At 63.9% G+C, this 56,862-nt stretch carries 51 protein-coding genes and 4 pseudogenes (1 of these 55 only partly in view); 17 read left to right on the top strand and 38 right to left on the bottom strand.

Annotated features, from left to right (window positions below):
* Positions 1-1,358 carry the 3' portion of a hybrid sensor histidine kinase/response regulator gene (locus tag AC1DF3_RS25145; RefSeq protein ID WP_478141213.1) on the top strand. Its footprint begins 187 nt before the window's first position, so only the last 1,358 of its 1,545 coding nucleotides appear in the window; the start codon falls outside the window, past its left edge; its stop codon occupies positions 1,356-1,358.
* 225 nt (positions 1,359-1,583) lie between these two features.
* Here the strand turns inward: AC1DF3_RS25145 and AC1DF3_RS25140 are convergent, their stop codons facing one another.
* Positions 1,584-2,384, bottom strand: coding sequence for an IclR family transcriptional regulator (locus AC1DF3_RS25140; RefSeq protein ID WP_478141212.1), 801 nt, complete (start codon positions 2,382-2,384; stop codon positions 1,584-1,586).
* A 196-nt stretch (positions 2,385-2,580) separates the two neighbouring features.
* Here AC1DF3_RS25140 and AC1DF3_RS25135 point away from each other — a divergent pair, with 196 nt between their 5' ends.
* The 5 genes from AC1DF3_RS25135 to AC1DF3_RS25115 are packed head-to-tail and all read left to right on the top strand — an operon-like array spanning position 2,581 to position 7,657.
* Positions 2,581-3,594, top strand: a complete 1,014-nt coding sequence (locus AC1DF3_RS25135; RefSeq protein WP_478141211.1) for an amidohydrolase family protein — start codon at positions 2,581-2,583, stop codon at positions 3,592-3,594.
* Positions 3,595-3,637: 43 nt separating this feature from the next.
* The gene (locus AC1DF3_RS25130; RefSeq protein WP_478141210.1) at positions 3,638-4,615 is read left to right on the top strand and encodes a Bug family tripartite tricarboxylate transporter substrate binding protein; all 978 of its coding nucleotides are present in this window, start codon (positions 3,638-3,640) and stop codon (positions 4,613-4,615) included.
* A gap of 30 nt (positions 4,616-4,645) precedes the next feature.
* Positions 4,646-5,608, top strand: coding sequence for a Bug family tripartite tricarboxylate transporter substrate binding protein (locus tag AC1DF3_RS25125; RefSeq protein WP_478141209.1), 963 nt, complete (start codon positions 4,646-4,648; stop codon positions 5,606-5,608).
* A gap of 10 nt (positions 5,609-5,618) precedes the next feature.
* Complete coding sequence (locus tag AC1DF3_RS25120) at positions 5,619-6,818, top strand: CaiB/BaiF CoA transferase family protein (RefSeq protein ID WP_478141208.1); 1,200 nt, start codon at positions 5,619-5,621, stop codon at positions 6,816-6,818.
* On the top strand, positions 6,815-7,657 hold the full coding sequence (locus AC1DF3_RS25115; protein ID WP_478141207.1) for a citryl-CoA lyase: 843 nt from the start codon (positions 6,815-6,817) through the stop codon (positions 7,655-7,657). The genes AC1DF3_RS25120 and AC1DF3_RS25115 overlap by 4 nt, the downstream gene beginning before the upstream one ends.
* A 101-nt stretch (positions 7,658-7,758) precedes the next feature.
* On the opposite strand, the gene AC1DF3_RS25110 is transcribed toward AC1DF3_RS25115, so the two are convergent.
* From AC1DF3_RS25110 to AC1DF3_RS25075, 8 genes and pseudogenes are all read right to left on the bottom strand, one after another.
* Positions 7,759-8,043, bottom strand: coding sequence for a hypothetical protein (locus tag AC1DF3_RS25110; RefSeq protein ID WP_478141206.1), 285 nt, complete (start codon positions 8,041-8,043; stop codon positions 7,759-7,761).
* Between the two features lie 176 nt (positions 8,044-8,219).
* Positions 8,220-8,444 (bottom strand): annotated as a pseudogene (locus tag AC1DF3_RS25105) (SDR family NAD(P)-dependent oxidoreductase); the annotation flags it as partial.
* Complete coding sequence (locus AC1DF3_RS25100; RefSeq protein WP_478141205.1) at positions 8,441-9,454, bottom strand: nitrilase; 1,014 nt, start codon at positions 9,452-9,454, stop codon at positions 8,441-8,443. The gene AC1DF3_RS25100 and the pseudogene AC1DF3_RS25105, both read right to left, overlap by 4 nt.
* A 28-nt stretch (positions 9,455-9,482) precedes the next feature.
* Entirely contained in the window at positions 9,483-10,484 is a 1,002-nt protein-coding gene (locus AC1DF3_RS25095; RefSeq protein ID WP_478141204.1) for a branched-chain amino acid ABC transporter permease, read from the bottom strand.
* Positions 10,481-11,347, bottom strand: a complete 867-nt coding sequence (locus AC1DF3_RS25090) for a branched-chain amino acid ABC transporter permease (RefSeq protein WP_478141203.1) — start codon at positions 11,345-11,347, stop codon at positions 10,481-10,483. Before AC1DF3_RS25090 ends, AC1DF3_RS25095 begins: the two co-directional genes overlap by 4 nt.
* A 1-nt stretch (position 11,348) precedes the next feature.
* Positions 11,349-12,041: an ABC transporter ATP-binding protein gene (locus AC1DF3_RS25085; protein ID WP_286537661.1), complete on the bottom strand. Its 693-nt coding sequence runs from the start codon at positions 12,039-12,041 to the stop codon at positions 11,349-11,351.
* Complete coding sequence (locus AC1DF3_RS25080; protein ID WP_286537663.1) at positions 12,028-12,771, bottom strand: ABC transporter ATP-binding protein; 744 nt, start codon at positions 12,769-12,771, stop codon at positions 12,028-12,030. The genes AC1DF3_RS25085 and AC1DF3_RS25080 overlap by 14 nt, the downstream gene beginning before the upstream one ends.
* Positions 12,772-12,782: 11 nt before the next feature.
* Positions 12,783-14,126 carry an ABC transporter substrate-binding protein gene (locus tag AC1DF3_RS25075; protein WP_478141202.1) on the bottom strand — a complete coding sequence of 448 codons (1,344 nt, stop codon included), beginning with the start codon at positions 14,124-14,126 and terminating at the stop codon, positions 12,783-12,785.
* 244 nt (positions 14,127-14,370) lie between these two features.
* On the opposite strand from AC1DF3_RS25075, the gene AC1DF3_RS25070 reads away from it, so the two are divergent.
* Positions 14,371-15,366 carry an AraC-like ligand-binding domain-containing protein gene (locus AC1DF3_RS25070; RefSeq protein ID WP_478141201.1) on the top strand — a complete coding sequence of 332 codons (996 nt, stop codon included), beginning with the start codon at positions 14,371-14,373 and terminating at the stop codon, positions 15,364-15,366.
* Between the two features lie 3 nt (positions 15,367-15,369).
* On the opposite strand, the gene AC1DF3_RS25065 is transcribed toward AC1DF3_RS25070, so the two are convergent.
* The 5 genes from AC1DF3_RS25065 to mdlC are packed head-to-tail and all read right to left on the bottom strand — an operon-like array spanning position 15,370 to position 21,815.
* Complete coding sequence (locus AC1DF3_RS25065) at positions 15,370-16,515, bottom strand: alpha-hydroxy acid oxidase (protein ID WP_286537666.1); 1,146 nt, start codon at positions 16,513-16,515, stop codon at positions 15,370-15,372.
* A gap of 20 nt (positions 16,516-16,535) precedes the next feature.
* Positions 16,536-17,270, bottom strand: a complete 735-nt coding sequence (locus AC1DF3_RS25060; RefSeq protein WP_286537667.1) for a ketopantoate reductase family protein — start codon at positions 17,268-17,270, stop codon at positions 16,536-16,538.
* Between the two features lie 16 nt (positions 17,271-17,286).
* Positions 17,287-18,669 (bottom strand): MFS transporter, encoded by a 1,383-nt coding sequence (locus AC1DF3_RS25055; protein ID WP_286537728.1) that lies wholly within the window; start codon positions 18,667-18,669, stop codon positions 17,287-17,289.
* Between the two features lie 20 nt (positions 18,670-18,689).
* Positions 18,690-20,138: an aldehyde dehydrogenase gene (locus AC1DF3_RS25050; RefSeq protein ID WP_286537668.1), complete on the bottom strand. Its 1,449-nt coding sequence runs from the start codon at positions 20,136-20,138 to the stop codon at positions 18,690-18,692.
* Positions 20,139-20,195: 57 nt separating this feature from the next.
* The gene (mdlC, locus tag AC1DF3_RS25045; protein ID WP_286537729.1) at positions 20,196-21,815 is read right to left on the bottom strand and encodes a benzoylformate decarboxylase; all 1,620 of its coding nucleotides are present in this window, start codon (positions 21,813-21,815) and stop codon (positions 20,196-20,198) included.
* A gap of 120 nt (positions 21,816-21,935) precedes the next feature.
* Here mdlC and AC1DF3_RS25040 point away from each other — a divergent pair, with 120 nt between their 5' ends.
* Complete coding sequence (locus AC1DF3_RS25040) at positions 21,936-22,844, top strand: LysR family transcriptional regulator (protein ID WP_478141200.1); 909 nt, start codon at positions 21,936-21,938, stop codon at positions 22,842-22,844.
* Between the two features lie 277 nt (positions 22,845-23,121).
* On the opposite strand, the gene AC1DF3_RS25035 is transcribed toward AC1DF3_RS25040, so the two are convergent.
* Entirely contained in the window at positions 23,122-24,090 is a 969-nt protein-coding gene (locus tag AC1DF3_RS25035; protein ID WP_286537670.1) for a Bug family tripartite tricarboxylate transporter substrate binding protein, read from the bottom strand.
* A 439-nt stretch (positions 24,091-24,529) separates the two neighbouring features.
* On the opposite strand from AC1DF3_RS25035, the pseudogene AC1DF3_RS25030 reads away from it, so the two are divergent.
* Positions 24,530-24,700: pseudogene (locus AC1DF3_RS25030) on the top strand (phosphate acyltransferase); the annotation flags it as partial.
* Positions 24,701-24,821: 121 nt separating this feature from the next.
* Here the strand turns inward: AC1DF3_RS25030 and AC1DF3_RS25025 are convergent.
* Together AC1DF3_RS25025 and AC1DF3_RS25020 are read right to left on the bottom strand one after the other, a co-directional pair.
* A complete protein-coding gene (locus AC1DF3_RS25025; RefSeq protein WP_478141199.1) occupies positions 24,822-26,843 on the bottom strand; it encodes a 4-oxalomesaconate tautomerase in 2,022 nt (673 codons plus the stop codon).
* 1 nt (position 26,844) lies between these two features.
* On the bottom strand, positions 26,845-27,816 hold the full coding sequence (locus tag AC1DF3_RS25020; protein WP_478141198.1) for a Bug family tripartite tricarboxylate transporter substrate binding protein: 972 nt from the start codon (positions 27,814-27,816) through the stop codon (positions 26,845-26,847).
* 159 nt (positions 27,817-27,975) lie between these two features.
* Between AC1DF3_RS25020 and AC1DF3_RS25015 the strand changes: the two genes are divergently transcribed.
* Positions 27,976-28,905, top strand: a complete 930-nt coding sequence (locus tag AC1DF3_RS25015; RefSeq protein WP_286537673.1) for a LysR family transcriptional regulator — start codon at positions 27,976-27,978, stop codon at positions 28,903-28,905.
* Positions 28,906-28,946: 41 nt separating this feature from the next.
* On the opposite strand, the gene dctA is transcribed toward AC1DF3_RS25015, so the two are convergent.
* From dctA to AC1DF3_RS24980, 7 genes are all read right to left on the bottom strand, one after another.
* A complete protein-coding gene (dctA, locus tag AC1DF3_RS25010; protein ID WP_478141197.1) occupies positions 28,947-30,281 on the bottom strand; it encodes a C4-dicarboxylate transporter DctA in 1,335 nt (444 codons plus the stop codon).
* 80 nt (positions 30,282-30,361) lie between these two features.
* Complete coding sequence (locus AC1DF3_RS25005; protein WP_478141196.1) at positions 30,362-31,708, bottom strand: class-II fumarase/aspartase family protein; 1,347 nt, start codon at positions 31,706-31,708, stop codon at positions 30,362-30,364.
* Positions 31,709-31,753: 45 nt separating this feature from the next.
* A complete protein-coding gene (locus AC1DF3_RS25000; RefSeq protein WP_478141195.1) occupies positions 31,754-32,584 on the bottom strand; it encodes an HpcH/HpaI aldolase/citrate lyase family protein in 831 nt (276 codons plus the stop codon).
* Between the two features lie 10 nt (positions 32,585-32,594).
* Entirely contained in the window at positions 32,595-33,785 is a 1,191-nt protein-coding gene (locus tag AC1DF3_RS24995; RefSeq protein WP_478141194.1) for a CaiB/BaiF CoA transferase family protein, read from the bottom strand.
* Positions 33,786-33,816: 31 nt separating this feature from the next.
* A complete protein-coding gene (locus AC1DF3_RS24990; protein WP_478141193.1) occupies positions 33,817-34,677 on the bottom strand; it encodes an HTD2 family dehydratase in 861 nt (286 codons plus the stop codon).
* Positions 34,678-34,770: 93 nt separating this feature from the next.
* On the bottom strand, positions 34,771-35,124 hold the full coding sequence (locus AC1DF3_RS24985) for a hypothetical protein (protein WP_478141192.1): 354 nt from the start codon (positions 35,122-35,124) through the stop codon (positions 34,771-34,773).
* Positions 35,125-35,466: 342 nt separating this feature from the next.
* Complete coding sequence (locus AC1DF3_RS24980) at positions 35,467-36,456, bottom strand: GlxA family transcriptional regulator (protein ID WP_478141191.1); 990 nt, start codon at positions 36,454-36,456, stop codon at positions 35,467-35,469.
* A gap of 123 nt (positions 36,457-36,579) precedes the next feature.
* Between AC1DF3_RS24980 and AC1DF3_RS24975 the strand changes: the two genes are divergently transcribed.
* The 4 genes from AC1DF3_RS24975 (at position 36,580) to AC1DF3_RS24960 (ending at position 41,906) form a co-directional block, all read left to right on the top strand.
* Complete coding sequence (locus AC1DF3_RS24975) at positions 36,580-37,833, top strand: acyl-CoA dehydrogenase family protein (RefSeq protein ID WP_286537682.1); 1,254 nt, start codon at positions 36,580-36,582, stop codon at positions 37,831-37,833.
* A gap of 412 nt (positions 37,834-38,245) precedes the next feature.
* Entirely contained in the window at positions 38,246-39,238 is a 993-nt protein-coding gene (locus tag AC1DF3_RS24970; protein ID WP_478141190.1) for a tripartite tricarboxylate transporter substrate binding protein, read from the top strand.
* 23 nt (positions 39,239-39,261) lie between these two features.
* Positions 39,262-40,890 carry a 3-(methylthio)propionyl-CoA ligase gene (locus AC1DF3_RS24965; RefSeq protein ID WP_478141189.1) on the top strand — a complete coding sequence of 543 codons (1,629 nt, stop codon included), beginning with the start codon at positions 39,262-39,264 and terminating at the stop codon, positions 40,888-40,890.
* Between the two features lie 5 nt (positions 40,891-40,895).
* Entirely contained in the window at positions 40,896-41,906 is a 1,011-nt protein-coding gene (locus AC1DF3_RS24960) for a YeiH family protein (protein WP_286537688.1), read from the top strand.
* A gap of 261 nt (positions 41,907-42,167) precedes the next feature.
* Here the strand turns inward: AC1DF3_RS24960 and AC1DF3_RS24955 are convergent, their stop codons facing one another.
* From AC1DF3_RS24955 to AC1DF3_RS24945, 3 genes are all read right to left on the bottom strand, one after another.
* Positions 42,168-43,160 carry a Bug family tripartite tricarboxylate transporter substrate binding protein gene (locus AC1DF3_RS24955; protein ID WP_478141188.1) on the bottom strand — a complete coding sequence of 331 codons (993 nt, stop codon included), beginning with the start codon at positions 43,158-43,160 and terminating at the stop codon, positions 42,168-42,170.
* Positions 43,161-43,230: 70 nt separating this feature from the next.
* Positions 43,231-44,307: a TauD/TfdA family dioxygenase gene (locus tag AC1DF3_RS24950; RefSeq protein ID WP_478141187.1), complete on the bottom strand. Its 1,077-nt coding sequence runs from the start codon at positions 44,305-44,307 to the stop codon at positions 43,231-43,233.
* A gap of 28 nt (positions 44,308-44,335) precedes the next feature.
* Positions 44,336-45,391, bottom strand: coding sequence for a TauD/TfdA family dioxygenase (locus tag AC1DF3_RS24945; protein ID WP_478141186.1), 1,056 nt, complete (start codon positions 45,389-45,391; stop codon positions 44,336-44,338).
* 110 nt (positions 45,392-45,501) lie between these two features.
* Between AC1DF3_RS24945 and AC1DF3_RS24940 the strand changes: the two genes are divergently transcribed.
* Positions 45,502-46,500, top strand: a complete 999-nt coding sequence (locus AC1DF3_RS24940; protein ID WP_286537694.1) for an AraC family transcriptional regulator — start codon at positions 45,502-45,504, stop codon at positions 46,498-46,500.
* Between the two features lie 39 nt (positions 46,501-46,539).
* On the opposite strand, the pseudogene AC1DF3_RS24935 reads toward AC1DF3_RS24940, so the two are convergent.
* The 8 genes and pseudogenes from AC1DF3_RS24935 to AC1DF3_RS24900 all read right to left on the bottom strand — a co-directional run.
* A pseudogene (locus AC1DF3_RS24935) lies at positions 46,540-46,742 on the bottom strand (electron transfer flavoprotein subunit beta/FixA family protein); the annotation flags it as partial.
* Positions 46,743-46,763: 21 nt separating this feature from the next.
* Positions 46,764-47,597, bottom strand: coding sequence for a poly(3-hydroxyalkanoate) depolymerase (gene phaZ, locus AC1DF3_RS24930; RefSeq protein WP_478141185.1), 834 nt, complete (start codon positions 47,595-47,597; stop codon positions 46,764-46,766).
* A 4-nt stretch (positions 47,598-47,601) separates the two neighbouring features.
* The gene (locus AC1DF3_RS24925) at positions 47,602-49,287 is read right to left on the bottom strand and encodes an alpha/beta fold hydrolase (RefSeq protein ID WP_478141184.1); all 1,686 of its coding nucleotides are present in this window, start codon (positions 49,285-49,287) and stop codon (positions 47,602-47,604) included.
* Positions 49,284-49,754 (bottom strand): MaoC family dehydratase, encoded by a 471-nt coding sequence (locus AC1DF3_RS24920; protein ID WP_478141183.1) that lies wholly within the window; start codon positions 49,752-49,754, stop codon positions 49,284-49,286. The genes AC1DF3_RS24925 and AC1DF3_RS24920 overlap by 4 nt, the downstream gene beginning before the upstream one ends.
* Positions 49,755-49,788: 34 nt before the next feature.
* Positions 49,789-50,160: a Rieske (2Fe-2S) protein gene (locus AC1DF3_RS24915; RefSeq protein ID WP_286537699.1), complete on the bottom strand. Its 372-nt coding sequence runs from the start codon at positions 50,158-50,160 to the stop codon at positions 49,789-49,791.
* Positions 50,154-51,467, bottom strand: coding sequence for an MFS transporter (locus AC1DF3_RS24910; protein ID WP_478141182.1), 1,314 nt, complete (start codon positions 51,465-51,467; stop codon positions 50,154-50,156). The genes AC1DF3_RS24915 and AC1DF3_RS24910 overlap by 7 nt, the downstream gene beginning before the upstream one ends.
* A 207-nt stretch (positions 51,468-51,674) precedes the next feature.
* Positions 51,675-52,730: a beta-keto acid cleavage family enzyme gene (locus AC1DF3_RS24905; RefSeq protein ID WP_478141181.1), complete on the bottom strand. Its 1,056-nt coding sequence runs from the start codon at positions 52,728-52,730 to the stop codon at positions 51,675-51,677.
* Between the two features lie 44 nt (positions 52,731-52,774).
* Positions 52,775-53,161: a carboxymuconolactone decarboxylase family protein gene (locus AC1DF3_RS24900; protein WP_286537701.1), complete on the bottom strand. Its 387-nt coding sequence runs from the start codon at positions 53,159-53,161 to the stop codon at positions 52,775-52,777.
* A gap of 139 nt (positions 53,162-53,300) precedes the next feature.
* Here AC1DF3_RS24900 and AC1DF3_RS24895 point away from each other — a divergent pair, with 139 nt between their 5' ends.
* Complete coding sequence (locus AC1DF3_RS24895) at positions 53,301-54,338, top strand: AraC family transcriptional regulator (RefSeq protein ID WP_286537702.1); 1,038 nt, start codon at positions 53,301-53,303, stop codon at positions 54,336-54,338.
* Positions 54,339-54,514: 176 nt separating this feature from the next.
* Here AC1DF3_RS24895 and AC1DF3_RS24890 read toward each other — a convergent pair whose 3' ends face one another.
* From AC1DF3_RS24890 to AC1DF3_RS24880, 3 genes are all read right to left on the bottom strand, one after another.
* Complete coding sequence (locus AC1DF3_RS24890; RefSeq protein ID WP_478141180.1) at positions 54,515-54,781, bottom strand: hypothetical protein; 267 nt, start codon at positions 54,779-54,781, stop codon at positions 54,515-54,517.
* A gap of 129 nt (positions 54,782-54,910) precedes the next feature.
* The gene (locus AC1DF3_RS24885) at positions 54,911-55,165 is read right to left on the bottom strand and encodes a hypothetical protein (protein WP_478141179.1); all 255 of its coding nucleotides are present in this window, start codon (positions 55,163-55,165) and stop codon (positions 54,911-54,913) included.
* Between the two features lie 103 nt (positions 55,166-55,268).
* Positions 55,269-55,721 carry an alpha/beta hydrolase gene (locus tag AC1DF3_RS24880; RefSeq protein WP_478141178.1) on the bottom strand — a complete coding sequence of 151 codons (453 nt, stop codon included), beginning with the start codon at positions 55,719-55,721 and terminating at the stop codon, positions 55,269-55,271.
* Positions 55,722-55,892: 171 nt separating this feature from the next.
* Here AC1DF3_RS24880 and AC1DF3_RS24875 point away from each other — a divergent pair.
* Positions 55,893-56,862 (top strand): annotated as a pseudogene (locus AC1DF3_RS24875) (IS3 family transposase); the annotation flags it as partial.

The following is a 56,862-nucleotide window of genomic DNA, read 5'->3' as shown; positions in this document are numbered from 1 at the left end:
TCTCCGGTCCGGTCATGACGGAACTGAAGGTCGCACTAGCCTCTCAAGGGCCCTGGTCCGACCTGCCCGTGATCGTGCTGGCGCGACAGGGAGCGGACTCGCGAGCGATCGCGGACGTGATGGACGAATTTGCCAACGTGACGGTCATCGAGCGACCGATGCGCGTGGCCGCCCTCGTGAGCGCGGTACGCACCGCCTTGCGCTCGCGCCGCCGGCAGTATGAACTGCGTGGCCTCCTGGGCGGGTTGCGCGATGCCGACCAGCGCAAGACCGAGTTTCTAGCAACCCTGGCGCACGAGCTGCGCAATCCGCTGGCGCCCTTGAGTACCGCCTTGTCGTTGCTCGCACGCAGGAGGCCTTCGCCGGAGGAGTCCGAGAAATACTACGAGCTGATGCGACGCCAGGTCGATCATATGGTGCGCCTGGTGAACGACCTGATGGAGGTGTCGCGCATCACGCGCGGAAAGATTGAACTGCAGATGCGGCCAGTACTGCTCGACGCGGTGATCGACGACGCGATCGACCTGAGCCGGCCACTGATCGAGCGCGCTGGTCACACGCTGAGCATCGAAATGGGCGCCGAGCCGCTCGTGATCAGTGGCGACGCGGTGCGCCTGACACAAGTCTTCTCGAACCTGCTCAACAACGCGGCGAAGTACACGCCCTCGGGCGGCCACATCCGGCTTTCCGCAGGCCAGCGGGACCGTCAGGCCGTGGTCGAGGTGAGCGACACGGGTGCCGGCCTGTCGCCGGACATGCTGAAGTCGATCTTCGACATGTTCGTGCAAGTAAGCGGGACTTCGAAGGCGGCGCAAGGCGGTCTCGGCATCGGGCTGACCCTGGTCAAAAGCCTGGTCGAACTCCACGGCGGCAGCGTTGAGGCTGCAAGCAAGGGCCTGGGCCTGGGCGCCGAGTTCACCGTCCGGCTTCCTCTGGCGAAGAGCGTGCCTGTGATCACACCTCCGGCAATCGCATCGCAGGACGCTTGGGGCACGACCTTGGACGGCGTCATCCTCGTCGTCGACGACAACCGCGATGCGGCCGACAGCTTGGCCGAGTTGTTGCGATCGCTGGGGGCGACTGTCTTCGTCGCGTATGGCGGGGAGGAGGCGCTCCGACTGGCTAGCTCGAACCGGTTCGACATCGCCGTGCTCGACATCGGCATGCCGGGCATGGATGGCTGCGATCTGGCGCGCCATCTGCGCGCCGAGCCCGGGGGCGCCCAAATGATGCTGATCGCGCTGACGGGCTGGGGCCAGCAAGGGTACAAGGAGCGCATCGCAGCGGCGGGGTTCGACTATCACTTGCTGAAGCCACTGAATCTGACGGAGTTCATGACGGTGCTTGACGCGGCTTAGATCGGGTCGTGCGCCTCGGGGGTGTTGGCGCAAGCCTGGGGCGCCGCGCGGTGCCACGGCCAGCGTCTCCGTATTCCCTCGTGCTCTCGAGGTAACCCTTGCTGCCCTGCTGCAAACGCGTTCGAGCCGGGCCGTCGAACTGGGCCTACCGGCGAAAAGCCGGCCTTCATAGTCGCCGCAGAACTTGCTCAGAACGTTGGTCGCTTCCTGGTGGTGACGCGGTTGTCAGCTGGCCAAGACTGCTGTGGTTGCGTCGAAGCTTTCGACAGTCAAGCGCTCAAGACTCTGCGCATATTGAGTCGCAAGCCCTCCGAGGGCCATCGTTGCCTCGCGAGCGGCTTCCAGCACATGACGACATGCTTCGTACATGGCCCCGGAAGGGGCGAGCCGCGCCCGCGGCCCCGAAATTGCCAACGCCCCTTGCAGTTCTCCGTTCACGCCAAACACCGGCGCGGCAGCGGATGCGGTCTCGGGGTCTCGCTCTCCATAGGACACTGCCCAGAACCGCTCGCGAATGGCCTGGAATTCGGGGGCCGCAGGTAGCGAGAACGCAAGCAGAACCTTGCCTGATGCACCCTGCGCGACCGCGTATTCCTGGCCTATCTCCACCGACGCACGCACCGCCCTGGAAGGTTCGACCCGGAAGAGCGCGACTCGCTTGTCCTCGTGCCTGACGTAGAAGGATGCGGTCTCGCCCGTCGCGACGCTGAGCTGCTTCAGGATGGGTTCGATGACATGCCCTACCTGAAACGAGCGCTGATAAATCGAAGCCAAGCGAAGCGGCTGCGGACCGATGGCGTACTGCCCATCGGCCAGCTTGCGAATGAAGCCACCGTGTTCGAGCGCCGATAGCAAACGCAACACCGTGCTCTTGTACAGCCCGGTCCTCTTTGACAGTTCGGTGAGCGTCAATGCCGCGTCCCTCGCGCTGAAGGCGGCGAGCAGCGAAAAGGCCCTGTCCAACACCGCAACGCCGCTGGATTCGGCGTTATCGGAAGTTTGAGCGGCGGGCGTTGGTTCGGTCATGGGAATCACCAGGCAATCGTGGACGCGCTTCTTTCAGAACTGCGAATCGCAGTGTGACACGGCGCCCGAGGCGGGCTCCCAAAGCGCAATCAAAGGGTTTACCCGCTCCCGAAAAGTAGAAGCTTGCCCGTATAGTTCTATTCAACAGACCATAATTCTATCCGATAGAACTCTAGCAGATGCCCAGGAGACAAAGATGAGCAGGACGAACTACCTCGCCGTTCGCGCCGATTGGCTTGCTCTGCAGGAGGAGGAGGTCCTTGAGCCTGGCCTGCACATCGTCGACGCCCATCATCACTTCTTCGACCGACCCTCCTGGACCTACCTGGTTGACGACTTCCTGGGCGACGCGCGCACAGGCCACAACGTCGTCGCATCGGTCTACATGCAGGCTCAGACGCGTTATCGAGTGGATGGGCCCGCCGCCCTCAAGCCGGTTGGCGAAACTGAATTCGTTTCCGCGGTGACCCGGCAGCACGGCAGCGGTGGTCCCAACGTGGCCAAGGCCATCGTTGGCCATGCCGACCTTCGTCTGGGCGCTGAAGTGCGCGAAGTCCTCGAGGCTCATGTCCAGGCGGGCCAAGGCCGGTTCAAGGGCGTGCGCCACCTGAGCACCTGGGACGCGGATTCGTCCCTCGTCAACCCGCTGTCCGCCGCCCCCAGAAGTCTGCTCATGGACAAGGGCTACCGCCAGGGCGTCGCGCAGTTGGCCGCGCTTGGCCTTTCCTACGACGCCTGGCTGTTCTTTCACCAACTGCCCGAGCTGTTCGAGCTCGCCAAAGCCGTACCCGACACCCCTGTGGTCATCAACCACTGCGGCGGCATCGTTCGAATCGGAGCCTACGAGGGCCACCGCTCGCAGGTGTTCGAGACATGGCTGCATGGCATGCGCCAACTCGCGAAGCTGCCCAATGTCTACGTGAAGCTCGGCGGCCTCGGCATGCGCATCAACGGCTTCGAGTTCGAGAAGGGCGCGACGCCGCCCACTTCCCACCAACTGGTCGAGGCCTGGCGCCCATGGATGGAGCCGTGCATCGAGCTGTTCGGGGCAGACCACTGCATGTTCGAAAGCAATTTCCCTGTCGACAAGGGTTCCTACAGCTATGCCACGTGCTGGAACGCCTTCAAACGACTGACCTCCAGCGCGGGTGCCGATGAGCGGCGAGCGCTGTTCGAGGGGACGGCAAGTCACGTGTACCGACTTGCGTGACGCCCCGGCCCTTTCCCGCTGTCCACATCCCTAGGAGACTTCCTTGAAATCCCATAAGCACACCCTTCGCCTCGCCGTGTTCGCCGCACTCGCACTTTGCGGGGCGGCCGCCAGCGCCCAAGCCGCTTATCCGTCACAACCCATCAAGGTCGTTGTGCCTTTCCCGCCTGCCGGAGGCACGGATGTGCTGACGCGTCTGGTGGCGAATGAGGTAACCCTGAAGGACAACAAGTGGACCTTCATCGTCGACAACAAGCCCGGCGCTGGCGGGAACATCGGCATGGATGCCGTCGCCAAGGCCAAGAAGGATGGCTACACCTTCGGCACCGGACAGACGGCCAACCTGGCCATCAACCCGACGCTCTACACAAAGATGCCCTTCGACGCGCTGAAGGACTTCGAACCTGTGGTGCTGCTCGCTTCGCAGCCGCTGGTCCTGGTGGTGCGTGCGGATTCGCCCATCAAGAACCTGGCAGACCTCAAGACTCAAGGTCAGGCGAAGCAGCTCACCATGGCCTCCGCGGGTACGGGAACTGTCGGTCACGTCGGTGGCGAAATGTTTGCCAAGCGCGCGGGCATCAAGGTAATGCATGTGCCCTACAAGGGCGCCGGCCCGGCCACCACCGACCTGCTTGGCGGACAGACCGACATCTATTTCGCCACGCCGCCCAGCGTCATCTCCATGGTCAAAGCCGGCAAGCTGCGCGCCGTCGCGGTGACGTCGCTCAAGCGCATCGACGTCCTGCCCAACGTGCCCACGGTCGCCGAATCCGGCTACCCCGGCTTTGTTGCGGAAGACTGGAAGGCTGTGGTCGCACCGGCCGGCACGCCTCCTGAGGCCATCAACAAGATGAATCAGGTGATGAACGCCGCGCTGGCCCGCCCCGAGGTCGTTGCCCGCCTGAAGGATGAGGGCAGCGTCGCGCGCGGCGGCACGCCTGCAGAACTTGGTGCGTTCCTGAAGACGGAGAACACCCGTTGGGGCGCCGCGGTCAAGGAGTCGGGCGCGAAGCTCGACTGAAATTTACCTTAACCATTTCAGGAGACCATCATGAAGTTCAGCTCTATCCGTCGCGCCTTGGTTCTCGCCGGCGCGGCCGGCCTGTTCAGTGCCTCGGCACTTGGTCAGAAGCCCATCACCATCATCGTTCCCTACGCAGCCGGCGGAAGCGCCGACCTGGCAACGCGCGCACTCGCTCAGTTCGCGGCACCCGGCGTCGGTGCGCCTATGGTGGTGGACAACCGCACCGGTGGCGGAGGTGTAGTTGGCTGGGGCGCGGCTGCACGCTCTGCGCCAGACGGAACCACTCTGCTGACGGTCGAGCTGTCGTACGCCATCGCTGCTGGGCTGATTCCCACGCTCCCGTTCGACCCACAGAAGGCGTTCACGCAAGTCACGACGGCGGTCAAGGTTCCTCACGTGCTGGTCGTGAACCCCGCCGTGCCGGCGAAGAACGTTCAAGAGTTCATCGCGCTGGCCAAGGCGCAGCCCGGTAAGCTCAACTACGGCTCGGGTGGCAATGGCACGAACACCCACCTTGCAGGCGAGCTGTTCAAGAACACTACGGGCGTGGACATCGTGCACGTACCGTACAAGGGCGCCGGCGCCGTGCTGACGGACTTGATGGGCAATCAGGTGCAGGCGCTCATCACTTCCGTCCCCACCGCGCTGCCGCACATCAAGAGCGGCAAGCTGCGCGCCCTGATGGTGACGGGCGCCGAGCGCAATGCGATGCTCCCCGATGTACCCAGCGCCAAGGAAGCCGGCATCCCCAAGATGGACATCGACTACTGGATTGGCATCGGTGCGCCGGCGGGTACGCCCCAGGCGACCGTCGACAAGCTCAACAAGGCGTTCAACGCCGCGCTCGCTCAACCCGAGGCCAAGAAGAAGTTCGCCGAGATGGGCATGACCGTGGTCGCCAACACGCCAGCACAGGCCACGCAACTGGTGAACAGCGAAATTCAGCGCTGGACTACTGTCATCAAGCAGGCCGGCATCAAGGCCGACTGAGGAGGCAGACATGACCAACGCACTTCGCGGCATCCGCGTGCTGGACCTGACCAACGTGCTCGCCGGTCCCTTCGCCTGTCACCAGCTCGCTCACATGGGCGCCGACGTCGTCAAGGTCGAGACCCGCAATGGCGGAGACCTGGCACGCCAACTCGGCGCCGACGCCGAACTGAACAAGCGCTACATGGGCGTGTCGTTCCTGGCGCAGAACCCCGGCAAGCGTTCCATCACCATCGACTTCAAGCATCCGGCGGGGAAGGATGTCTTTCGCAAACTCGTGCGCTCTGCCGACGTGCTCGTGGAGAACTTCAGGCCAGGGGTCATGAAGCGCCTGGGCCTCTGCTACGAAGAGCTGCTGAAGGAAAACCCAAAGCTCATCTACTGCGCCATCTCGGGCTTCGGACAAGAGGGGCCTCTTCGGGACCTGCCGGCATATGACCAAATCATCCAGGGCATGTCCGGCGTCATGAGCATCACGGGCGCGCCGGAGAACGCACCGTATCGCGTCGGCTATCCCATGGCGGACACCATTGGAGGCATCACGGCCGCGTTCGCCGTTGCTGCAGCGCTGGCGGACAGAAGCCGCGAGGGTGGCACGTTCATCGACGTCTCCATGTTGGAGGCCGTGATGTCGACGATGGGCTGGGCCGTCTCGAATCACCTGGTCGCTGGACGAGAACCCAAGCCGATGGGCAACGAGAACGTGACTGCGAGTCCTTCGGGGACGTTTCGAACGGGCGATGGACTTCTGAACATTGCAGCGAACAAGCAAGAGCAGTTCGAGGCCGTCTGCCATGTGGTTGGCCGGCCGGAACTCATTCAAGATGATCGCTTCAGCGAGCGCCAGAGTCGCCTCCAGCATCGCTTCGAGCTCAAATCCATTCTCGAGGAGGCCATGGCTTCTCGGTCCGCCAACGAGTGGTGGAAGCTCTTCAATCAAGCCGGCGTGCCGGCAGGGCCGGTCTACAGCGTGCCGCAGGCGCTGGAGCACCCCCAGGTTGCCGAGCGCGGCCTTGTGGGAACTTTCTCGGACGCGCCGGGTGTCGGTCGCGACATCCGCCTCCTGCGCACAGGTTTCAAGGTCAACGGGGAGGCGCCGCGAGTCGACTCGCCTCCGCCGACGCTGGGTCAGCATTCCGAGGAAATCCTGGCGAGCCTTGGCTACTCGGCTACGGAAATCGAAGCACTCAGAACGGAGAAAGCGATATGACCGATGCCACCTCCTCGGACGCTCAAAAGACCACGGAGGACTGGTGGCGCACGAGCATCATCGACATGTCTCCCGGAGTCATCCGCTACCGCGGGTACCCCATCGAAGACTTGATTCGCCAGAAGGTGAGCTTGGCCCAGATGATTTGGCTGATGACGAGGGGCGAGCTTCCGACCCGCGCCCAAGGCCTACTGCTGGAGGCCGCGCTGATGTCCGCGGTCGACCACGGCCCACAGGCGCCGAGCATCGCGATTGCGCGCATGGCCGCGACCTGCGGTGTGGGGTTGAACAGCGCAATGGCATCTGCGGTCAACGTCCTTGGCGATGTCCATGGCGGCGCTGGCGAGCAGGCGGTCGAGCTTTATGAGGACATCGCTGCGCGCATCGACGCCGGTTCGCCCGAGGATGAGGCTGTCGACGCAGGGCTTCAGGCGTTCATTGGAGTGCACGGCAAGGTCATCTCAGGATTCGGCCATCGCTTTCACCCGGTCGACCCGCGAAGTGCACCCCTGCTGGAACTCGTTGACGAGGCGGCTGGCCGCGGAGAGGTGAGCGGACGATTCGCGCACATCGGCCGGGCGGTCGAGTTGAAGCTGAGTGCGAGCAAGGGCAAGCCCATCCCAATGAACATCGATGGAGCGACGGCGGTCATCTACGCCGAGCTTGGCTTTCCCGCACCCTTGGCCCGGGGCCTGTTTTGTGTTTCAAGGTCCGTCGGCGTGCTTGCTCACGCATGGGAGCAGACCCAGCAAGGTGGCCGCATCAAGGGACCCATCCCGCGGCAGTACATCCCAACGTACGAAGGTCAACACGTCCGAGAGGTGCCTGACCAGCGCTAGTCGAGTTCAACATTCGGCTCGCTGCGCAATGACCTCTTTGCGCCTGAGTCGATGACCGGTTTGGGCCCTCCCCTGCCCTCCACCAGCGCCGCAGCCGTAGATCACGTCGTCCCCGTGGCCCCGTTGATCTTCGGGTTGCGCTGGATCAGCTCGCGGATAGGCACCGCGCCGAGGTCGTCGATAGGCACCGACGAAAACGATCGGCCGTAGCGGCCGATGGGTGTGCGAATGGCGTCGCAGCGTGGGTCATGGTCGTGTGTGTGCTCAATAGATAAGAGCTCCATCGCGATGCCGCGACCGCCGGATGCGGAGCCCGTTATGCCGCACAAAAGCTGCGTGGCCAGCGACAGCGAGATCAGGGGCGTGCCGGGAATGCTCAACAGCATGTTCGAGATGGACTTGAACCCGCCGACGGACCCAACTACCGCTCCAAAACCGACATCGGCACAGGTATTGATGACCGGCAGGGCGCAGTTGAGCCCCGCCGGTCAGCGTCTTCAGCTTCTCGGGATGATGTAGCCGTCCGCAGCGGCTCGGACCACTTCCGCGGCGCTCAGGTTGCCGCGCGGTCGGTGATGTCGCAGCGGAACGCCTGCGCCCGCCCGCCTTCATCCCGGATAGCGGCCACGACCCTCTCGGCGACCTCCAGGCTCATGTCCTATACGGCGACCTTGGCGCCCTCGCGCGCAAAGCGCCGGAAGGTTGCCACGCCAACACCGCCGCCACCGCCGGTGACCACCGCTGTCTTGCTTTCGACGAACCGATTGCAGTCATTTGAATTGACTATTCGACTTTCGCCTCAGTCCACTGCGTACCTTCTGTCATGCCTTCTCCGAAATTGATGCTGGTCCGGCGCGGATTGCGATTGACCATCAACCTGACGACGTCACCCCGGGCGTAGTGCCCGGAAGGATCGTAGGCCGCCTTTGCGACGGCGATGGTGGAGAGATCCATGTCCGCGTACAGGATTCCTTCCTGGTCTTGCGGCATGTGCTCCACCAAGGGTTGACCATCGGGGCCGAAAATCATGGAGTACCCACCGCCGGGCTTGCCTCCATCGGAATTCAGCAATAGGGTCTTCTCGGGCGTGTCGCACAAGAGGTCGAACATGTCCTGTCCCGTGATGGCACTCGCATGCAAGACGAAGCAACCGCCTTCCAGCGCATAGACCTGGCTCGCGGAGAGATTCACTTCGTGACCCAGCGCGTAAGCAGTGCCGCGGTACAGCGTGAACGAAGGCCACGAGGCGACATGGACCTGCTCGTGCATCGAATACATCGCGTACTTCGACAGCGGCTGGATGTGTTCGGCGCAGCAGAGAGCGCCCAGACGCCCGACGCTGGTGTCGACCACCCGAAAATCGGAACCGTCGCCTTCCCCGAACAGGGTGCGCTCGACGTGGGTCGGCTTGAGCTTCCGGCGCTTGAAGAGCATCTCGCCCTTGTCGCTGATCAGGGCCTGGGAGATGTAGAGCGATCCGCCGTCGATCTCCGAGAAGCCGATCACCACGTTGACATTCGCCTCGGCGGCCGCCGCGGCAATGGATGCGAGTTCCGGACCCTCCGCGTGCAACGAATTGGCGTGGTACCGCGACACGAACTGCATACCCCAGGCTGGCGTGCCGAGCCAAAGCCACCAAGGGTAGCCAGGAATGAACACTTCCGGGAAGGCCAGGAGCTTGGCTCCGTTCGCGCCCGCTTCGGAAATCAGGCGAATGGCCTTTTGTGTGGAGGCTGCGGCGTCCATGAAGACGGGGGCAGCCTGTACGACCGCGATCTTGAAGGCAGTTTCAGACATGAGTTTTCCTTGGGTGATGAGAGCGGGACTACCGCGGCATGTCGCGTCGCACGCCGAATGGATCCACCGGCCACTTGCGCGTGATCAGGCTCCAGGCGCCACCGGGCGCCAAGATCATCGTGACGATGGCAAGGGAACCGAGGCCAATGAAATACCAGGAGCCGTAGGAAGCGAAGCTCTCGCGCAGCAGGAAGTACACAAGCGTGCCGAGGATCGGCCCCTCCAGCGTTCCGATGCCGCCGAGCACGGCGATGAAGATCGCTGCTGCCGACCAGTTCAATGAAAACGTGGCGTCCGGTGTGACCTGCAGCGTGTTCATATAGGCGACAGCCCCCGCCAGTCCGGTCAGCGAACCTGCGATGACCCACAGCACCAGCTTCGCTCTGCGGATCGCCACGCCCGAAGCTTCTGCAGCCGCCTCCGAGTCGCGCACGCTCATGAGCGCCAGGCCGAGCCTGCCGCGAAGGATCGTGCGGGCAACGACGAGCGTTCCAACGCCGACTACCAGGGCCGCCCAGTAGATACCTGCGTTACGGGTCCATCGATCGAAGCTGCTCAGGGCCTCCAGAGGCATGCCGCCGCCCGCACCGAGCCATTCGTTGTTCAACGTCAGAATCCGCATCATCTCGGCAAGCACCCAAGTCCCGACGGCGAAGTGCGCGCCGCGAAGCCGGAACATCGGATAAGCGCTGACTACGGCGAAAAGGCCGGTTGCGATGGCGGCCAGGGGCAGCATCATCCAGGGATTGAATTCCAGCCTGTTCGACAGCGCGAACAGCGCGTAGGCCCCTACGCCGACGAACATCTGGTGGCCAACCACGACGAGACCGCCGTACCCCGCCAACAGGTTCCACGCCAGGGCGATGGCGAACACGGTGAAGATTTCAATCATCAGGCGCTGCGTCCCGAAGTTGGTGAACCAGGGCACGGCCGCCAGGACGCCGCACACCAGCAATGCAGTGGCAAATGCCAGTCCTTTGCCTTTTGCGCGCACGGATAAAGGAGCTCGGAGGGTGGTGACGGTGCTCATCGCTGTGCCTTTCCAAGCAAGCCTTGCGGTCGCGCGAGCAGCGCGATCAGGAAAACAAGGTGGCCGAAGAATGGTCCGAGGCCCGAGGAGACCTTGGCGCCAAAGAGCTGGGCGACGCCGATGACCAGTCCGCCGATGAAGGTGCCCCAGACGTTGCCGAGCCCTCCGAGAACGACCGCCTCGAACGAATAGAGCAAGCGCTCCGGGCCGGATGTCGGAGAGAAAGGCGTGCGGATTCCGTACATGACGGCCGCGAGTGCAATCACGGCCAGCACGAACCCGGTGACGAGCGCGAAGAAGTTGCCGTCGTTGACGCCGACGAGGCGCGCCGTGCCTGGATCGTCCGCCACTGCGCGGGCCTGCCGGCCAAGATGCGAATGCCCGATCAGCCAGCTGGTGCCCGCGAAGATCACCGCGCTGATCAGCGTCGAGACAAGCGGCAGCAGTCCGACCGAGACGCCGGCGATGTCGAAACCTCGGAGGGAGAGATCGCCCGCCTGGAGGCTGCGGGTGTCCGCGGTGAAGGTCTCCTGGAGCACGTTCTGCAGCACGATGGAAAGGCCGAAAGTGAGAAGAAGCGGCGTCAACGCGCCCTTGCCAACGACACGGTTGAGAAGCACCCGCTGGAGGACATAGCCGATGACGAACATCAACGGCACGACCGCAACGAGTGAGACGAAGGATCCGACCCCCGCGAACTGCATCACCGTCGAGCACAGATAGGCGCCAAGGACGATGAGATCACCATGCGCGATGTTGATCATCTTCATCACACCGAGGCTCAGGCTCAGGCCAAGCCCGAACAGGGCATACAGCGCGCCGAGCATCAGGCCGCCCAGCAGCGTTTCAATGAGTGTTTCCATGTCAGATCCCGAAGTAGGCTTGCGCGACTTGCGCCTGGTCGGCCGATTCGGATGCCCCCTCGAGGACCACCCGGCCTTTTTGAATGCAGTAGTAGCGATCGGACTCGGCCAGCGCACGCTTGACGTTCTGCTCGACAAGCACCACCGCCAGCCCGTCGTTGCGTGCCCGGCCCAGCAGGTCGTAGACCTCGTTCACTGCCACAGGCGAGAGGCCCAGCGAGATCTCGTCGCACAGCAGGTACTTCGGGTTGCACACCAGCGCGCGCGAAAGCGCAACCAGCTGCTGCTGGCCGCCTGACAGCGCTGTTGCGGGACGATGCTGGAACGCTTGCATGACGGGGAACTCCCGCATGAGGCGCTCGACGGACCACGGCCCGGGGCGGCCATTGCGCGCGGCGAGCTGCAGGTTCTCCAAGACGGTCAGGCTCGGGAACAGTCGTCGACCTTCGGGCACGAGCGCGATGCCGCGGTTCAGCTGCCTGCGCTCGGAGTCACCGCCGATGGCCTGATCGTCGAGAAGCACGCCGTCGCGTCGTGTCCGCACCGAGCCGACGATCGAGCGGAGCAATGTGGATTTGCCGGCGCCGTTGGAGCCGATGAGGGCCACGGTTTCGCCGGGCGCAATCTGAAAGCTCAAGCCGAACAGCGCCTGGAACAAGCCGTAGTACGCATCCAGTCGATCAGTGCGCAGCATGGTCCAGCTCCTCCTCGATGTCCGAGCCCAGGTAGGTGTCACGCACCGTGCGATCGGCCATCACCGTCTTCGGGTCGCCATCGCAGATCACAGCGCCGCTTGCCAGTACGACGAGCCGATCGGCGGCGGAGACGAGGGCGTGGACGAGATGTTCGATCCACAAGACGGTCACTCCGCCTTGGTGGATCGTCACGATGAGCCGGAGAAGCTGCTGCATTTCGGCATCGGTCAATCCACCGGCCACTTCGTCGAGCAGCAACAGGCGCGGACGCGTGGCGATCGCTCTTGCCAGCTCGAGCCGTTTGCGCTGCAGCAGCGTCAGGGTGCCTGCCAGCTTGTCCGCCACCCCATCGAGCCCGCAGCGCTGGATTGCGTCGACCGCGGCCTGCTGAGCCGCTTGCCCATGCAGTCCGCTGCCGAAGGTGGCCGCCACGAGCACGTTCTCGTAGGCCGTCATGCCGTCGAAGGGCTGCGGAATCTGGAAGGTGCGACCGATGCCGGCTCTGCACCTCTCGGCGGCATCGTAGATGGTGACGTCCCTGCCATCCAGGTAGACGCTTCCGCTGTCGCATCGCGCGCTGCCCGAGATCAGGCCGAACATGGTGCTTTTTCCAGCCCCGTTCGGGCCGATGACGCCAATGAATTCCCCGTCCTCCACGGACAGCGACAGCTTGGGGATGACCGCCATGTCGCCGTAGCGCTTGGTGGTGTCACGCAGTTCGAGCAGCATGTCGGAACCTGTCAAGCAATCGACAGCAACTCGAACTTGCGCTGGACCGGGATTTCCGGTGCCGTCTTGTTGTTGGTGATGAAGAGTTCCGGCTTGGCACCATTGAGGATGCGCCACTGGCCGCCAACGACGCGCATCTTCGAGACGTTCTTGATTCCGCTGGACGTGAAGTCGAGCCTGCCGATGATCGTGTCGTGCTTCATCACGCGCAAGGCGTTGGCAACTTTCACGGGATCCTTGGGGTCCCCGCTCGACTTGAGAGCCTGGATGCCGGTCTCGAACAGCGCATGCACCACGCCCATGGGTTGGGTCCATTCGCGCTTGGTGGCAGCCGTATAGGCATCGGCAAACTGACTCGCAGTCTGGCCTGTCAGGCTTGACTTGAAAGGATAAGCCGGTGTCCACCAGATCTCGGTTGACATGCCATCGGCGCGGGGACCCAGAGCGGCGACGCCACCGGGAAACAGCAGCGCCTTGGCCACCGTGGCCGCCTTCGGCCTGAATCCCATCTGTGCAGACTGCTTGACGAACGAAGCCCATTCGGGAGGATTGAACAGGCCGGTCACGATCTCGACGTTGTCCTTCTTGAAAGCCTGGATGTACGACGAGAAGTCATCGGCGCCGACCGGGAATCGCCCGATGTCGACGATCTTGTAGCCAGCCTTTGCAAAGGCCGCGGGCATGCCGAGCTTCATGTCGCCCATGGCGTTGCCCGGCACGTCGTTGCTGAATGCGGAGCCGATCACCTTGTTCGATGGCACGCCTTGCCAGGTGTCCAGGTACACGTCGGCGATGTCTTCCAGACCCCAGAAGAAATGGAAGACGCTCTTGAACCCCTTCGTGGGGTCGCCTTTGAGCGGAAACATCCAGGCCTGCCAGGGACCGACGGTCGAAAGGCACGGCACGCCGTTGAGCTCGCACTGCTGGGAAGCGTTCGGTCCGATCGCGACCTGTGCCAGCATCAGGTCGATGTTCTCCTTGTTGATGAGTTCAGCAGCCAGGTTGGATTGCCGGTCCGGGCTGCTTTGGTCGTCTCGCGCAAGGATCTCGACCTTGTACTTCCTCCCGCCGATGACCAGGCCATCGGCCAGCGTCTTGCGGACCTGCTCCAGGATGAAGTCGTCCGCTTCGGAAAACGGCGAGAACGGTCCTGTCCTCGGGCTGATGTAGCCGATCCTGATCGTGTCCTTGTCGGCTGCCCAGGCCCGGCTGGCCTGCCCCAGCGCCGCGACGGCCGTGAGCGCTGCCGCGCCGCGCAGCAGTCCCCGCCGGCTCGACACGAGGCTCGATTCCAAGGTCGTCTGAATGTCGTTTGAAGTGGTCACATTGGTCTCCGTTGAGGTGGAGGCCTTCACGAGGCCCTGGGAGCAATGGTCCGCTTCCCGGCGGCGACAAACTTTGCTGCATCAGCCAGGAAACTTGATTCAAACGGCCCCTGCAAGGCGGCCGGCGGCGTGGTGGCGGACGCCGACCCGAGGGTTTCTTTGGCATCAACCTTGCGTGGAAATTGACGAAAATCCTTGCAGCCCCCGGGCTTTGATCTGTCTTGACCAGGCTTTTGCACCATCCACGGGCCTGCCAATGCCTCGATCGTGCGCCATGCAACCTGTTACAGCCGAACCCTCCTCGCGAGTCATTGACGCTTCCACCGCCGGCCTGACCCCGCGCGACAAGTTCGGGTTCTGGCAAGAAGTGGTGCGCAAGGCGCTCGTCGACCTCGAATGCCGGCCCGACGGGAAGAGCCCGTTCGAAGCGTCTGTCAGCGGGACGCGACTGAGCGCGCTCAGCGTCGCGTGCATCGAGGCATCCCCGCACCGCGTCGCGCGCCTGCCTGCCGGGATCTCCCGCTCGGGCGACGAATCCCTGATCTTCAACTTCATTCTTTCCGGCTCGGCGCTCGCCGAACAGGACGGGCGATCGGTGCTGCTGAAACCGGGCGACGGTGCAGTATGCGACGCGCAGCGTCCCTACAACCTGCGCTTCGACGATGCGTTCAAACTCATCACCGTCAAGCTGCCGTTCGGCTCACTGTCGCATCGGTCGGCGGGCATCCACCGCATCACTGCGCGCAGCCTGACCGAAGCAGGCCAGATGTGCCCGATCCTGTTCGGCTACCTGGTGGGACTGAGTCAGCAACTGCCTTCCATGGACGCGGTGGCTTCCGAGAGGATCGCGCGCAATTTCACGGAGTTGCTCGCATCGGCGCTCGACGAGGCGATTCTCAGCTCACCGTTGCCTCTGTCCGAGTACCGTGCCACCGCCCTGGTCCGGGTCAAGGATTTCCTGGAACGCCACCTGGATGCCTGCGAGTTGGACGCGACCATGGTCAGTGCCGCGCTCAACCTCTCGCCGCGGTACATCAACAAGCTGTTCGAGGCGGAGAACACCTCCCTTGCGCGCTACATCTGGCGCCGCCGCCTGGAGCGCGCCGCATGCGACTTGCGCGATCCTGCGCGTCATTCCATAGGCATCTCGACGATTGCCATGGCTCGCGGATTCAATGATCTGAGCCACTTCAGCCGTGCGTTTCGCCAGAGGTTCGAGATGTCGCCGCGCGCCTATCGCCTCGGAGGCGGCGCGGAGCGGGTCGCCTGAGGGCTAGGCAAGAGAGCCGTTCGCACTCTCAAGTGCGTCGGGCAACGCAGATGCCGACGTCGCGCCGAGCAAGGTCATGCTGCGCACCAGTTCGGCTGCAAGCAATCCGATCACAGCCTCGGCGCCCCGGGCGCCGTCGGCCGCCAGGCCGTAGAGCACCGGACGACCGACGAAGGCCGCCGTCGCGCCCAGCGCCAGGGCTTTGGCGATGTCGCCGCCGCGCCGGATTCCTCCATCCATGAAGACCGGGATCCGGCCGTTGATTGCCGCGACCACGCGAGGCAATGCCGAAATGGCTGAAGGTGAAGCGTCGTTCTGACGACCGCCGTGGTTGGAAACGATCAATCCGTCGACGCCGTGGTCGACCGCCAGCCGTGCATCGTCTGGGTGAAGAATGCCTTTGAGCAACAGTGGGCCCTTCCAGAGCCCGCGCAACCACACGAGCGTTTCCCACACGAGCGAGCGATCCATCGCTCTTGCGAGGAGCGCAGCCTGCATGTTCGCCGAACCAGCGTTGCCGCCCGTGGCTGTCAGGTTGGCAAAGTCCGGCGCGCCACCCGGCAACATGCGCATCGACCAGCGCGGGTGCGTGATCACATCCCAGGCCACCCTTGCGGTCGGCTTGAAGGGGATGCGAAAGCCGTTTCGCAAGTCCGCTTCCCGATTCCCGCTGACCGGGACATCGACCGTCAGGACCAAGGCATCGTACTTCGCGCGCGCCGCGCGCTCCACGATCTGACTTGCCATGTCGCGATGCATCACGTAGAGCTGCATCCATTGCACGCTCTCGGGAGCTGCAGCACGCACGTCTTCCAGACGCATGTTGGACGCAGTCGAGAGCGCGAAGGAAATTCCGGTGCGCGAAGCGGCGGTGGCCAGCAGACCGTCGCCCCCTGGCCGAACCAGGCCGTTCAAGCCGGTCGGGGCAATGCCGAATGGCAGCGCCCACTTGCGCCCAAACACCTCGATCGAAGTTTCGACCGTCGTGGTGTCGCGCAACACGCGCGGCGTGAGTTCCACGGCCGCGAGATCGCTCAGGTTGCGACGAAGGCAATGGCCGTCGTCGGCGGCTCCTTCGATGTAGTCGAAGACGAAGCGCGGAAGGTCCCTTCGCGCCCGGCTCCGGAAATCTTCTGTATTGAGGAGCATGTGCCTGGTAGAAGGTGTGGTCAGGCCGTTGCCCGCGCTTCGACCAGGCGCACGAGCGACAGCAGCGTTTCGGTTGTGGGCAGCTTCATGTTGAAGCGCTCGGCCGCGGTGACCGCTGCTCCATTGATCGCTTCGATCTCGGTGCGACGTCCGGCCTGAACATCCTGCAACATCGATGGCTTGTGCCCCTTGTGCCGGGCAATGGCGCCAGCGACATTGGCCTTGCACTTGGCCGGATCCACTTCGATGCCGAGCCTCTGCGCGACCGACAGTACTTCAACGACGACTTGCTCTGCGAGGCGGCTGCCTTCAGGCGAAAGACCGAGCGGATCGACCGTGCACCCGGATACGGCGCAGATGCTGTTGAGAGCGGCGTTGAACGCGACCTTCGCCCAGATCGCTGTCGAGGCGAACTCGCTGATCTTCTCGACGTTGCCCAAGCCGTTCTGCAGAGACAACACATGGACGTCTGGGCTCATCAGGTGCTTGACGCCCTGGAGCGCGGCGCCGGTGTGCAGGGTCTTGGTAAAGATCACGATCAATTCGGGTTGTTCCCGAGCTTCCTCAGGGCGGTAGATCTTCAGCGTCCCGACGTGCCGATCGCCGTCGTCCGTGACCAATCGCAAGCCATTCGACTGGACTGCGCCGATGTGCGCATCGTTGATGTCAATCAAAGTGACGTCATTGCCGCATTCAGCCAGCAGGCCGCCAAACATGGAGCCCATGGCGCCCGCGCCGACGATCGCAATTTTCATGATTCGCCTCAGGAGTTCAGCTGGTGACCGCCGCCACCGAACTCGGCTTCAGCAGAACCTCGCGCTTCGGGATGTGGCGCCTGACGACAAGAAGCGCGATCATCGCGAAGACCATCGCGGTGCCAAGCAGGGCGAGATAAGCCATCGCACCACCGGCCGTGATGACCGCTGCCCCAGCGAAAGCACTGAGAATCGCACCCAGTCGTCCGAAGGCCAGCGCGGACGCGGTGCCGGTCGCTCTGACACTGGTGGGGTACATGAACGCGCACAGCGCGTACATGGTGGACTGCACCGCATTCACGAACATGCCGTGCACGCCGAAACCGAAGATCAACAGGTTCGTGTCGCGCCCGACGTTCAGGGTCTGCATCGCGAATGCACTTGCGGCCGCGCCGGCGCAGCACAGCACCAGGGGCCAGCGAGACCCGAACCGCGTAATTGCGACAGCACAGACCAAGGCCCCGATCACGCCTCCGAGGTTGTAGGCGGTCAGGCCCGAGCCAGCGACGGCCATCGACAATCCTTCGGATGCCAGCATCGTCGGCAGCCAGCTGAAGGCGCTGTAGACGGCGGTAAGACACATGAAGAAGGCCGCCCAGGTGGCCAGCGTATCGCGCGCCAGACCGTCCGAGAAGAGCGCGCCAAAGCCGGCCCGTTTCTCCACGACCTGTTCCGCCATGTCGGTGTAAGTCACGTTGGCAGCCATCGGACGGCCCATGCGCCCCATCAGCTTGCCCAGTTCATCCCAGCGTGCCGGATGGCGTGCGAGGAATCGAGGCGACTCCGGCAAGGTGAACAGGAGAATGGTGGCGAGCACGATGGGGAAGGTGCCACCGATGAAGAACAGTCCGCGCCAACCGAATGCCGGCAGGATTTCGCCCGCGAAGAGGCCCGCCAGCATGCCGCCGAGCGGAACGCAGACGATCGTCGCGGTCACTGCGAGCGTCCTGCGGCGCGCCGGCGTGAATTCGGCTGTGACCGTGGTCGAACTCGGCAGGGCGCCACCGATGCCGAGGCCGGCGACGAACCGCAGTGCGGCCACGGTCAGGATGTCGGGCGCCAAGCCGATTGCGCAGGTCGCCGTGCCGAAGACAAAGACGCTGGAGATGACCGCCATCCGGCGGCCGAAGCGGTCTGCGAACAGGCCTGCGCAGGCGCTGCCGATCCCCATGCCGATGAGGCCGGCGGCGACGGCCGGTGCGAAGGCGCTTCGCGTGATGTTCCACTCCTTGATCATCAACGGAATCGCGAAGCCGATGAGTTGGCCATCGAAGCCGTCCATCACGATGGACAAGGCTGCCAGGAGGACCACCACCTTCTGCATGGTCGTGTAGGCGCCTTCGTCGAGCAAACGGCCGATGTCGGCATTGCCCTTGAATGGAATCGCTTGGGGGTTCATGCGTGTACTCCGGGATTGCCTCAGAAGGGGTAGTGACGCGGGCTCGTTTGAACGGTCACCCATCGCAGGTCGGTGAAGGCATCGACACCGGCTTTTCCACCGAAGTGCCCGATGCCGCTGCCCTTGACCCCGCCAAATGGCATCTGCGCTTCGTCGTGCACCGTGGGCCCATTCACGTGACAGATGCCGGACTCGATACGTCGCGCTACCAGGATGGCACGCGCCACGTCCCGGCCGAAGACCGCGGCCGCCAGCCCGTACTCGTTGTCGTTGGCGCAAGCGACCGCCTCTTCGACGCCACTGACACGGACGATGCCCTTCACGGGGCCGAAGGCCTCCTCGCGGAAAATGCGCATGTCGGAAGTCACGTGGTCGAGCAGAGTCGCGGGCATCAGCGTGTCCTGGGCCTTGCCGCCGGTCACGAGCTTCGCGCCCTTGGCGAGCGCATCGTCGATCAGTTCGTTGCAGCGCCTTGCCGTGCTCATGCCCACGACGGAGCCGAGGACCACCGGGCCAAGGCGCGGATCCCCGAGCGGAAGACTCGCTGCACGTGCGCTCAATCTGGCAACGAATTCATCGGCGATGGCCGAATCGACGACGATCCGCTCTGTCGACATGCAGATCTGTCCCGAATTGGCGAAAGCACCGAACACGGCCGCATCGACGGCGGCATCGACATCGGCATCGTCGAGGACGACGAGCGGCGCCTTGCCGCCGAGTTCGAGAACCACCGGCTTCAGGTACTTCGCACAGGTAGCGGCAATGAGCTTGCCCACGTGGGTGGAGCCCGTGAAGTTCACGCGTCGAACAGCCGGGTGCGAAATCATCGCTTCGACCACGGCAGCCGCATCGGCAGGCGCGTTGGTGACGAAATTCACCACGCCCTTGGGCAGGCCGGCCTCCTGCAGCGCTTCGATGATCAGGCCGTGCGTCGCCGGGCAGATTTCGCTGCCCTTGAGCACCACCGTATTGCCGCATGCCAACGGCGTCGCGAGGGCTCGCACGGCCAGGATCACCGGCGCATTCCAGGGTGCAATGCCCAGAACCACGCCTGCAGGCTGCCGCACCCCCATGGCGATGTTGCCGGGCACATCGGAGGGGATGATTTCGCCGCTGATCTGCGTCGTCAACGACGCGGCCTCGAGCAGCATGCCCGCCGCGAGGTGAACGTTGAAACCCGCCCAGATCGCCGACGCACCCGTTTCTGACGCGACGGCAGCCGCGAATGCCTCGCCTTTTGCTTCGAGCGCCTGGGACGCCTTCATCAGCATCGTGCGGCGCTCGCTTGGGCCGGTGCGCGACCATGTCTTGAACGCTTCCGCGGCAGCCTCGACCGCCGCGACGGCGTCTTCCGCGGTTGCCGCGGGTGCGACAGTGGCCACGCTGCCGTCGAGCGGATTGCGCCGCTCGAAGGTGGCGCCGTTGCGAGCCTGGGTTCGCTCGCCATTGATCAACATCGAAATCTTCATCTGATTTGTCTCCTTGGGGTTTGAATGGAAGCGGGAGTGCGAAGCGCGCGCTGTGAATCAGGCGACCTGAACCTCCACGACGCTGGGCGCCGTGCCGGCAAGGGCACGATCGAGCACAGCCCTCAGGTCGCCGGAATGGCGCACGAGGGTGGCGTCGCACCCCATGCCCCTGGCCAGCGACAGGAAGTCGATGCCGGGCAGTTCGGTTCCCTGCACGACATCGGTCGCAGAGAACCCGAACACGGGCGCGAAATCCTGCAGCGCGGCGTAGCGGCGGTTGTTCAGGATCACGAAGGTGATAGGCAGCTTCAGTTGTGCGGCACTCCAGAGCGCCTGGATCGAATACATGCTGGAGCCGTCCCCCATCAGGCAGATGACGCGTGTGCCCGCTTTGCCGAGCGCGACACCGACTGCCGCGGGCATGCCGTAGCCGAGTCCGCCGCTGTCCATGGTGTAGAAGGTCTCGCTGCGGGTGATCGGCAGATAGGCCTGCATCACCGGGCGCGCGCTTGGGGCTTCCTCGACCACGATGTCCCCGGGCGCTTTCACTTCGGCCAGCGTCTGAAGGACATAGGCGACTGACATCAAGGGTGAAGGCTCTGCCCGTGGTGCCTGGGTCCTGGCCGGCGGAACGGCCCGGGCTTTCGGCGCCGGCCGGGCGAGGAGATCGAGAACTCCCAGTCGAATGCTGCCGACCGCCGATATTCCGACCGGCGTCCAGGCCGCGGTGTCCGGGTCATCGGTGAGCTGGCACAAGGTGGCACCGGCCGGGATGTGGGGTCCTGCGCCTTCGACGTGGTAGGCGAACGCGGGCGCGCCGATCGCCAGGATCAGGTCATGACCAGCGAGCAGTTCGACGATCCGCTCGCGCGTCGCAGGCAGGAAGCCGGCGAACAACCGGTGATCTTCAGGGAAGCTGCAACGGCCCGACATCGGCGCTGCCCACACGCGGGCGTTGTGCGCCTCGGCCAGCGCAACGACCTCGTTCCACGCGTTGTCGCGATCGATCGCGGCACCTGCGACGATCGCCGGTCGGTCGCCTGCATCCAGCGCTTCGCCGATCTGGGCCAGAACCGCGGGCTGCGGGCGAAGTTCCGTACTGACAATCCTTGCCGGCACGTACTCTGCGGGTTGGTCCCAGTCGTCCACCGGCACCGACACGAGCACGGGGCCACGCGGCGGCATCATCGCGATGTAGTATGCGCGCGCGATGGCCTGGGGCACGTCCTGGGCGCGTGCCGGCTCGATGCTCCATTTCACATAGGGCTTGGGAAGCTCGGTGGCCTGGGCGGAAGACAGGAACGGGTCGAAAGGCAGGATCGAGCGCGCCTGCTGGCCCGCGGTGATGACCATCGGCGTGCGATTCTTGTGCGCGGTAAAGATGTTGCCCATCGCATTGCCCACGCCTGCTGCCGAATGCAGGTTCACGAATGAAGCGTTGCGTGTCGCCTGCGCGAATCCATCCGCCATGCCGACCACGGTGGCCTCCTGCAAACCAAGCACGTAGCGGAAGTCGCTTGGAAAGTCCCGGAACATCGGCAGCTCCGTCGAGCCCGGATTCGCGAACACGGAGGTCATGCCGAAGCGGCGCATGAGGTCGACGACGGCGTCGCGAACGGTGACGGTGGAGGGTTGCTTGGCCGTCTCGATGGCGGCGCGCGGCACAGGTCCGGTCATTTCGTGCATTTCCTTGTGGTGCGCCGACTGAGTCGCGGCGCTTGTCTCGATGGCGCAAGTGTGGAAGTTCCCCGCCTTCATGAAAATTGCTTTTTTGAGAGAAAGTCATTAGCGTTGGGCATGACTTTCGATCTCCGGTCTCTCGTCGCCTTCAACACCATCGTTTCGTCGGGGAGCCTCGGGCGAGCGGCCGAGGCCTTGAACGTGACGCAACCGGCGCTCAGTCGCACGATTCGCAAGCTGGAGGACGAGGTGGGCGCCCCCTTGTTCGAGCGTCACTCCAAGGGAATGCAGTTGACGGATGTCGGGAGGGCGTTGCAACCGCACGCGCTCCTCCTGCAACGCGAGTCAGAGCACGCGAACGAGGACATCAAGGCGATACTCGGCCTGGCCAAGGGCACCATACGTGTCGGGGCAGTCGGCAGCATCGCCTGCCTGGTGCTTCCATTGGCGATTGGCCGCACGTGCAAGAAGTGGCCGAATCTTCAGGTCCAGGTCATCGAGGGAGTCTGGGATCGCCTTGCCGATGCGCTCGTCTCGCGCGAGATCGATCTGGCGCTGGGGGTCGACATCGCGGACACGGACGAGATCGTTGCCGTGAAGGATTGCCGTTGGGAGGACACCAGCTATGTGGTCGCGGGACGGCGCCATCCGCTGCGCAAGAAGGCAAGGCTCAAGCTCGCCGATACGCTGCAAGAGCGTTGGGCCATCCTTCCGAAGGGAACCGGGCCTTTCGAGCACATGAGGAAGGTTTTTGCGCGACACAACCTGGCACTGCCCAACGTCGTGGTCGAGACACGCTCCGTGACCGCACTCAAGAGCTTGATCGGCCACTCGGGATTCCTTGGCTGGATGCCCGAGCCCATGTATGACGCCGAGCGAAAGGCAGGCCTCATCGATACCCTGGAGATCCCTGGCGCGAGCGACAAGAGAACGCTGACGGCCTTCCGCCGAAGGGCCGGCATGCTGCCCGGTCCTTCGATGAAGCTTCTCGAGGAATTGCGCGCCATGACGGGGCCGCAGTCTTGACCGTTCAGAAAACCTGGAGCAGAAGCGTCCAACGGTGCCTCCTCAACAGGCCTGCTACTGGCATGTGACGCTCGTTCATGCATTGCGGTGCGAGGTTTGCGCTGCCATGGTGCGGCCGTGTGCCCAGATGCGGCTCGAGATGACATTGCCTATGTCGGATCACGCCCGGATTGCCATCAATCGCGCCGATCTGATTTCCAATCGCAGCCGGGAAACGCCGTGTGGGCGAAGACCGAGTGCGAGGGGAACACGCCGATACAAGATGAGTAGGTCCGCTTCAATCGAGCTTGATGCCCGCGGCCTTGATCACGGCACCCAGCTTCGTGGCGTCGTCCTTGATGGTCTGCGTGAACTGCTCGGGGCTTCCGGCGACCACGTCCATGCCCATCGCCCCGAGCTTCTCCGAGGTTTCAGGCAGCTTGAGGATGCGCGTGATCTCGCCGTTGAGCTTGGCAATGATCGCGCGGTCGGTACCCGCAGGCGCGACGAAACCGATCCAGGTGACCAGGTCCATGCCAGGCAGTCCCGACTCCGCCAAGGTCGGGACATCCGGCAGCGACGGCGAGCGCTTGGCACTGGTGACCGCCAGGGGCCTGACCTTGCCGGATTTCACGAAGGCGATCGCCGGACCGAGCGCATCGAAGATGACCGGCACCTGTCCGCCCACCACATCCGTCATCGCCGGGCCGCTGCCCTTGTACGGCACAGCCACCATGTCGACCTTGGCCGCGGCCTTGAAAGCCTCGCCCGCAACCTGCGCCGGCAGCGCCCCGTGGGCGTAGGCGAGCTTGCCGTCGCTCGACTTGGCCAGGCCGATCAGATCCTTCACGCTGCGCGCCTTCACCGAGGGATGCACCGCCAGCACCATGGGCATGGTGACCGCCAGCGAAACCGGCGCAAAGCCGTTGATCGGGTCGTACGGCAGTTTCGCGTAGAGACTCTGGTTCATCGCGAGCGTGGAGTCGATGGGCAGGAAGAGCGTGTAGCCGTCCGGCGCTGCGCGCGCCGCCATTTCGGCGCCGATCAACGTGTTGCCGCCGGGGCGGTTGTCCACCGTGACGGGCACATTCCAGCGCTCCGACAGCTTTGCTGCGACGGTGCGTGCCACCGTGTCAGTGCCTCCGCCCGGCGGGAACGGCACGATGATGCGAACAGGACGCTCGGGAAATGTGTCCGCGACGGTGCCGGCAACCCCTGCCAAGGGAAGGGTGAACAGGCAGAGCAAGAGCTTCTGGAGCAGCTTCATGGACGATTCCTTGTCGCTCAGTCTGGATCCACGCAGTTGAAGCTGCCTGCGAAATTGATGTCGCCAGCTGCGTTCAGCAACTGCGAAGGAGAAGATGGCAAGACTCTGCCCTCTCGATTCATGAGCATTTCGATTTCTCCGACGTCTATGGCTCAGTGGAGGCAAGCACCGATCGCGAACCGGCGAAGGGTGAGGGGTGTCGCGCCGGTCGAGCCTGGACCCGACGAGATGGCAATACATTACTTTTCAACTATTCAGATGTCAACCTTAGGAATTACCCTCGGCCCTACCCCGTGGTCTTCGCGCTGGCAAACCCGAACCCGGAGATCTCACCCGAGGATGCCCGATCGGTCAGGAACGACATCATCATGGCCACCGGGCGTGCAGGACGTGCTTTGCTTTTCGTACACCTTCCGCGGCGCGCTGGATGCGGGAGCAACCACGATCACCGGTGTTCCTGGTCGACACGCACGTCAACCATGACCCGACACCCGAGGAGTTGGCGGAGATCACCGCGCTGGCTGCCGAAGAGATGCTGCGGTTCGGCCCGAAGCCGAAAGTGGCTCTGCTGTCGCATTCCAACTTCGGCAGCAGCAACTCGCCCACGGCCTCCTGAAGACGGCAGCCGGTGGAAACATGCGATGCGGCGAACCAAGGCAACGTTGATCGCGACCGGAGACGCGGACGCCATGCTGCGCGCTCCGCCGCCGCCAGTCCGTATCGACGACGCGTCAATCCAGCGCCATCTGGCGCGACTCTCTCGGTGCAAGCTCGGCCTGAGCTACAACTTGTCGCCAGCGAGCAAGATCCGCCTGCATCCTCTGCCCAAGCGCGTCGGCGCTTCCTGGCTCGGCGCGTGCACCATGCCTCTCGAAACGTTCGACAATCTCTGGATCGGCCAGGACCTCGTTAAGCGCCCGATTGAGGCGATCGATGGTCGCCGCGGGCGTACCGGACGGCGCAAACAGGCCGTACCACTGCACGACATCCACCCCCGGAACGCCCAACTCGGCCAGCGTCGGCACGCCGGGAAGGCCTTCCAGGCGGCTCGGTCCTGCCACCGCCAAGGCGCGCAACTGTCCCGCACGTATGAAAGGGCAGGCCGTGAACAAGCTGGGAAACATGATCTGCGATCGTCCGTTGACCGTGTCGCCAATCGCAGGTGCGGCGCCCTCATACGTCGCGCTGGCCATCGACGTTCCGCTGCTGAGCTGAAACAGCTCGGCCGCGAAGTGCGGCGGCGTCCCGTCGCCGGCGGATGCGTAGCTGAAAGACCGAGGCGCGCCCTTCAGCCGGGCGATGAGCGTGTGCAGGTCGGGGGCGCCCGTGTCCGGATGAGTGACCATCAACGTCGGCGAAGAGCCCACAAGTCCGACCGGCGCGAAGTCGTGAACCGGGTCATACCCCAGCTTTTGCAGCGCCGGATTCATCGCGTGCGTACCGACGTACCCGAACATCAGGGTGTGTCCGTCCGGCGCGGACCCCGCCACGTACTCGCTGGCAACGGCGCCGTTCGCGCCGGCGCGGTTGTCGACAAGCACTTCCTGGCCGAGCAGCGGGCCTAGCTTGGCGGCGATGATGCGAGCCATCGTGTCGTTGCCGCCACCGGCCCGCGTCGGCACGATGATGGTCAAGGCTCGTTGCAGGTCAGACGACCCGGCGTCCTGTGCTTCTGGACGCGAGAACACGTAGTCGGGCAGATGCAGGTCGCCCTGCATGATCTTTCGCGCAGTGCGAACGAGGGCAGCGCGTTCGACGGTCGCGGCGTCTGCACTGCCCTTCAGTTCAACTTCGACATCGATTTGCCCGGCGGGATGCAGCACCACCAGGCTATGACGTCCGGGTTCGCGCGCCAAGCCACTCGCTACCGTTCCCGGCAAGGCGAACGCGCTGGCGACGCCGATAGCTCCCGTCACGGCATGTGAAGCATGGCATTTGCGCGGCGTGAAGTAGCGCGAGGTGATGCTGCCACTCGCCTCTCCCTTGCTGACCAGCACAGGCTTTGGAATGACACTGTTCGATACGTCGCCGAGGCCCATCCTGCGTCCGGCCTCCAGGCGAAGGATTTCCAGCCGTTCAAGGAGCGCAGTGTTCGCATCGAGGGCTGCCGGCTTCTCCCGTCCCGTCACGCCGAGATCGCTTGCACGAACGATCATCAGCGGCATGGCGGCATCGATGCAGGTCACCTCGGTACCGTCGATCGTGTCGATGCGCTTGCCCGTCGGGAAGATATGACCGGTGACCGCACCCCACGCATCGAGGAAGTTGAGCAGGATGGGCGCCGCGGTGCCGGCCACGCCATCGATGCGCGCATCGCCTTCATAGGTCACGCGCCCGCCGGGCGTGCGCACCGTCACGTCGATTCGCGACCCGGTATTGACGTTGTAGACGCGAACGCTCGTGGTGCCGTCCTTTGCGGCGATCAAGCCCTGTTCGATCGCGAAGGGCGCAACCCCCGAGAGCATGTTCCCGCAGTTCGGCCGCGTGTCCACCGACCGATGGCCGACGCCGACCTGCGCGAAGAGATAGTCGATGTCACAGCCCGGCTGCGACGAGCGCGACACGATGGCGACCTTGCTGTTCAGCGTGCTGCCGCCGCCCACACCGTCGAGTTGGAGCGGGTCGGAGGCGCCGATGGCGCCGATCAGCGCCTGGTCACGGGCCTCGTCGCCGTCGGGCAGCCACTCGCGCAGGAAGAAAGGGCCGCGCGACGTGCCGGCGCGCATGAGCACACAGGGGATGGAACGGTTCATCTCAATCCGCGGTGATCTTGGCGGCCTGCACCACCCTCTTCCACTTAACCTGCTCCTGCGCTACATAGGTGCGCATCTGGTCGGTCGTCATCGTCGAGACTTCGGCGCCGTGGTCCTCGAGGCGCTTGACCACGCTCTTGTCGGCGAGCACCTCATTGAGCACCTTGTTGAGTTGCTCGATCACCGGCTTGGGCGTTTTCGCAGGTGCGAAGATCCCGTACCACTGCGAGACGTCGACGTCGGCGATGCCCTGCTCCTGGAGCGTGGGTACGTCGGGCATGAGCGCCGAGCGCTTGGGACCCGCAACGCCCACCGCTCTCAGCTTGCCGGCCTTGACATACGGCATGGCCGTGAAGAAGCTGGGAAACATCACTTGCGTCTGGCCGCCGAGGGTATCGGTGATGGCCGGCGCGGAACCCTTGTAGGGCACGTGCAGCATGCTGGTGCCCGTCGAAAGCTTGAACATCTCGGCCGCGAAGTGCGGCGCGGTGCCATTGCCGGCCGAGGCGTAGCTGGTCTTGTCCGGTGCGGCCTTGAGCATCGCCACGACCTCCTTGGCGCTGCTGGCTTTGACGGCCGGATTCACCACCATCAGCGTCGCCGACGATCCGACCATGCCGACCGGCTCGAAGTCCTTGACCGGGTCGTAGCGAAGCTTCTGCAATGCCGGGTTCATCGCATGAGTGGCGATGTAGCCCAGCATGAGCGTGTAGCCATCTGGCGCTGCGCGCATCACATACTCGCTGGCGATCGCCCCGTTGGCGCCGGCCTTGTTGTCGACGATGACGGGCTGCTTGACGATGGCCGACATGGCCTGGCCGATGACGCGCGCCATGGCGTCGTTGGCGCCCCCCGCCGCCGTCGGGACCACGAGGGTGATCGACTTTTCAGGAAAGGCGGCGACTGCGCTGCCGCAAGCCAAGGATGCCGCCAGCGCCACGGCGCCGAGGAGGCGAAATTTCTGGGTCTTCAATTTGTCTACTCCGGTGGATTGTCGAGAACTGGGAACCTGGAGGCTCTTGCTTGGCCTTGATCGAATGTTCCACTTTTGGAAGCCTTCTGTGAATTGCATGTTTATGATCTATTGATGCACACTGTGGATCAGTGACACTGCCTCAGGAGCCCATGCGCCATGGCCATCAACTTCAATCTGAACGATCTGCAGGCCTTCCGGGCGGTGGCCGAGCTCAACAGTTTTCGCAAGGCAGCCGAGGCGCTGCATGTGTCGCAGCCGGCCTTCAGCCGACGCATCGAGAAGCTCGAAGAGGCGCTGGGCGTGCGGCTGCTCGACCGCACCACCCGCCGTGTGAGCCTGACTTCGGTCGGCCGAGACTTCGATCGCAAGGTGCAGCAGCTCCTGGACGACCTCGATCACACGTTGCTGGGCATCCGCGGTGTGGCGGCAACGCGCATGGGCGAGGTGACGATCGCCTGCGTGCCGTCGACCGTCTACTACTTCCTGTCGCAGGTCATCTCGCGCTACCACGAGCGCTACCCGAAGATCCGGGTGAGGGTGTTCGACGCCAGCGCCAACGAGGTCCTGTCGGCTGTGTCACGCGGTGAGGCCGACTTCGGGCTCAACTTCGTCGGCGGGAAGGAGCCGGACATCGAATTCAAGCCCCTGCTGGAGGAGCGCTTCGTCGCGGCTTGCAGGCGTGACCATCCGCTCGCCAGGAAGCGGCGGGTGAGCTGGACCGAACTGGCGCAGTACGACTACATCTCGGTCAGCAAGGCCTCGGGGAACCGGCTGCTGCTGGACCAGGCGCTTTCGGGCCTGGCCGGGCGTCCGCAGAGCATCTACGAGACCCAGCACGTCACGACGATGCTCGGACTGGTGGAGGCGGGCCTGGGCGTGGCGGCGGTGCCGTCGATCGCGATGCCGGATGCGGACCATCCGCTGCTGGTGAGTGTTCCGCTCTACGACCCGGTGATCACCCGCAAGATTGGGCTTATCCGTCGCAAGGGGCGGACACTTTCCCCGGCCGCGCAGCAGCTCTACGCGTTTTTCTCCGAAATGAAAGCAAAGCGCGGCAAGCCGGATGGCCGCCGCGCGGTGGATTGAAAGCCTGAAGCGGGCGCAGCCCGAAGTCCGACGCCTCGGCTTCAGTGCGCCGGGCCGGTGTGGCCGAGCGGCAGTTGCAGGTCTCCGGACCCCTCCTCGAGCTCGTGCTCGGTGTTCGCATAGTTCGCCGCCAGTTCGCGCTTCAGGACGTCCCGGTCGCAAGCGTTTTCCCAGATGGAGACCACGATACAGGCCACGGCGTTGCTGATGGTGCTGGTGAGCGCCCGAGCCTCGGACATGAAGCGATCGATTCCGACAATCAGCGCCACGCCGGCCACTGGAAGATCAGGCATGACCGTGAGCGTGGCCACCAAGGCGACGAAGCCGCTGCCCGTCACCCCCGCAGCGCCCTTGGAAGTGAGCAGCATGATGCCCAGCATCGAGCCGATCTGGAGCCACGACAGATGGATGTCGCAGGCCTGGGCGATGAACATCGACGCCAGCGTGAGGTAGATGGCCGTGCCGTCGAGGTTGAACGAATAGCCTGTCGGAAGCACCAGCCCGACCACGCCCTTCTTGCAGCCCAGCCGTTCGAGCTTGAGCAGGAGACGGGGGAGGACGGGTTCGCTGGATGAGGTGCCGAGCACGACCAGCAACTCTTCCTTGATGTATCGCATCAGCTGCCACAGCTTGAAACCGTGAAGACGCGACAGCACCCCGAGCACCACGACGACAAAGAAGATGCAGGCAATATAGAAAGTACCGATGAGCAGCCCGAGAGATCCGATCGACTTGATGCCGTAGCGCCCGACGGTGAACGCCATCGCGCCGAATGCACCGATCGGCGCCAGCCGCATGATGATGCCGAAGGCCGCGAAGAGCATGTGCGAGAAGCCTTCGATGCCCTCGAGCACCGGCTTGGCGGCTGTCCCGATCTTGGTCAGGCCGAACCCGCAAAGCACCGCGAGCAGCAGCACCGGCAACACCTCGCCTTCAGCGAAGGCGCCCACGAACGCATTCGGGATGATGTGCATCACGAAGTCGGTGAAGCCGTGGATATGCACCTGATTCGCGAAGCGGGTCGCCACGGAGGCGTCGAGGTTCTTCGGATCGATGTGCATGCCGGCGCCCGGCTGAATCAGCAAGACGGTGACCAGGCCGGTGATGAGAGCCAGAATCGTCAGGGCATAGAAAAGTCCCATCGCCTTGAGCAGGGTCTTGCCGATCTCCTTGGAGTCGCCCAGGGAGGTGATGCCGCTCACGATGGTGCAGAACACCACCGGCGCGATCATCATCTTGACCAGCTTGACGAAACCGTCGCCGAGCGGCTTGAGGGCGGCGCCGAACTCGGGCCAGTAGTGGCCCACGGTGATGCCGAGGATCAGGCCGATCAGGACCTGTACGTAGAGCAGCTTCAATAGTCTTCGGATGTTCACGATGTTGTCTCCAGATTCAGGTCGCACAGATGCGTACCGGTCTGTGCCGGTTTGGTCGGTGGTGAATGGCGGGGTATGACTCAGCGGCGCGCCGCGAGCACGCGATCGACCATGACGCCGGCTTGGCCCAGGTTGTTGGCCGGGTCGCACATCGCATCGAGTTGGGCCCGCGTGACATGCTTGTTGACCTCCGGGTGGTCGACCAGGATCTCGACCAGCGGCCGGTTGTCGGCGAGCGCCTGGCGACACAGGTCATACACCAGGTCGTGGGCATATTCACGGCCGATGTACGGGCCCAGGCCCATCATGACGGCCTCGGACATCACCAGCCCGTTGGTGATGTCGATGTTGGCCCGCATGCGGGTGGCATCGACCTCCAGGCCCTTGAGGATGAACTTGGTCTGCTTCAGCGCACCCGACATCAGGCAGAAGATCTCGGGAAGCGACACCCACTCGATTTCCCAGGGCCCGGTCGAGCGCTCGTGGTCGGCCACCATCGCATCCATCAGCGCAGCGGCATGCTGGCGCGCCACGGAGATGTTGGCGTGGATGTAGAGGCAGGAGATCGGATTGCGCTTTTGCGGCATGGTCGACGACGAACCCCGGCCCGGCGCGAACGGCTCGAAGACCTCGGCGACTTCGGTCTGCATCATCAGCTTGACGTCCATTGCGATCTTGCCGAGCGAGCCCCCGACCAGCCCGAGGAAGGCACCGACCTCGGCGATGGTGTCGCGCACCGTGTGCCACGAGATCAGCGGCTGGGCCAGGCCCAGTTCCTTCATCAGTCCGGCCTGGGTTTCCATCGCGCCCTTCTCCAACGAGGACAAGGTGCCCGAAGCGCCGCCGAACTCGCCCATCAGGACGCGCGGCTTGAGCTGCTGGAGGCGCTCACGGTGTCGGTCGATGCCGGCCAGGATGCTCGCCATCTTGTAGCCGAAGGTGATCGGCGTGGCCTGCTGCAGGTTGGAGCGGCCGATGACGGGCGTGTCTCGGTACTTCTTCGCCAGCGCGGCGAGCGCATCGCCGATCTCGTTCAGATCCTGCTCGACCAAGGCAAGACCTTCGCGCATCTGCAGCACGGCGGCCGTATCGGTAATGTCCTGTGTCGTCGCGCCCCAGTGGCAGTATTCGCCGAGCTTGTCCCGGCAGTTCGCATTGATCTGGTTGACCACGGCAATGATGGGATAGCCGATCTGCTCGGTCTTGGCCTTCAGCTTGGCCCAGTCGATCTGCGACAGATTGCAGTTGCGCACGATTTCGTCCGCCGCTTCCTTCGGGATGATGCCGAGTTCGCCCTGGACTTTCGCGAGGGCGCGCTCGATGTCCAGGTACTTGGCGGTGCGGTTCTCGTCAGACCAGACGTCGCGCATGCGCGCGTCGCTGAACATGTCGCCGAAGATGCGTGAATCGATGATGGTGGAGGCCATGATAGGTTGTCTCTTTCTGCGGTGGGAGTTGGTGAACGGGGTCAGTCAGTCGCGGGCCAGGGCCAGCGTGCGTTGCGCCTGCAGCACCACGGGCCGGTCGACCATGCGGCCGTCGAGCCGGGCGGCGCCAGGCGATGACGCATCGGCAACCAGGACACGCTGGGCCCAGTCCAGTGCCTCTGCGCTTGGACGCAGCGCGGCGTGGATCGGCTGTACCTGGCGTGGGTGGATACACAGCTTGGCGCCGAAGCCAAGCCTGCGCGCATCGGCAAGGTCCGACAGCAGACGTGCTTCGTCGTCGAGTTGGGGCGTGACGCCTCCGACGGGTGCCGGCAGGCCCGCCAGGCGCGAAGCGATCGCGATGCGGCTGGCGGCATAGCCAAGGCCGGAGGCGTCCGTCGTGATGTCCATGTCGAGGTCGAGTGCGAAATCCAGCGTGCCGAACACCAGGCGTTGCGCACCGGCGGCCGCGATGCGGTTCGCTTCCGACACACCACGTGCGCTTTCAATGAGAGCGAGGATGCTGGCGCCGGGCAATGCGACTTGCGTCTCGGCGATCTGCTCAGCGGACTCGGCCTTGGGCAAGAGCACGCCGATCCCATGCGCGTCGCCGAAGGCCGCAAGGTCTGCGGCAAACCAGGACGAGTTGGCATCATTGATGCGCACGACGATGCGCGATCGGCCTGCGGGCGTTGCGCTTTGCAGCCATCCCGTGACAACGCTGCGTGCAGTGGCCTTGTCGTCGGCAGCCACGGCGTCCTCGAGGTCGAGAACGACCTTGTCGGCGCCGCTGGCCAGCGCCTTGTCGAAACGTTCCGGGCGCGTTCCCGGCACGAACAGGTAGGTGCGTGCAGGCGGCAGCAGTTCGGCGGGCATGACGGCGACCTCAGACGGCTTTGGATGTGTGAAGCCCGGCGATCTCGGCCGCGCTGTAGCCGAGTTCGGCCAGGATCGCGTCCGTGTGTTCGCCGAGCGCAGGCACCGGGTCCATCCGGGGGCCGGTATCCCAGGTGCCGGGCGGCAGCATGGCGGGCACCGGCCCCACGGCGGTCCCGACTTCGGTCCAGCGCCCTCGCGCCTTGAGCTGCGGATGTGCCCAGACCTCCTTCATCGTGTTGACCTGGGCATTGGCGATCTGAGCGCGCTCGAGTCGCTCCACCACCTGCGTGCCAGTCAGCGGCTTAAAGGCATCCAAGATGATCTTGCGCAACGCTGTGCGCTCCGCCACGCGCTTGAAGTTGGCGGTGAAACGCGGATCCTTCGCGAGATCGGGCTGCTCCAGTACGTTGTCACAGAAGCTGACCCATTCGCGCTCGTTCTGCAGGCCCAGCATCACGGTGGTGCCGTCGCCGGCCGGGAACGGGCCGTAGGGATAGATCGTCGCGTGGCTGGCGCCGGTTCGCGGCGGCGGCTCGGCTCCCTCGAACGCGTAGTAGAGCGGGTAGCTGGTCCATTCGGCCAGCGACTCCAGCATCGAGATGTCGATGCGTTGCCCCTTGCCGGTCTGGCCGCGCTGCAGCAGCGCCGCAAGGATGCTGCTGTACGCGTACATTCCGGCGGCGATGTCCGCGATCGAGGGGCCCGCCTTGCAGGGCTCTTCGGGCGTGCCTGTGACGGAGACAAAGCCGGCCTCGCTCTGGATCAGGAGGTCGTAGGCTTTCTTGTCGCGGTACGGACCCGGATGGTGCGGGTCGTCCCCGTACCCAGAAATATCGCAGACGATCAAGCCTGGCTTGGCGCCGGACAGCTTGTCGTAGCCCAGGCCGAGGCGCGTTGCAGCGCCGGGTGCCAGATTCTGCACGACGACGTCGGCCTTCTCCATGACCAGGCGCTCGAGAATCGCCGCTGCCTCGGGGTGCTTCACGTCGAGCGTGAGGCTTTCCTTGGAACGGTTGGTCCAGACGAAGTGCGACGCCAGTCCGCGTACGCGTTCGTCGTAGCCGCGGGCGAAGTCGCCCGAGCCGGGGCGCTCGATCTTGATGACGCGGGCGCCCAGGTCGGCCAATTGGCGGGTGGCGAAGGGCGCGGCAATCGCGTGCTCCAGCGTGACGACGGTGATGCCCTTGAGTGGCTGCATGAGTTGTCTCTCTCGATGGTGTGGGTGGGGGTCAGCGCAATACTGCGGTCGCGTCCATCGTCAGCCAACCCTCGTGGTCCGAGGCCCAGAGACGGATCGTCTTGCCGTCGGCCTCGGGTCGGCCGTTGACATGGAAGGCGTTCAGGTCGAAGGTCGGGCGGACCGCCTTGAAGCGAAAGCTCGCCACCTCGGCTTCGGGCAACTGGCGCCGCAGGAGGTCCATCAGCAGTGTCGCGATCAGCGGACCGTGCACGACCAGCCCCGGATAGCCCTCGACCTGCGTCACGTACTGGCGGTCGTAGTGGATGCGGTGGCCATTGAAAGTGAGCGCCGAGTAGCGAAACAGCAGCACGTCGTCCGGCACGATCTCGCGGCGCCAGGCGGCGTCGGATGGTGCGGATTGAGGTGGTGGCACGACATCGTCCGGGCCCTGTGCTTCGCGATAGACGATGTCGTGGAACTCGACCAGTGCCGGCTCAGCCGCCTCGTTGCAGCGCACCTCGTGACGCACCTTCACGAATACGAGCTTGCCGGTGCGGCCTTCCTTCGTCGTGACGTCATCGATGGTCGAGGTGCGCACAACACGGTCCCCCACGCGGATCGGGGAGCGGAACTCGAACTGGCTGCCGGCCCACATGCGCCGAGGCAGGGGTACCGGCGGAAGGAAGCCGCCACGCTTGGCATGGCCGTCGGCGCCGATTTCGCTCTGCCGATGCATCGGCAGGAAGTACAACCAATGCCAAAGTGGGGGAAGCGTGGTGCCCGCAACTACGGGCGCCGCGGGATGGTCCAGGGTCGCGGTCAGTGCGACCACGGGGGTGGGGTTGATGCTGTCTTCGATTCTCTCGCTGCGCCCTACCCACGATTGCAGCTGATCTTTCTGTGCGTCCAATCTTGTCTCCTTTGCTGACTGCACCAAGCGGCAGCAGTTCTGGGGAGCAAGTGTGCGACGCAGGCTACGTTAGCGGAATTGCAATGTTTGTTCCTATTGATGCACGCGGCGCAATAAACGGCTCGCCCCCGATGAACCAGCAGGCAAGACGAACTTATCCAACGCGAACTTCAGGACCGAAAGCAGAGTCCTCGACGGGGTTGCTTGCACCCAACGAGGAGGTCGACTCGAAGGCGGCGCCGGAACCCGATCGATCTCGCCCTTGATCGAGGGGTCGAACACCTTGATCGAGTGCGTATCGTCCCTGTCCGCGAGCAAGGTGCTTTCCGCGTCCAGTACGAAGCCGGCCGCCTCCACCTCCTCGCGAACGGATACCGGCTCAATCCGATGCAGCGACCGAGCGTCGCTCGTGCCTGCGCCGACGGCGGCGGCGTGGTCTACGATCACGTAGAACCCCCCGGGCTTCAGCCGCTCAAAGCAGGGCGTATGGCGCTGCTCGCGGCCTCGTGACTGCTCGACAGTGGAATGTTAGGTAGCGGGCGCTCAATCTCGAGATGCCTACTACCGCTTCGGGCCGAAGAGCCGCAACCAGTCTGAAGCACGCGTTCGGGTTTGGACCTCGAACTGGAGTTGCCGGCCAGGAGCCGTCCTCCGCTAGTGACCGCTTTCAGCGCACGAACAGGTTCACCCGCAAATCCGGGCGGCGCCGGATGGCGCACGGAGCGTTTGGCCAAAAAGGCGTGCAACTTTTGCTCGTCGAGCCCTCAACCTTCGAAGGGTTCGTTGGTTTCAACGCCATCTGGACTGGTAACGGCTCCGGTATGCGCCGGGACTGAGGCCCATGCGCGCACGAAACAATCTTGAAAAGGAGCTCCCATCGTTGTACCCCACCTGCAGGGCGATCTGATCGACCCCCTGATCACTGGCTTCCAGGAGCGCGCGTGCCGCCTCGATCCTCAGATGCTGCAGATAGGTCAGGGGCGATTGATCGAGCACCGCGTTGAAACGCCGGATCAACGTCCTTTCGCTCACTGCCAACTCGGCAGCGAGTTCGGACATGCGGACGGACCCGGACATGTTCCTTTGCAACCAGTGCTGTGCTCGGTGAACCACTGCGTCGGTGTGGGCGATGTCCGCCAGCAACGGCAGGTACGGCGTCTGGGTCGTCTGGCTAACGTCGATCAGCATGCTCTTGGCGCATTGCGACGCAATCGGCGGTCCGCAGAATCTCTCGACGACCCGAATCGCCTGTAGAAGATAGGACGCCGAAGCGCCCGCGCAGAGCAAACGGTCGACTTCCGTCAGCACCGGCTGCATCTGCAACTCAACGCGTGGGAAGCGTGTGCGGAACTGCCGCTCGAGCCACCAGGTCGTGGTGGCGATGCGGTCGTCCAGGAGACCGGTCTGGGCGAGGATGAACGTACCGGTGCAGTTGGCGGCYAGCCACGCGCCGCGACTCCACTGCGACGTGAGCCATGCACAGGTGGCGGGCTGGGCCTTCAACAACAGATCAAACTTCCGGTGGCCCGCGTAATGCAGGCTCGGGATGAAGACGAGGTCGTAGTGTTCGCGCGCGCCGATCTTGTGGGTCTGCAGTTGCAGGCCGTTGCTCGCCGCGATGGGCTCGCCTCTGAGCGACACGAAACGCCATTCGAACAGAGCGGCAGAGGCACCCTGCTGTCTGCGCAGATGCGAGTTCGCCACTTGCAGGATGTCGGCGAAGCCGCCCAGGCTGGAGGCGTAGCAGCCATCGAAAGCAAGGATTGCGGCGCGCGGCATGGTCTGTCGTATTTCGCACAGAAAGCGTCAGTTTCGCCAATGTACCCCGAATGCACCGAAACCTAGACTGGGACTCGCATCAACGGGGCAAGCACGCTCCACCAGCCAAAGGAAATACGAGACATGAACGCCAGAGACAACACCATTGCAACGAGCCCGCAGGCGCCCGAGCGCCACCAGCCGAAGCTGTATCACGACCTGCTCACGCCCGAGGAGACCAAGGCCGTTCGCGACGAGGTCCGCCGTTTCGCCGACGAACACGTGGCACCGGCGGCTTGGGAGATCGGGCATCGCGAAGAGTCGGTGGAGAATTTTCCGCGCGCCCTTTTCCGCAAAATGGCCGATGCCGGACTCTTTCGCATCCCCTTCGGCGCCGAAGTCGGCGGACGCGGACTGAAGTACCCGGCCTGCGCGACCGCGGCGCTCATCGAAGAGCTGGCCTACCACTCGAACTCTGTCGCGGCCATCGTAGACGTACATTGCATCCTGGCCGGGCACGCGTTGGAGCATGCGTCGCCCGCTCTGCAGCAGCGCTACCTTGCCCCACTTCTGGCTGGCGAGAAGATCGGCAGCTTTGCAACCACCGAGCCGGACGCCAGCACGGATCTCAGCATCAAGACGATGCAGACCTTCGCGAAGCGCGAGGGCAGGGACTACGTGGTCAACGGCCGCAAGCGCTTCATCACGAATGCGCCGGTCGCCGACTTCGTCGTCCTGTTGTGCGCCGAGGAAGGACGCATGACAGAGATCATCATCGACCTGGACGCACCGGGCGTGCACGTAGGCAAGCCGGACCGGAAGATGGGCAACCACGGCCAGCTCACCGCGGACATCTTTTTCGACAATGTCCATGTTCCCGCGGAAAACGTCGTCGGCGCAGTGGGCGGCGGCCTGAAGATCGCACTGCAGACATTGACCTACGGCCGCATCGGCATCGCGGCCAGCGGCGTCGGCATGGCGCAGGCAACCTTCGATCACTGCGTCGAGCGGCTGAAAACGCGTCGGGCATTCGGCAAGGCGATCGCACAGTTCCAGCACTGGCAATTCAAGCTGGCCGAGCGCGCCACGGAGATCGAGAACGCGCGCAACCTCTACTTGAAGGCGGCGCTGCGCATGGATGCCGGCGAGGCCTTTCCGGAACCCGAGGCGGCCATGGCGAAGTGGTACGCCACCAACCTCGCGGCCGAATTCGCTCGCGACGGAGTCCAGATTTTCGGCGGCTACGGATTCATGTCGGAGCTGGCCGCCGATGGCTCGCACTATCGGGTGGAGGAAATCTACCGCGATTGCAAGATCGCCGAGATCTATGAAGGCACCAACGAAATACAGAAGCTGGTGATCGCGCGCGCCATCTTCGGCAAGGACATCACGGGCTAGACATGAAGGCGCTCATCATTCATGCCCATCCCGAGCCTCGGTCCTTCAGCGCAGCTCTGAAGTCGGCGGCCATCCGGGCCTGGGTGTGCTGGAGCCCTTTGTAGGCTGGCATATCCCCTACGTCTCCGATGATCAACGAAGGTTGGTACTGGAGTCTCGGCGCACCCGCTTGCAGTCCCCGAGACGCCCTTTTTGCATCCGCGAGCTGCCGCTCTGATCACGCCTGACCAACACAAGCAGCCTCATGGCCAGCACCAGCTGTCCTCATCGGTTAAATGCGTGTCATCTTCGGTCAATCGACGAATCCTCGACTCGGAACAATGAGGCCTCGACCAGGTGCAGAGGTGAACGTAGCTTCTCCGCCTCACACATCTGAGCGACTCACCCCCACATCAACCTCCGGAGACACACAATGAAGCAACCAATCAACCCCCTGCGTCGTGCGCTGCTCGGCGCTCTCGCAAGCGCTTCCCTGCTGGCCGCAATGCCTGCGGCGCTTGCCCAGGCCTGGCCCAGCAAGCCGGTCCGACTGGTCGTCGGAGCGCCAGCGGGCGGCACTGCCGACATGGTCGCGCGCACATTGGCAGAAGGTCTGACGCCGCTACTGGGGCAGCCCGTGATCGTCGACAACAAGGCCGGCGCCATGGGCGCGATCGGCACCCAAGACCTGCTGCAATCACCGCACGACGGCCACACCTTCATGGTCGGCGTCAATGGCTTGGTCAGCGAAATTCCGCATGTCGCGAAATCTCGCGTCGACATGTTCAAGGAGGTCAAGCCCTTGGCCCAGCTTTCGCGGACGGGCCTTGTGCTTGTCGGCAGCCCGGCGCTCGCGGCATCGAATCTGAAGGAACTCATCGCCTACGTGAAGGCCAATCCGGGCAAGGTGAGCTATGCCTCTTACAGTTCTGGCTCTATGTCCCACACCATGGGGCAGGAGCTGAACAAGCTGGCCGGCCTGGACATGACCCATGTCGGCTACAAGGGCTCACCGCCTGCGCTCCAGGATGTGATGGGCGGCCATGTGGCGTTGATGTTCGACGGTCCTGCGACCTCGATCCCGCTGATCAAGGCGGGCAAGCTGAAGGCCTTCGCTGTCGGTGCGCCCAAGCGTTTGGCTGCGCTGCCTGACGTGCCTACGTTCGCGGAACTCGGCTACCCGAAGATTGGCGACATCGCCTGGATGGGCCTGTGGACCACGCCAGACGTGCCGGCCGATGTGCAAGTCAAGGTCCGCGAGGCCACGCTGAAGGTCCTGCAGCAACCGAAGGTGATCGAGCGCTTCAACGAACTCGGCCAGGAGATGGGTCAGCCGCTCAGCACGGACGAGTTGTCGAAGTCGCTTCGCGTGGCCTCCGACAAGCACGCGGCCAATCTCAAGGACATCGGCTTCCAGCCTGAATGAGCACGGATCAAGGAACACACATCATGAACGGACTGATGATGCAGCAAACGCTGCTGATCTCGACCCTGCTGACGCATGCCGAACGCCATCACGGCGAACAGGAGATCGTCTCGCGCCGTGTCGAAGGCGACATCCATCGCACCACTTACCGTGAACTGGCGGGGCGCGCGCGCCGCGTGGCCAATGCACTGGCGCAGCGCGGCGTCGAGTTCGGAGACCGCGTCGCTACGATGGCATGGAACGGCTACCGCCACATGGAACTCTACTACGGCGTCTCAGGCTCCGGTGCGGTTCTGCACACGCTCAATCCGCGCCTGCACCCCGACCAGGTGGTCTGGATCGCCGACCATGCCGAAGACCAGGTGCTGTTCTTCGACCTCACCTTTCTGCCAATCGTCGAGGCGATCGCCTCGCGCGTGAAGACGATCAAGGCCTTTGTTGCCTTGACTGACCGCGCGCATATGCCGTCGTCCACCAAAGTGCCCAACCTGCTGTGCTACGAGGAACTGCTGGCCGACGCGAGCGACCGCTTCGAGTGGCCGGTCTTCGACGAGAACAGCGCCAGTTCGCTGTGCTACACCTCGGGCACCACCGGCAATCCCAAGGGCGTGCTCTACAGCCATCGCTCGACATTGCTGCATACCTACGCGGCGGCGCTGCCCGATGCGCTGAACTGCTCGGCGCGCGACTCCATCCTGCCGGTGGTGCCGATGTTCCACGTCAACGCCTGGGGCTTGCCGTATGTCGGTTGCGCGGTCGGCGCCAAGCTCGTTTACCCGGGACCGTATCTCGACGGCAAGAGTCTGTATGAACTGTTCGAGGCGGAGAAAGTGACGATGTCTGCCGGCGTACCCACCGTCTGGCAGGGCCTGCTCGCGCACGTCGAGTCCAACGACCTGGCGTTCAGCACCATGCGCCGCACCGTGATCGGCGGCTCGGCCTGCCCCCCGGCGATGATGCGCGCCTTCCAGGAACGCTACGACGTGCAGGTGTTGCACGCCTGGGGTATGACCGAGGTGAGTCCGCTGGGCACTGTCTGCACGCTCAAGCCGGCGCAACAGGCGCTGGGCAGTGAGGAACGGCTCGCCGTCCAGTCCAAGCAAGGTCGCGCGGTGTTTGGCGTGGACCTCAAGATCGTCGATGCCGACGGCAACGAGCTGCCCTGGGACGGCAAGACCTCGGGCGAGCTGCTGGTGCGCGGCCCTTGGATCATCGCCAGCTATTTCAAGGGTGCCGGCGGCAATCCGTTGGTGGACGGCTGGTTCCCGACTGGCGATGTAGCGGTCATTGATGCCGACGGCTTCATGCAGATCACGGACCGCGCCAAGGACGTCATCAAGTCGGGCGGCGAATGGATCGGTTCGATCGACCTGGAGAACATCGCGATGGCGCATCCTGCCGTGGGCATGGCCGCGTGCATTGCTGCATTCCATCCGAAGTGGGACGAGCGGCCGTTGCTGGTGGTGGTGAAGAAGCCCGGTGTCGAAGTCACGCGCGAGGAACTGATCGCCTTCTATGACGGCAAGATCGCCAAGTGGTGGACCCCCGACGACGTGGTCTTCAGCGACACGATTCCGCTCGGCGCGACCGGCAAGATGCTCAAGCACCGCCTTCGCGAGCAGTTCAAAGATCACAAGCTGCCGACCGCCTGAACGCCATGACCACACTCACCATCGGGGCGGTTCCCGGACAGGTTCGCCTCCTGTTTCCCGGCGTGCTGGCCTGCGGCGTAGTGGCTGCGGCCTCCACCTTTCTTTCGGAGCACTATGGTGCCCCGGTGATGCTGTTCGCGCTGCTCCTGGGCATTGCGATGAACTTCCTCTCCGGCGAGGGCGCATGCAGGCCGGGGATTGAATTCGCGGGTCGGATGCTGCTGCGAATCGGCGTCGCGCTGCTCGGGCTGCGAATTACGGTCGGCCAGGTCGCCGAGCTCGGATGGCAGCCGGTGGCGATCGTCGTGGTTTGTGTCGGGGCGACGATCCTGTTGTCAATGCTGGCGGCGCGCCTGATGGGTTTTCAGACCCTGTTTGGCCTACTCAGCGGTGGCGCCACCGCGATCTGCGGCGCTTCTGCGGCGATGGCGCTGGCGGCAGCGCTGCCGAACCACCCACTGAAGGAGCGCGCGACGCTGTTTACCGTGGTCGGTGTGTCGGCGTTGTCGACGCTGGCGATGATCGTCTATCCGATGATCGCGCAGGCGGCCGGGCTGGACCCGCGTGCGGCCGGGGTGTTTCTCGGCGCGACGATCCACGACGTGGCACAGGTCGTTGGGGCCGGCTACAGCATGTCGCAGCAGACGGGCGACGTGGCCACCCTGGTCAAGCTGATGCGCGTTGCGATGTTGTTGCCGGTGATCGTGTTCGCTGTCATGCTCTCACGCCGCCAAGCCGGTGAGGCCGGTGGCCCGCGCCCTCCGCTGCTCCCAGGCTTCGTTATCGCCTTCGCGCTCCTGGTGGCAATCAACAGCACCGGGTGGTTGCCCAGCTTCGTCCCCAAAAGCGGCAGCGACCTGTCGCGCTGGTGCCTGGTGGCGGCCATTGCGGGCATCGGCATGAAGACGCAGTTGAAGGACCTGGTCACCGTAGGCCTCAAGCCGGTGATGCTGATGATTGGCGAGACGGTCTTCCTGGTCCTGCTGGCGCTTGCGTTGATGCATTGGCTGGCCTGAGCCCGACACGCTGTCGCTCGAGGAGCCATGGCCGCCAAGGAAGCCGCCGACGCCGGATGCGCTCAAGGTTCTACCGGCAGTAGCGACGCCAAGGACGAAGGGATCACTGGGCGCGACCACGGTTTGGCTGACCAGGACTGCCACAGGTATCGTGCATCAATGATGCATGACGCTTTCACTGCCGACGGCGTCCTGAGCAAGGGGACAAAACCCAGGTCGTGACGTCGACACAGAAGCTGCGTGCGCGCCCGCCCCTCTCAGCTATTCGAGCGTGACGTGAGCCGTCGTGGCAATTTCCTTCCACTGCTCGAGGTCTTCGCGTATCGTCTGCGCGAATTCGGCGGGTGTCTTGATCGGAAATCTGCTCAAGTTCCAGGCCTCGAGAACGGGTCGCATGTCCGGCGCCGCCAGAATCCGATTGACTTCCGAGTTGAGACGCTGAACCACCGCCTGCGGCGTTCCGACGGGCGCGAACAGGCCATACCAGCCATCGGCGCCGAGGCGATAGCCTTGTTCCTGCATGGTCGGCACGCCGGCAAGCGCGGGGAGGCGCTGGGAGCCTGTGACCCCTAGCGGCACCAGCTTTCCGGCCTTGATCAGCGCCAATGGCGAGGACGCATCGACGAAGGCGATTTGCAGCGTGCCGCCTTGCAAATCAGTCAGGACCTGCCCCATGGTCTTGTAAGGGACATGGGAAATATTCAAGCCTTCCTTCGCCTTCAACGCTTCCATCGACAGATGTCCCGTGGAGCCCATGCCCCATGTCCCATAGCCGAGTTTTCCGGGGTTCGATTTCAGGTACCTGACAAGTCCCTTCATGTCGCCGACGCCGACGTCCGGTGTCGTGACGAGCAGAACGCCACCTGCGCCAATCTGAGCGATCGGAACCAGGTCCTTGAGCGTTTGGTATGGCAGCTTCGGCTGAATGGCCGGGTTCACGGCGACCGCCGATGCATTGCTGAACAAGAGCGTGTAGCCGTCCGCCGCCGCCTTGGCGACGCTGTCATTGCCGATGATGCCATTGGCACCGGGCTTGTTGTCGTAGACGATGGTCTGCTTGAGAGCCTGTCCCAGACGTGTTCCGATCAGGCGGGCGAAGATGTCGGTGCCGGCGCCGGCACCTGCGGGTATCACCATGCGAATCGGGTGGGCGGCGGGCCAGCTCTCCTCGGCCGCGGTGGCGTGAGTGAACTGCAGGAGCGCGGCGGCTGAGAAGAACCAGCCCGCAATGCCAAGTTTCGAGTTTCTGATCATTTTGTTTCCTTCGCACCCGCGCAATGCGGGGCCATGGCAAGTGCTTTCAATGAACAATCTGGCGGCGCACTCAGTCCGGAACCAGATTGGCCTTGAGTTCCACCCCGGGCAGGTGGATGCCATCCGGGCGACCGCTGGCGGTGCGACCTTGGAACTCCGTCGTCATGTAGTCGGGCAACGGCGGGCCATCCGGGCATGCCAGCCATAGGCGCAGCAGATGGCGCCGCTTGTCGGGTTCGGGAAAGTCTTCGTACGCAGTCCGTGCATGGAGGATCCCATGGTTGAGCAGGAATTGCATGTCGCCCGGCCGGAACTCCATGTCCAGACGGATCTCGTCGTCGCAGGCCAACTCATTGACAAGCGCGATGGCTTCGCGCTGCTGCCGCGTCAGCAGAGCGACGCCGGGTAGCGCTTGCGCTTTCTCGATCGCGCCCGCGATGAAGACCGCAATCATTCGCTCGCCATGTTGGCGAAACAGCGGGATCTGAAAGTATGGGCTCTGCCCAGGCCGCTCCTCGCCCCACCGGGTGAAGCAATAGGCCTTGGTCAGCTCTGCCGCCAAGTCGGGACGGCGCCGGACCGCCTCATTCCAGACGGTGGTGGAGCTCGCAATGCGTGACAGTCCGCCCGAGCGGGCCCGCTGTATGCACATCAGGCCCACGATGTCTGCTGCATCGGTATGGAAACGCAGTTCCGCCGGTGTCTGGTAGCCGCGCGTGGTGGGGTCGGAATAATCAAGTCCGAGATTGGCCACATGGCCGAGCACATGACCCTTGGCATTCTGCGAGACAGCCTCCCCGAAGTGCGCGCCGATCCCGCGAAATGCATAGGCTTGCTCCTGCAACGTCAAGCCCAGGGTATTCAGCCCCCGGATGAGCGCAAAGCCTCGTCCGTGCTTTATCTCACGCCCGATTTCCACCAGTCTCACACCGAACGAGCCCAGGGCGAAATCCGCGGCTGTCATTGACACCAGATCGACGTTGCCCGCGATCGCCTTCGCCACGGCGTCCCGGACTTCCAGCTGTTCCCGCCCTGATAGCTCGTAAACCCACTCCGGGTTGCTCTGCAGATCCCTTCCGTACCAGGATTGCTCGTTCTGGAAGACGGGCAGGTCCGTCTCTTGGTCGCATGCGAATTCTGTGCTCATGGTCGGTCCTTTTGATGGCGGCATTCACTCAGTGAGCCAATTCGGCCTGTACGACCGAGGGCTCGAAAATGGGGGGGCGGGGGTGGCGCTGCCACTCCCGCATATCCGAGTAGCGCTCCTCGTACGACGGCGGAAGTTTCGCGAGCACGCCGCTGTCCAGCCATAGACGAAGCAGGTATCGCCGAGAAGCGGCGTCGGGTCCGTCCTCATATTCCGTTCTGGAATGCAGCGTCGTGTAGTTGCAGATGAACTGAAGATCCCCGCGTTTCAATTCCATCGACAGATGCAGTTCGGGGTCATTGCAAAGGGAGTCGATCAGATCCATGAGTTCGATCTGCGCGGCAGTCAGGCGAGGCACTTCGGAGAAACGCTGAGCCGATTCGATGTATTCGCGGTTGTATCGACCAAACAATCGCCCGTCGATGCGACTGAACAAGGGCCCGCTGTAGTAGCCTCGCTTGCCCTCGGGAGCCTCGCCCCGACGATCGATGTCGAAATCGGCCCAGGCCACGGGCATCAAGTCGGGGCGAAGGCGCAGCACTTCGTTATATATGGTGACCGAACTGACGATACGCGACAGACCGCCCCTCCGGGCCGGATGGACGCACATCAGACCCACGATGTCCATTGCGTCGTTGTGAAACGGGAGGTTCAGTCGAGTCTGGTAGCCGCGAGCCCTCGCGTCGGCCCGGTAGTCGACGCCGAGATTTGTAACGTGCCCAAGCAGATCGCCTTGCGCGTTTTGCGCCGCGCCGAAACCCAGATGCATGCCAATGCCCCAGTACGCGAGGGCGGCATCCTCCAGCGCATAGCGGTCGATGTCGAAGCCCTCGACCAGAACAAATCCGCGCCCGATCATCACTTCTGACTGGATGCGCTTGAGTTTCTCGCCAAGCGAACCGAGCGCGAGATCCGGCGCCCGCATGTGAGGAATTCCGAGCCCCTGCAGACGTGCGCGTATCACCGCCTGATGCAGGATCTCGTTGTCCTCGTCGTCCAGCTTGACGATCCATTCAGTCGTGCCGCTCATGGCCCCGCCCTTCCAGGCGCTGGGGTGCTGATAGGGAAGGTAGTCATCGATCATCGCCTGCATGCTCCATTGGCCAACGTGTGGAGAGAGCATAGATTTGCAGCGTCTTCCGAGTTGACTATTTCGGACATTCGCTTAGCATTAACGGACACCGAGGGTAAACAATGACTCCTCTTGTTCGCAGCGCTTGTCTGACCAACTATGCATCGGTCGCGCGCGAAGCCGGCCTTGATCCCATTGGCATGCTGAAAAGCGTCGGTCTGGAACCGGCCTGTCTGGAGAATCCGGATCTCAAGATTTCCTTGATTGCGACGGGACAGCTGCTCGAGGAATCTGCGAAGCGCTCAGGATGGGAGGATTTCGGCTTGCGACTGGCTGCGACTCGCCAGTTCTCTATTCTGGGACCGCTCGCATTGGTCGTGCGTGAGCAGGCCACCCTGCGCCCGGCCGTGGACATGCTGATGCGCTATATGCGCGTGCACAACGAGGCCCTGCATCTCTGGCTCGAAGAGGATGACGAGACGGCCTCCATTCAGTTCGAATTCCTCGGGCGCGGCTCTTCGGTGCGTCAGCCGATGGAGCTGTCGGTGGGCATGGTCTATCGTTTTTTTCGGCATGCTTTGCCGGAGACCTGGCGTGCCCAGAACGTCTGCTTCGTGCACGCGGCACCCAAAGATACGCGCACGGCAACCCGCTTCTTTGCTCGCAGGGTTGAATATGGCGCCTCCTTCAATGGCATCACGTGTTTGGCTGGTGACTTGGAGATGCCGCTTTCCACGTACTCACGGCTGGATCGGTACGCGCAGCAGTACGTGGAGTCGGTTGCTGCTGGACAAAATCAATCAGCAGCAGAGAGGGTGCGCCAGTTGGCACTGACGCTGCTGCCCTCCGGGAAATGTACGCTTGGGCATATTGCGCGGTATCTATGTGTGGACGAACGCACCGTACGACGTCACCTCTTGCGCGAAGGCTTGTCGTACAACGAACTGCTGAACCAGGTGCGACGCGAGCTTGTCCAGCGATATTTGAGCGGACCCCCGCGCAAGCATGTGGAAATTGCTCTGCTGCTTGGATTCAATGGCCCCAGCGCGTTTTCTCGTTGGTTCCGCCAGCAGTTTGGCTGCAGTGCCTCGGCGTGGTCATCCGTACCCTCCGCAACTTGAAGGAGCTGGACGCTCAAGGCAATGGACTCGCAGGTTGCACAGGGTCTCCTGGCGCTTCGCGTCGCCGCAGGAGACCGCGATGAACTCGGTGGCCGCGCCCTTCTCCTTCAGGCGCACCGCCTCTTCGACGGCGATCTCGTCGAAGGAGTTCATGCTCATCTTCACATTGGCAATGCCGACACCGGTGCCGTCGCTCGGCGGAAATCGACGACGCGCTTCACCGCCGCGACCAGAATTCTCAAGATTGCATGTCCTTTTTTGAATTAGGCCGGGACCACGTGCGCGGCCATGAAACGCTCTACGCGCCGTGCCGTCTCGGCCGGCTTCGTCAGCACGAACAGGTGGCCGCAGTCGACCGTCTGCAGCGTTGCGTGGGGCACGCGGGACGCGATGATCCTTCCATTGACCAACGGCACGATTGGGTCGTCGGCGCCCATCAGCACCAGCGTCGGCAGCTTGACGCGGTGCAGCCGGTGCCAGCTGGTCCATCCCCACACCGCGAGCAACTGGTATAGATAGCCGCGATGGCTGGGGCCGCGCATTGCGGCCGCGTGCACCTGCAGCAGGTCGTGGTCCAGCCGCAGAACGCCTCCGTAGAGCCTCCCACCGATCTGCATCAGATAGCCCGGGTCGAGATAGCGCCGCGGACTGAGCAGTTTCAGCAGCACACCCGGTTGGCCGGGCACCATCACGAAGCCTGCCGTCGTGGCCGCGAGCGTCAGCGTCCTGCAGCGCTTCGAGTGCCGCAGCGCGAACTCCTGCGCCGCCGCGCCACCCCACGAGACGCCAAACACATCGACAGAACTCAGCCCGAGGTGGTCCAGCAGTGCCACCGCGAGATCGGCCACCCTGCGCAGCCGGTACGGCAGCAGGGGTGCAGGCGACGCGCCGACGCCCGGGACGTCGAACGCGATGACGCGCGTGTTCTCGAACGCATCGGCAAATTCCGCGGCAGTCTCGACGCTAGCGCCGATGCCGTTGAACAACAACAGCACGCGCGAAGCCCCAAGTGAGCCACCCTCGCTGTAGCGGATGACCTGCCCGTCCAGGGTGACGCAGTGGGTGCGCTCAGGAGTGACAGCGTTGTCTGTGGCCACGCGATCAGCCCTCCTGCATCACAAAGGTGCCGGGCGCGTCGCACAGGGCCGGATGGCGCTTCGACCCAGGCTGGCGCGCAGCGCGCTTCTCGGCCTCCGATCGCGCTGCCAGCCACGCAGACAAGTGCGGCCACCAGGTGCCTTCATGGGTCGTCCCGCCCTGTTCGAAGGACGCCGGTGTGTCATGCGAGCCGCCATTCGTGACGAAAGACGACTTCTTGTTGCGCTGCGGATTGACGATCGACTGCACGTGGCCGCTCGAGCTGAGCACGAAATCGCTTTTCCCGCCGAGCATTTCGCGCGTGCGGTAACAGCCCTGCCAGGGCGTGATGTGATCGGTGCTGCCGCCGACGATATAGGCATCACAGGTCACGTCGCGAAGGTCCAGCTTCTGCCCGGCGATCGTCAGGGCACCGGGTCGCGCGAGCGCGTTGGATTCGAGCAGCGCCAGAAAATCGGCATGCAGCCGCGCCGGCAGGCCCGTGGTGTCCGAGTTCCAGTAGAGCACATCGAACGCCGGAGCCTTCTCGCCGAGCAGGTAGTTGTTGACCCAGTAGTTGAAGATCAGCTCGTTAGGCCGCAGCCACGCGAACACCTTGGCCAAGTCCTTGCCCTTGAGCACGCCGCGCGCACCGCTCAGGGTGCGCGCAATGTCCAGCGTCTCCAGGTTTACGAACAGGCCCATCGAGCTATCGGAGATCGTATCGATATCCAGGACCGACACCAGCAGCGTCAGGCTGCGCGCCCAGTCGCTGCCTTTGGTGGCCAGGTAGGCCAGCAGTGCGGCCGAAGTGATGCCGCCCGAGCAGGCGCCGAGCAAGTGCACCTGTGGCGACCGCGCGATGTCGCGCGTCACCCGCATCGCATCCTCGAGCGAAAGCACATAGGACTGCAGCCCCCAGTCGGCCTGCTCGGCGGTCGGGTTGCGCCAACTGACCATGAAGACCTGGAAACCCTGCTGCACGAGGAACTCGACCAGACTGCGTCCGGGTGCGAGGTCCCAGACGTAGTACTTGTTGATCTGCGGAGGCACGATGAAGAGCGGCGTGCCGCGCACATTTCGCGTCTGCGGCCGGTACTGGATGAGTTCGAGCTGTTCGCTGCGGAACACGACGTCGCCGGGCGTTGTCGCCAGGTTCTCGCCAACCTTGAACTTCGAGACATCCACCGACGCCGGCAGCCCGCCGTTGTGGCGCCAATCCTCGAGCAGCTGCGCCGCTCCGCGCATCAAGCTGGCGCCCCCGGTATCGAGCGTACGCCTGAGCGCGGCTGGATTGCCGAGCAGCGTGTTGGTCGGCGCCAGCGTGTCTGCCACCATGCCAAGCACCATCCTCGCCCGCGCCTCGTCGGATGCGGAAAGGCCGAGCTCGCCGACCAGGCGTTGCGTCTCGCGGCAGAGCGCGAGATGCCCCTGCATCAGGTGCCTGTAGTAGCCGTTGTCGCGCCAGGCTGGATCGTCGAAGCGGCGGTCGCGCGCCGAAGGTTCGACCGACGAGCGGCCGAACGCCACCTGCGCCAGTTCGCTGGCCGCGCGGCCGACGGCACCAACGGTCTTGGCGGGCTGCATGATCGCCGCAGTGACCATCGCCCGCAGCGATTCGCTCAGCCGCGCGGGCGTGCGCCCGAGTTCGACGTTGACCAACGGCGCTTGGGCGTCCGTTGTCTTGGAGGCGAAGGCGATGTTGTTCATGCCATCACCATGCCCATCGACTCGGCCAGCAGCACCGGTCGCCCGGGTGTGCCCTCGACGAAGGCGGTATTGCGGCAACGCACCAGTGTGCGGCCCCTGCCCTTCGACTCGACTTCGACCAGCGCGACTTGCACGACAACGCGCGAGCCCGCCGGCACTGGCGCCAGGAATCGAACCTTGTCGAAGCCGTAGTTCAGCACGTTGGCGGCGTCATGGGGGTATACGCCGAGCTCGAACTGGGCGGCGGGGATAAGCGACAGCAACAGCATTCCATGTGCGATCGTGCCGCCGAATGGTGCTTGCGCCCGAGCGCGCTCCACATCGACGTGGATCCACTGGTCGTCGCCCGTGCATAGGGCGAAGTGGTCGATGCGTTGCTGGTTGAGCAGCGCAGGGGTCGAACAGCCGAAGTCATGACCGACATGGTCATGCAAGGTGTCGACACGATGATTGGAAGGAATAGCCATCCGAGGCTCCAGGTAGATGAGGTTGAGGGAGGTGTCAGCAAGCAGTTACGCCAAGGTCGACCTCGACGCGGCCGTCGTGCACGCGGACCGGGTAGATGCGCATGGCGAAGCCTCCGCCGCGGGCGTAGCCGGTAGCGAGGTCGAAACGCAAGCCGTGCGCCGGACACCTGATCGTGGCGCCCTCGAGCTCCCCGCTCGCGAGCGATGCGCCGGCATGCGGGCAGCTGTCGGCGATTGCGTACACGGCGCCCTGGATACGGAACAGGGCAATCTCATGCCCGCCGTGGCGTGCGAAGCAGCGGCCGCCAGCGGCCAGGTCACTGTCGCCAAGCACATCGGTCCACCGTGGGCGACCGTCAGCGGAGGGCGATGGGTCTGCGGCGCTGCGATGATCTGAAATCAGCATGCAGGTGTCCTCGTTGCGCTATTGCGCGCCACATCCCGCTCATAGCTGCGCGAGGCCAAAACGAAGAGAACAGCCGATGCCAGCGCCAGCATGGGCGTCAGCGTCAGCGCAATCTTCAGGCCGAAGAGATCGGAAAGCACCCCGACGATGATCGGGCCCGGTGCCAGGCCGAGCAGGTTGTTGGCCAGGGTCACCGTCGCCGTGACCGTCGCACGCACGCCAGGATGGGTGACATCGCAGGCAAGGGCGACGGAGCAGCCGCCCTGCGCGGCCGCGAACAAGGCGCCCAGGAAGATCAAGCCCAGACTCAGAGGACCGGTCGGGAGCGCAAACGCGGCGATAAGGACCACGGCCGTGAGCACTGAATAGAGCGCCGGCACAAGGGCCCGACGCCGCGGTTGATGGGCGCACAACCGGTCCGCCATGCCACCGCCGAGGATCATGCCGAGGCCTGACACCAGCACTGCGATCCCAGTCATCAGGGCGGCCTTCTTCACGTCCATCCCATGGAAGCGAACGAAGTAGGTCGGCAGCCAAGCAATCAGCATCGCGGGCATCGCCATCTGCAGGCCGCTCGCGAGGTAGGCGAAGTTTCCGGAGCGAGCAGCGAACACTTCGCGCGCGATGCGTGCGATCTGGAGTCGGCCGGGGGCGGCGTCACCCCGGCCCTCAGGCGGCAGTGCAACTGTCTTGTAGTCGCGTACGACGAAGGGGTAGATCAGGGCGAGCAGCAAGCCCGGCGCACCCACGACGAAGAAGGCTGTGCGCCACCCCGATTGGGCGACGACAGCGCCCCCGAGGACCACGCCCAGCACCGAACCGAACAAGCCCGCGGACAGGAAGGCGCCCATCACTGCGGCACGCTGCCTGGCGGGAAACACATGCGCCAGCAGAGCGGCCCCTGCGGCCCCGTACGCTGCCTCGCCAAGACCCACGAAGGCCCGCGCCCAGAGCAACTGACCGTAGCTTTGCGCCAGGCCACAGGCGAGGGTCGCCAGGCACCAGACGAACGCCATCAGCGTGATGCTGTTGACGCGACCCCAGCGATCGGCGGCTAGGGAAATCGGCACTGCCAACAGGCCGACCACCAGCGAGACCACGCTCACGAGCATGCCGAGCTGCGAGTCCAGCAGACCCCACTCGGCCTTGAGGGCCGGCATCACTGCGCCGATGACCTGCCGCGACAGGTAGTCGGACAACATCAGGCCGAAAGTGAGCGCGAAGACCGACCACGCATGGATGCGCGATGCATTCGCGGGGTCTTTCGATGGCGCGGGGGCTGCGCCCACCGACAGGGAAGGATTCATGGCGTTTGTCTCTTGTCTCTTTTTGGTGTGCAACCGCTGCCGGCTGCAGCTTTTGCTTGCCGCGCAAAGCGAGTGTCCAGATGTGAGGTCACGGGCCCAACTGGTGCTTGCCGATGCCGCCGGCGCGGAAATAGCTGGCGCGCCGATCAGATCGACGCGCCGCAGGTCGGCTGCGCGTCGCCAGCGGACGGCAGCCGGAGCGCAGCTTCAGGCCGCGACGCGCAACGGCACGCCGCGCTGACCATGCGCGCGGTTTGGCGGCAGACCGAGCTTCGCCAGCGTTTCGTCAGTGTTGCGGTAGGTCTCGCCGAGCTTGTAGATGCGTCGTGCCTCGTCCCCGCTAGCGACATCGCGGTTCAGCTCGCGCGCGACTCGCACCATCATCTCAATCTGCTGCACGGAGGTCATGCGTTCTCCGCGCGGGCCGAACAACGTGTCCTCGATGCCGACGCGCACATGCATGCCGAGTGCAATGGCCATCGTGTTCATCGGATAGATGTGACGGTTCAGGGTCTCGAGCGTGAGCACCGCGCCGTCGGGCGTGCGGCGCACGAACTCGATCATGTCCGCCGGATTCAGCCCGGCGAAGCCACCGCCGATTGCCACGTAGTTGAGGATCAGCGGCCCGTTGTACGCGCCGCGGCGAATGAGTCGCTCCACCGTCTCGAGTTGGGTCACGTTGCCGAGCATGAAATGCGGCTGGATTCCGCTGGCGGCAAGACGCTTCAGGTGCTCGGCATGCCACGACGGATTCGATGGCACGATCATGTCGGTGTACGCTGCCTGCACGGCCGGGTTGCTGAGCGAGGTGCCGGCGACGTCAGCCTCGGTCATCAGCTCCATCACGTTCATCTGGTTGGTGTTGATCGCGATCGTGACCTGGTCGGGGCGCGGGTTCAGTTCGGCGAGCATGTGGCGCGTGTCGTCCGTCATCCACTTGGCGGCTTGGCCGTCATCCTCGGGGGCGAAGGAAATGGAGCCGCCGACCTGCAGGATCATCTTCGGCACTGCTTCCCGCAGGCGCGCCAGCATCTCGTTGAACTTGGACAGGCGCTTGCTGCCCTTGCCGTCTTCTTCACGCACGTGCACGTGCAGCACGGTGGCGCCGGCGTTCCAGCAGTCAACTGCCTTTTGGATCTGATCGTCCATCGTGATGGCGATGTCGTCGGAATCGCCTGCGGCCCATTGGGGCCCATAGGGTGCGACCTGGATGACCAGGGGTTGCTGGTTTTCGGGGAGCAGAGAGTCGTCGAGGAATTGCATGGTGTGTCCTTGAGGTTCGGAAAATGGAGTGGCTGGAGGGTGGCTCAGCGCGCCGAAGCTGACGCCAGTTCGTCGAGCAGGATGGGGGCACCAATGCTCATGGAATGGATGCCGAGCACACTCACGCACTGCAGCACGGCGGTAATCTCTTCCTTGGTGGCGCCGAGTTCCAGGGCCTTGCGGACGTGGCGCCGTACGCCCGGCCCATACATATGGGTGCACGAGGCGTCGACGGCGATGGCAAGGAATTCGACTGTCTTCGGGTCGAGCACGCCCGACAGCATCGGCGCCATGGCCATCGACATGAATTTCTCGGTCCATGCAGGGTCAAGTTCGGCGAAGGGTTCCCAGTTGGGATTCCAGTTGCCGGTGCTGCGCAAGCGGTCGCAGACCGGAGTCGATGAAGAGGATCGGGCGTTGTCGTGTTCCATGGTCGTGTCTCCTGAGGTGGTGCTGCAGAGGGCTTGCAAGCTGCGGCTGGTTCGAGGAGTGATTGTTCCGACTGGGGGATTTGCCGATTGACCAGCGGTGCCACGCATTTAACCTACGAGGACACTCAGGGCGAACCCTATGTCGAACCTCATTCGCAGCGCCAGCCTCACCAACTACCCCGAAGTGGCGCGAGCGGCCGGGCTTGATCCGCTGGTCCTGCTGGCCGGGGCGGGACTGAGTCCTGCCTGCTTGCATGATCCGGACCTGCGGATCCCGAGTGATGCAGTAAGGGCCCTGTTCGAGGCCTCGGCGACCGCCAGCGGACTGGACAATTTCGGCCTGCGTATGGCCGAAACGCGTCAGCTGTCGAATCTGGGCGCCGTGGCGCTGATGGCGCGCGAGGAGCCCACGGTTCGGCGATTCGTGCGGGCAATGACGCGCTACAGCCATGTACTCAACGAGTCACTGTTCCTGAAGCTCGAGGAGAGCAATGGCATTGCTGTGCTTCGCGAAGAGTTTCTCGTTCGCCATCACGGATCTTCACGGCAAGCGACGGAACTGCTGGTCGGCGTGACGTTTCGCAGCCTGAAGTTCTTCCTCGGGCCAACTTGGAACCCACTGCGGGTCTGCTTCGTGCACGCACCACCGCGCGATCCGAGTGTGCACCACCGTATCTTCGGCTATGCCGTCGAGTTCGGACAGGATTTCAACGGGCTTGTCTGCACCACACGGGACATGGACGCTCCAAATCCGATGGCCGACCCTGTGATGGCGCGCTATGCGCGATTGACGCTCGAGGCCGCTGCTGACTCGGGTCGCGTGAACGCGGTCGACAACGTGCGTCACATCCTGCTCGTGCTGCTGCCTTCGGGCCAGGGCTCGATCGAGCAAGTTGCCCAACACCTCGGCGTCCACAAGCGCACCGTTCATCGACTTTTGTTGCGCGAGGGCACAACTTTTTCCGACGTGGTGAACACCATCCGGCGCGAGCTCGCTGCGCAGTACGTCGACGACGGAACGCGGCCGCTGTCGCAGGTGGCCGAACTCCTGGGTTTCTCGGCGCTGAGCGCTTTCTCCCGTTGGTACAAGCAACAGTTTGGCGAGGTCGCGGGGCAGCGTCGGCGCGTAGCCCGCGGTACAGAACGACCGGCACGAGGTCGATGGAACAGTATCTGACCGCTGGCTTGCTTCGCGTCGTGTAAAGGGATCGTCCCGCCCCCTATCAGCGAGCGTCAGCTTTCGGGCCACCAGACCAGGCGAATTTCGAAGCCCGATCGAACGACCGCTGTTCACGTCGCCGAAGTGGTCGTCCGGGCCCATTGCGGGCTTTCAGATTGCTCCAAAGCCGCCGTCTAAACGAGTTGCAAACAAGCGACCGGCACGCCAAACGCATGGCCTCTGTACTGGGCATCTTCACCTGAAGAACAGGTTGCCCCGAAACCCATCCAAACATAGCCTGCAGCATCAACCCGATCAACCCGATCAACCCGATCAACCAGCGCGACCTTACCGACAAACGCGCGCGTTTCCGCTTGTTCGTCGCCTGGAAGATCGTGAACCAGCCACTCGGGCAACTCAACCAATCGAACGCGGCTTCCTTGTCGGATCTGATTGTTCATTTTGGGAAGTCCGAGTGTCTGAGGCGCATTCGTTGGTCTTGATGGGCGCGGATAGGGGCGCAGTTCATGCAGGGGCTCATCCGTCTGCTCGTGGCCGAACTGTGCCACACGAAGCCTGCGCAGTTCGCCTCATCGAATGGCTACGACCGTGTTGGCCAGCATGGCAACTGTGGCCGCAGCGAGCAAGTAGTAGGCGAACAAGCGGTCAGCCATGCGTCCTCTCAGCGCAGCACGAATAGAACGCCGCTCATCCCAGACGAAGGCCAGCGAGACGATTGATGTGCACCAACCAAGGGCTCGAGGCCATCCCAAAAGTGGAGAGACGGCAAGAACCAGATTGAGCGAAAGTCCAAGCAGCGTCAGAAGTGCTGCAACGACCTTCAAGTGTGGGGGTAGGTAATCTCGCACGCGCATTACATCTGTTCCTTGGGTGGCGTGTACGTACTGCGGCAACAGTGCGGAGTTCCGCTTTTGGCCGCAACCTGAACTACGCGATTGCGTCCAGGTAGTCGGTCATCGTGGCGGCCCAAAGTTGGGGTCGATAAATCAACGCATGCCCGCCGCGCAGCGCGTGGAATGCCCCCCTGCCGCCGGCCGCGCGAAATGCATCGAAGTTCTCACGACAATGCGCGATGCGATAGTACTGGTCGTGGCTTCCGTGAAGCCAAAGGGTCTCCCGAGGGAACGCCGAGCCGCGTAGGAACGTCTTCCTATTCACCTCCGGGTGCGTTGGGCAAGCTCTCCCCAGCCAACCGCCATTGAAGTTGATAGCGGCTTTGAAAACGGACGGTCGCTCGCCCGCATAGGCAATCGCCAGAATCCCGCCACGCGATGTTCCACCAATCACCAGATGTTCCTGCTTGACATCCGGACGCGCGCAGATGTGCTCCATCACCGCGTCCAGGTCCTCGATGGCCCGGTCGACGCCTGGCAGGGACAACTGCGGGTCCCAGGAATAGCCACTTCGGTCTAGCTTGAACCCTTCGTCATAGAGTCCCCCTGACTTCCCGCGGCCTCGACGTTGAGGAGCCGCGCAAATCTGAACACGCCGCAAAGTGGATAGGCTGCTCCCATGGGCGAGGACAGAGCCCGGATGACAGGAGCAGACGACATGAGCAAAAGACCCCGCCGCAATCACTCAGCGGCATTCAAGGCCAAGGTGGCGATCGATGCGCTGGCCGACGGCAAGACGATCGCCGAGGTGGCGCTYAAGCACGACGTTCACCCCAATCAGGTGACAGAGTGGCGACGCCAGTTGATCGAGCGCGCCGCGGGCGTCTTCGGGGGCGCGACGGCGCCAGAGACGCCGCCGGTGGACTTGAAGGTGCTGCACGCCAAGATCGGGCAACTGACACTGGAGAATGATTTTTTGGAAGGCGCGCTCAGCAAGGCCGGTWTGCTGAGCGCAAAGCGATGATCGAGCGCGAACACGAACTGCCGATCAAGCGCCAGGCCGAGCTGCTGGGCATCAGCCGAGGCACGGTGTACTACCACCCCGAGCCGATTTCCGAGAGCGAGCTGGCGTTGATGCGCCGCATCGACGAGTTGCATCTTGAGCACCCGTTCGCCGGCAGCCGCATGCTGCGCGATCTGCTGCGCCTGCGGGGCATCGATGTGGGACGGCGGCACGTGGGCACGCTGATGTGGCGCATGGGCATCCAGGCGCTGTACCGCAAGCCCAACACGAGCAAGAAGCACCCATCGCATCCGGTGTTCCCGTACCTGCTGCGGGAACTGGCCATTGAGCGGGCCAACCAGGTCTGGGCCCTGGACATCACCTACGTCCCGATGGCTCGCGGCTGGGTGTACCTGGTGGCGGTGCTGGACTGGGCGAGCCGCCGGGTTCTGGCCCATCGCGTGTCGATCACGATGGAGGTGGACTTCTGCGTCGAGGCATTGCAAGAGGCCACCGCTCGCTGGGGAGCGCCAGAGATCGTCAACACCGATCAAGGTAGCCAGTTCAGCAGCTGCGATTTTGTCGCCGAGGTGAAGCGCATAGGCGCGCGCCAGAGCATGGACGGCAAGGGCTGTTGGCGGGACAACGTCTTCGTCGAGCGGCTGTGGAAGAGCGTGAAATACGA

The sequence above is a fragment of the Variovorax sp. 10N432 genome, from assembly GCF_056394465.1.
This window is presented reverse-complemented; position numbering and strand designations above follow the sequence as displayed.

Bases quoted from the DNA above. Each gene is read 5' to 3' on its own strand.
- AC1DF3_RS24915 (WP_286537699.1), bottom strand. From the start codon at position 50,160: ATGCTGATTTCAGATCATCGCAGCGCCGCAGACCCATCGCCCTCCGCT.
- AC1DF3_RS24925 (WP_478141184.1), bottom strand. From the start codon at position 49,287: ATGAACAACATCGCCTTCGCCTCCAAGACAACGGACGCCCAAGCGCCG.
- AC1DF3_RS24945 (WP_478141186.1), bottom strand. From the start codon at position 45,391: ATGATCGATGACTACCTTCCCTATCAGCACCCCAGCGCCTGGAAGGGC.
- AC1DF3_RS24995 (WP_478141194.1), bottom strand. From the start codon at position 33,785: ATGCAGCCACTCAAGGGCATCACCGTCGTCACGCTGGAGCACGCGATT.
- AC1DF3_RS25140 (WP_478141212.1), bottom strand. From the start codon at position 2,384: ATGACCGAACCAACGCCCGCCGCTCAAACTTCCGATAACGCCGAATCC.
- AC1DF3_RS24910 (WP_478141182.1), bottom strand. From the start codon at position 51,467: ATGAATCCTTCCCTGTCGGTGGGCGCAGCCCCCGCGCCATCGAAAGAC.
- AC1DF3_RS25035 (WP_286537670.1), bottom strand. From the start codon at position 24,090: ATGAAGCTGCTCCAGAAGCTCTTGCTCTGCCTGTTCACCCTTCCCTTG.
- AC1DF3_RS25115 (WP_478141207.1), top strand. From the start codon at position 6,815: ATGACCGATGCCACCTCCTCGGACGCTCAAAAGACCACGGAGGACTGG.
- AC1DF3_RS24895 (WP_286537702.1), top strand. From the start codon at position 53,301: ATGTCGAACCTCATTCGCAGCGCCAGCCTCACCAACTACCCCGAAGTG.
- AC1DF3_RS25050 (WP_286537668.1), bottom strand. From the start codon at position 20,138: ATGAAGATTTCGATGTTGATCAATGGCGAGCGAACCCAGGCTCGCAAC.
- AC1DF3_RS24960 (WP_286537688.1), top strand. From the start codon at position 40,896: ATGACCACACTCACCATCGGGGCGGTTCCCGGACAGGTTCGCCTCCTG.
- AC1DF3_RS25090 (WP_478141203.1), bottom strand. From the start codon at position 11,347: ATGGAAACACTCATTGAAACGCTGCTGGGCGGCCTGATGCTCGGCGCG.
- AC1DF3_RS25100 (WP_478141205.1), bottom strand. From the start codon at position 9,454: ATGTCTGAAACTGCCTTCAAGATCGCGGTCGTACAGGCTGCCCCCGTC.
- AC1DF3_RS24950 (WP_478141187.1), bottom strand. From the start codon at position 44,307: ATGAGCACAGAATTCGCATGCGACCAAGAGACGGACCTGCCCGTCTTC.
- AC1DF3_RS24955 (WP_478141188.1), bottom strand. From the start codon at position 43,160: ATGATCAGAAACTCGAAACTTGGCATTGCGGGCTGGTTCTTCTCAGCC.
- AC1DF3_RS25135 (WP_478141211.1), top strand. From the start codon at position 2,581: ATGAGCAGGACGAACTACCTCGCCGTTCGCGCCGATTGGCTTGCTCTG.
- AC1DF3_RS25080 (WP_286537663.1), bottom strand. From the start codon at position 12,771: ATGCTGCTCGAACTGCGTGACACCACCAAGCGCTACGGCGACATGGCG.
- AC1DF3_RS25070 (WP_478141201.1), top strand. From the start codon at position 14,371: ATGCAACCTGTTACAGCCGAACCCTCCTCGCGAGTCATTGACGCTTCC.
- AC1DF3_RS25095 (WP_478141204.1), bottom strand. From the start codon at position 10,484: ATGAGCACCGTCACCACCCTCCGAGCTCCTTTATCCGTGCGCGCAAAA.
- AC1DF3_RS24970 (WP_478141190.1), top strand. From the start codon at position 38,246: ATGAAGCAACCAATCAACCCCCTGCGTCGTGCGCTGCTCGGCGCTCTC.
- AC1DF3_RS25125 (WP_478141209.1), top strand. From the start codon at position 4,646: ATGAAGTTCAGCTCTATCCGTCGCGCCTTGGTTCTCGCCGGCGCGGCC.
- AC1DF3_RS25060 (WP_286537667.1), bottom strand. From the start codon at position 17,270: ATGAAAATTGCGATCGTCGGCGCGGGCGCCATGGGCTCCATGTTTGGC.
- AC1DF3_RS24890 (WP_478141180.1), bottom strand. From the start codon at position 54,781: ATGAACAATCAGATCCGACAAGGAAGCCGCGTTCGATTGGTTGAGTTG.
- AC1DF3_RS25005 (WP_478141196.1), bottom strand. From the start codon at position 31,708: ATGGCCTCCACCATCATCGATTCACGCATCTTCGGCGACATGTTCAGC.
- AC1DF3_RS24920 (WP_478141183.1), bottom strand. From the start codon at position 49,754: ATGGCTATTCCTTCCAATCATCGTGTCGACACCTTGCATGACCATGTC.
- AC1DF3_RS25120 (WP_478141208.1), top strand. From the start codon at position 5,619: ATGACCAACGCACTTCGCGGCATCCGCGTGCTGGACCTGACCAACGTG.
- AC1DF3_RS24940 (WP_286537694.1), top strand. From the start codon at position 45,502: ATGACTCCTCTTGTTCGCAGCGCTTGTCTGACCAACTATGCATCGGTC.
- mdlC (WP_286537729.1), bottom strand. From the start codon at position 21,815: ATGACCGGACCTGTGCCGCGCGCCGCCATCGAGACGGCCAAGCAACCC.
- AC1DF3_RS25055 (WP_286537728.1), bottom strand. From the start codon at position 18,669: ATGAACCCCCAAGCGATTCCATTCAAGGGCAATGCCGACATCGGCCGT.
- AC1DF3_RS25040 (WP_478141200.1), top strand. From the start codon at position 21,936: ATGACTTTCGATCTCCGGTCTCTCGTCGCCTTCAACACCATCGTTTCG.
- AC1DF3_RS25085 (WP_286537661.1), bottom strand. From the start codon at position 12,041: ATGCTGCGCACTGATCGACTGGATGCGTACTACGGCTTGTTCCAGGCG.
- AC1DF3_RS24900 (WP_286537701.1), bottom strand. From the start codon at position 53,161: ATGGAACACGACAACGCCCGATCCTCTTCATCGACTCCGGTCTGCGAC.
- AC1DF3_RS24905 (WP_478141181.1), bottom strand. From the start codon at position 52,730: ATGCAATTCCTCGACGACTCTCTGCTCCCCGAAAACCAGCAACCCCTG.
- AC1DF3_RS25065 (WP_286537666.1), bottom strand. From the start codon at position 16,515: ATGCTCCTCAATACAGAAGATTTCCGGAGCCGGGCGCGAAGGGACCTT.
- AC1DF3_RS25110 (WP_478141206.1), bottom strand. From the start codon at position 8,043: ATGCTGTTGAGCATTCCCGGCACGCCCCTGATCTCGCTGTCGCTGGCC.
- AC1DF3_RS25015 (WP_286537673.1), top strand. From the start codon at position 27,976: ATGGCCATCAACTTCAATCTGAACGATCTGCAGGCCTTCCGGGCGGTG.
- AC1DF3_RS25000 (WP_478141195.1), bottom strand. From the start codon at position 32,584: ATGCCCGCCGAACTGCTGCCGCCTGCACGCACCTACCTGTTCGTGCCG.
- AC1DF3_RS24975 (WP_286537682.1), top strand. From the start codon at position 36,580: ATGAACGCCAGAGACAACACCATTGCAACGAGCCCGCAGGCGCCCGAG.
- AC1DF3_RS24965 (WP_478141189.1), top strand. From the start codon at position 39,262: ATGAACGGACTGATGATGCAGCAAACGCTGCTGATCTCGACCCTGCTG.
- AC1DF3_RS25025 (WP_478141199.1), bottom strand. From the start codon at position 26,843: ATGAACCGTTCCATCCCCTGTGTGCTCATGCGCGCCGGCACGTCGCGC.